General features: G+C 61.6%; 46 protein-coding genes and 1 pseudogene (1 of these 47 running past the window's edge). 23 read left to right on the plus strand and 24 right to left on the minus strand.

The annotated features are described in order from the left end of the window. Positions 1-123: 123 nt before the first annotated feature. The 3 genes from KHO31_RS28595 to KHO31_RS28605 form a co-directional block, all read right to left on the minus strand. Complete coding sequence (locus KHO31_RS28595; protein ID WP_211624627.1) at positions 124-2,172, minus strand: bifunctional 2',3'-cyclic-nucleotide 2'-phosphodiesterase/3'-nucleotidase; 2,049 nt, start codon at positions 2,170-2,172, stop codon at positions 124-126. A gap of 188 nt (positions 2,173-2,360) precedes the next feature. Continuing rightward, a complete protein-coding gene (gene pdxR / locus KHO31_RS28600) occupies positions 2,361-3,839 on the minus strand; it encodes a MocR-like pyridoxine biosynthesis transcription factor PdxR (protein ID WP_211624629.1) in 1,479 nt (492 codons plus the stop codon). 241 nt (positions 3,840-4,080) lie between these two features. Next, on the minus strand, positions 4,081-5,622 hold the full coding sequence (locus KHO31_RS28605; RefSeq protein ID WP_201077756.1) for a peptide MFS transporter: 1,542 nt from the start codon (positions 5,620-5,622) through the stop codon (positions 4,081-4,083). Positions 5,623-6,640: 1,018 nt separating this feature from the next. Between KHO31_RS28605 and KHO31_RS28610 the strand changes: the two genes are divergently transcribed. From KHO31_RS28610 to KHO31_RS28640, 7 genes are all read left to right on the plus strand, one after another. Beyond that, positions 6,641-7,213 (plus strand): cupin domain-containing protein, encoded by a 573-nt coding sequence (locus KHO31_RS28610; protein WP_201077703.1) that lies wholly within the window; start codon positions 6,641-6,643, stop codon positions 7,211-7,213. A gap of 172 nt (positions 7,214-7,385) precedes the next feature. Then, complete coding sequence (locus tag KHO31_RS28615; protein ID WP_211624630.1) at positions 7,386-9,002, plus strand: peptide ABC transporter substrate-binding protein; 1,617 nt, start codon at positions 7,386-7,388, stop codon at positions 9,000-9,002. Between the two features lie 16 nt (positions 9,003-9,018). Next, positions 9,019-9,957, plus strand: a complete 939-nt coding sequence (locus tag KHO31_RS28620) for an ABC transporter permease subunit (RefSeq protein WP_211624632.1) — start codon at positions 9,019-9,021, stop codon at positions 9,955-9,957. Between the two features lie 3 nt (positions 9,958-9,960). Next, on the plus strand, positions 9,961-10,875 hold the full coding sequence (locus tag KHO31_RS28625) for an ABC transporter permease (RefSeq protein WP_236060763.1): 915 nt from the start codon (positions 9,961-9,963) through the stop codon (positions 10,873-10,875). 1 nt (position 10,876) lies between these two features. Beyond that, on the plus strand, positions 10,877-11,872 hold the full coding sequence (locus KHO31_RS28630; RefSeq protein WP_201121718.1) for an ABC transporter ATP-binding protein: 996 nt from the start codon (positions 10,877-10,879) through the stop codon (positions 11,870-11,872). Next, the gene (locus tag KHO31_RS28635; RefSeq protein WP_201121716.1) at positions 11,869-12,939 is read left to right on the plus strand and encodes an ABC transporter ATP-binding protein; all 1,071 of its coding nucleotides are present in this window, start codon (positions 11,869-11,871) and stop codon (positions 12,937-12,939) included. Before KHO31_RS28630 ends, KHO31_RS28635 begins: the two co-directional genes overlap by 4 nt. A gap of 152 nt (positions 12,940-13,091) precedes the next feature. Then, positions 13,092-14,681, plus strand: coding sequence for an OprD family outer membrane porin (locus KHO31_RS28640; RefSeq protein ID WP_201077687.1), 1,590 nt, complete (start codon positions 13,092-13,094; stop codon positions 14,679-14,681). Between the two features lie 116 nt (positions 14,682-14,797). On the opposite strand, the gene KHO31_RS28645 is transcribed toward KHO31_RS28640, so the two are convergent. After that, the gene (locus KHO31_RS28645; protein ID WP_268963816.1) at positions 14,798-17,029 is read right to left on the minus strand and encodes a SulP family inorganic anion transporter; all 2,232 of its coding nucleotides are present in this window, start codon (positions 17,027-17,029) and stop codon (positions 14,798-14,800) included. Between the two features lie 22 nt (positions 17,030-17,051). On the opposite strand from KHO31_RS28645, the gene KHO31_RS28650 reads away from it, so the two are divergent. Both KHO31_RS28650 and KHO31_RS28655 read left to right on the plus strand, forming a co-directional pair. After that, positions 17,052-17,240 carry a hypothetical protein gene (locus KHO31_RS28650; protein WP_201077678.1) on the plus strand — a complete coding sequence of 63 codons (189 nt, stop codon included), beginning with the start codon at positions 17,052-17,054 and terminating at the stop codon, positions 17,238-17,240. A gap of 254 nt (positions 17,241-17,494) precedes the next feature. Further along, positions 17,495-20,779, plus strand: a complete 3,285-nt coding sequence (locus KHO31_RS28655) for an adenylate/guanylate cyclase domain-containing protein (RefSeq protein WP_201108141.1) — start codon at positions 17,495-17,497, stop codon at positions 20,777-20,779. Positions 20,780-20,803: 24 nt separating this feature from the next. Here the strand turns inward: KHO31_RS28655 and KHO31_RS28660 are convergent, their stop codons facing one another. Beyond that, positions 20,804-21,682, minus strand: coding sequence for an IclR family transcriptional regulator (locus tag KHO31_RS28660; RefSeq protein WP_201077673.1), 879 nt, complete (start codon positions 21,680-21,682; stop codon positions 20,804-20,806). Between the two features lie 303 nt (positions 21,683-21,985). Between KHO31_RS28660 and KHO31_RS28665 the strand changes: the two genes are divergently transcribed. The 7 genes from KHO31_RS28665 to KHO31_RS28695 all read left to right on the plus strand — a co-directional run bounded on the left by KHO31_RS28665 (position 21,986) and on the right by KHO31_RS28695 (position 28,896). Then, positions 21,986-23,077, plus strand: coding sequence for an ABC transporter ATP-binding protein (locus KHO31_RS28665; protein WP_211624634.1), 1,092 nt, complete (start codon positions 21,986-21,988; stop codon positions 23,075-23,077). After that, on the plus strand, positions 23,070-23,984 hold the full coding sequence (locus KHO31_RS28670) for an ABC transporter permease (RefSeq protein WP_201086501.1): 915 nt from the start codon (positions 23,070-23,072) through the stop codon (positions 23,982-23,984). The genes KHO31_RS28665 and KHO31_RS28670 overlap by 8 nt, the downstream gene beginning before the upstream one ends. A 16-nt stretch (positions 23,985-24,000) precedes the next feature. Beyond that, entirely contained in the window at positions 24,001-24,795 is a 795-nt protein-coding gene (locus tag KHO31_RS28675; RefSeq protein ID WP_120344644.1) for an ABC transporter permease, read from the plus strand. After that, positions 24,795-25,208 carry a (2Fe-2S)-binding protein gene (locus KHO31_RS28680; protein WP_407945969.1) on the plus strand — a complete coding sequence of 138 codons (414 nt, stop codon included), beginning with the start codon at positions 24,795-24,797 and terminating at the stop codon, positions 25,206-25,208. The genes KHO31_RS28675 and KHO31_RS28680 overlap by 1 nt, the downstream gene beginning before the upstream one ends. Beyond that, positions 25,205-26,638 (plus strand): NAD(P)/FAD-dependent oxidoreductase, encoded by a 1,434-nt coding sequence (locus KHO31_RS28685; RefSeq protein ID WP_211624636.1) that lies wholly within the window; start codon positions 25,205-25,207, stop codon positions 26,636-26,638. Before KHO31_RS28680 ends, KHO31_RS28685 begins: the two co-directional genes overlap by 4 nt. Then, positions 26,631-27,758 carry an NAD(P)/FAD-dependent oxidoreductase gene (locus KHO31_RS28690; protein WP_211624638.1) on the plus strand — a complete coding sequence of 376 codons (1,128 nt, stop codon included), beginning with the start codon at positions 26,631-26,633 and terminating at the stop codon, positions 27,756-27,758. The genes KHO31_RS28685 and KHO31_RS28690 overlap by 8 nt, the downstream gene beginning before the upstream one ends. 91 nt (positions 27,759-27,849) lie before the next feature. After that, the gene (locus KHO31_RS28695) at positions 27,850-28,896 is read left to right on the plus strand and encodes an ABC transporter substrate-binding protein (RefSeq protein ID WP_201086499.1); all 1,047 of its coding nucleotides are present in this window, start codon (positions 27,850-27,852) and stop codon (positions 28,894-28,896) included. A gap of 73 nt (positions 28,897-28,969) precedes the next feature. On the opposite strand, the gene KHO31_RS28700 is transcribed toward KHO31_RS28695, so the two are convergent. The 5 genes and pseudogenes from KHO31_RS28700 to KHO31_RS28720 all read right to left on the minus strand — a co-directional run. Beyond that, positions 28,970-29,269 carry a hypothetical protein gene (locus KHO31_RS28700; protein ID WP_201077660.1) on the minus strand — a complete coding sequence of 100 codons (300 nt, stop codon included), beginning with the start codon at positions 29,267-29,269 and terminating at the stop codon, positions 28,970-28,972. 54 nt (positions 29,270-29,323) lie between these two features. Continuing rightward, positions 29,324-30,259, minus strand: a complete 936-nt coding sequence (gene panE / locus KHO31_RS28705; RefSeq protein ID WP_201077658.1) for a 2-dehydropantoate 2-reductase — start codon at positions 30,257-30,259, stop codon at positions 29,324-29,326. 287 nt (positions 30,260-30,546) lie between these two features. Further along, complete coding sequence (locus KHO31_RS28710) at positions 30,547-31,524, minus strand: nucleoside hydrolase (protein WP_201077656.1); 978 nt, start codon at positions 31,522-31,524, stop codon at positions 30,547-30,549. After that, the gene (locus KHO31_RS28715; RefSeq protein WP_054040364.1) at positions 31,521-31,910 is read right to left on the minus strand and encodes a cytidine deaminase; all 390 of its coding nucleotides are present in this window, start codon (positions 31,908-31,910) and stop codon (positions 31,521-31,523) included. The genes KHO31_RS28710 and KHO31_RS28715 overlap by 4 nt, the downstream gene beginning before the upstream one ends. A gap of 75 nt (positions 31,911-31,985) precedes the next feature. Continuing rightward, positions 31,986-32,282 (minus strand): annotated as a pseudogene (locus KHO31_RS28720) (Na+ dependent nucleoside transporter N-terminal domain-containing protein); the annotation flags it as partial. Positions 32,283-32,536: 254 nt separating this feature from the next. On the opposite strand from KHO31_RS28720, the gene gltS reads away from it, so the two are divergent. Further along, positions 32,537-33,751 (plus strand): sodium/glutamate symporter, encoded by a 1,215-nt coding sequence (gltS, locus tag KHO31_RS28725; protein WP_201141939.1) that lies wholly within the window; start codon positions 32,537-32,539, stop codon positions 33,749-33,751. A 60-nt stretch (positions 33,752-33,811) separates the two neighbouring features. Here gltS and KHO31_RS28730 read toward each other — a convergent pair whose 3' ends face one another. From KHO31_RS28730 to KHO31_RS28780, 11 genes are all read right to left on the minus strand, one after another. Next, positions 33,812-34,996: a thiolase family protein gene (locus KHO31_RS28730; protein ID WP_211624640.1), complete on the minus strand. Its 1,185-nt coding sequence runs from the start codon at positions 34,994-34,996 to the stop codon at positions 33,812-33,814. Between the two features lie 57 nt (positions 34,997-35,053). Next, complete coding sequence (locus tag KHO31_RS28735; protein ID WP_201086497.1) at positions 35,054-36,493, minus strand: efflux transporter outer membrane subunit; 1,440 nt, start codon at positions 36,491-36,493, stop codon at positions 35,054-35,056. A 10-nt stretch (positions 36,494-36,503) separates the two neighbouring features. Further along, entirely contained in the window at positions 36,504-38,075 is a 1,572-nt protein-coding gene (locus tag KHO31_RS28740; protein ID WP_211620337.1) for a DHA2 family efflux MFS transporter permease subunit, read from the minus strand. Between the two features lie 8 nt (positions 38,076-38,083). After that, positions 38,084-39,172 carry an HlyD family secretion protein gene (locus tag KHO31_RS28745; RefSeq protein ID WP_201086496.1) on the minus strand — a complete coding sequence of 363 codons (1,089 nt, stop codon included), beginning with the start codon at positions 39,170-39,172 and terminating at the stop codon, positions 38,084-38,086. Positions 39,173-39,261: 89 nt separating this feature from the next. Continuing rightward, complete coding sequence (locus tag KHO31_RS28750; RefSeq protein ID WP_211624642.1) at positions 39,262-39,684, minus strand: MarR family winged helix-turn-helix transcriptional regulator; 423 nt, start codon at positions 39,682-39,684, stop codon at positions 39,262-39,264. An 80-nt stretch (positions 39,685-39,764) separates the two neighbouring features. Further along, on the minus strand, positions 39,765-40,187 hold the full coding sequence (locus KHO31_RS28755) for a MarR family winged helix-turn-helix transcriptional regulator (protein ID WP_201077636.1): 423 nt from the start codon (positions 40,185-40,187) through the stop codon (positions 39,765-39,767). A 306-nt stretch (positions 40,188-40,493) separates the two neighbouring features. Next, a complete protein-coding gene (gene hutG / locus KHO31_RS28760) occupies positions 40,494-41,492 on the minus strand; it encodes a formimidoylglutamase (protein ID WP_201141929.1) in 999 nt (332 codons plus the stop codon). Further along, positions 41,489-42,265 (minus strand): amino acid ABC transporter ATP-binding protein, encoded by a 777-nt coding sequence (locus KHO31_RS28765; RefSeq protein WP_154562861.1) that lies wholly within the window; start codon positions 42,263-42,265, stop codon positions 41,489-41,491. The genes hutG and KHO31_RS28765 overlap by 4 nt, the downstream gene beginning before the upstream one ends. Further along, positions 42,262-42,930, minus strand: a complete 669-nt coding sequence (locus KHO31_RS28770; RefSeq protein ID WP_201077631.1) for an amino acid ABC transporter permease — start codon at positions 42,928-42,930, stop codon at positions 42,262-42,264. The genes KHO31_RS28765 and KHO31_RS28770 overlap by 4 nt, the downstream gene beginning before the upstream one ends. 17 nt (positions 42,931-42,947) lie before the next feature. Continuing rightward, positions 42,948-43,703 carry a transporter substrate-binding domain-containing protein gene (locus KHO31_RS28775; protein ID WP_201077629.1) on the minus strand — a complete coding sequence of 252 codons (756 nt, stop codon included), beginning with the start codon at positions 43,701-43,703 and terminating at the stop codon, positions 42,948-42,950. 83 nt (positions 43,704-43,786) lie between these two features. Next, positions 43,787-44,536, minus strand: a complete 750-nt coding sequence (locus KHO31_RS28780) for an IclR family transcriptional regulator (RefSeq protein ID WP_201077627.1) — start codon at positions 44,534-44,536, stop codon at positions 43,787-43,789. Between the two features lie 557 nt (positions 44,537-45,093). Here KHO31_RS28780 and KHO31_RS28785 point away from each other — a divergent pair. From KHO31_RS28785 to KHO31_RS28810, 6 genes are all read left to right on the plus strand, one after another. Next, complete coding sequence (locus KHO31_RS28785) at positions 45,094-45,498, plus strand: hypothetical protein (protein WP_211624644.1); 405 nt, start codon at positions 45,094-45,096, stop codon at positions 45,496-45,498. A gap of 459 nt (positions 45,499-45,957) precedes the next feature. Beyond that, a complete protein-coding gene (locus KHO31_RS28790) occupies positions 45,958-46,548 on the plus strand; it encodes a hypothetical protein (protein WP_211624646.1) in 591 nt (196 codons plus the stop codon). Further along, positions 46,545-48,437: a hypothetical protein gene (locus KHO31_RS28795; protein WP_211624647.1), complete on the plus strand. Its 1,893-nt coding sequence runs from the start codon at positions 46,545-46,547 to the stop codon at positions 48,435-48,437. Before KHO31_RS28790 ends, KHO31_RS28795 begins: the two co-directional genes overlap by 4 nt. 99 nt (positions 48,438-48,536) lie before the next feature. Then, positions 48,537-50,663 carry a type I secretion system permease/ATPase gene (locus KHO31_RS28800; protein ID WP_211624650.1) on the plus strand — a complete coding sequence of 709 codons (2,127 nt, stop codon included), beginning with the start codon at positions 48,537-48,539 and terminating at the stop codon, positions 50,661-50,663. Then, positions 50,663-52,096 carry an HlyD family type I secretion periplasmic adaptor subunit gene (locus KHO31_RS28805; RefSeq protein ID WP_211624652.1) on the plus strand — a complete coding sequence of 478 codons (1,434 nt, stop codon included), beginning with the start codon at positions 50,663-50,665 and terminating at the stop codon, positions 52,094-52,096. Before KHO31_RS28800 ends, KHO31_RS28805 begins: the two co-directional genes overlap by 1 nt. Positions 52,097-52,238: 142 nt before the next feature. Then, positions 52,239-53,621: a TolC family protein gene (locus tag KHO31_RS28810; protein ID WP_211624654.1), complete on the plus strand. Its 1,383-nt coding sequence runs from the start codon at positions 52,239-52,241 to the stop codon at positions 53,619-53,621. A 43-nt stretch (positions 53,622-53,664) separates the two neighbouring features. Here the strand turns inward: KHO31_RS28810 and KHO31_RS28815 are convergent, their stop codons facing one another. The 3 genes in view from KHO31_RS28815 to KHO31_RS28825 are tightly spaced (at most 47 nt apart) and all read right to left on the minus strand, a layout consistent with a single transcriptional unit that may run on beyond the window. Then, positions 53,665-54,555, minus strand: coding sequence for a transglutaminase family protein (locus KHO31_RS28815; RefSeq protein ID WP_211624656.1), 891 nt, complete (start codon positions 54,553-54,555; stop codon positions 53,665-53,667). Further along, positions 54,552-57,242 carry a circularly permuted type 2 ATP-grasp protein gene (locus KHO31_RS28820; protein ID WP_211624658.1) on the minus strand — a complete coding sequence of 897 codons (2,691 nt, stop codon included), beginning with the start codon at positions 57,240-57,242 and terminating at the stop codon, positions 54,552-54,554. Before KHO31_RS28820 ends, KHO31_RS28815 begins: the two co-directional genes overlap by 4 nt. A gap of 47 nt (positions 57,243-57,289) precedes the next feature. Then, positions 57,290-57,671: the 3' end of a transglutaminase family protein gene (locus KHO31_RS28825; RefSeq protein ID WP_211624660.1), read on the minus strand. It continues 3,101 nt past the right edge of the window; 382 of the gene's 3,483 nt are visible here — the last part of the coding sequence; its start codon lies off the right edge, out of view; its stop codon occupies positions 57,290-57,292.

Consider the following 57,671-nt stretch of genomic DNA (forward strand, 5'->3'; position numbering starts at 1 on the left):
AGGCATGCACCATTGCCGTGTCGGTCATTGCGGCGCTGCCGTTCACCGGTATACCGCATCTCCGTTTCTCCGCCAACGCCGAGCCCGACGCGGGATTGGAATGCTTCCAAGAAAAGCGCGCCGTCATTGGTTAAGGTTCACCGAGTAGACCGCGAGCCCCTTGCCGGTGCCGTCGTCGGCCTGGAGCTGGGTGACGTTGGTGATGCCGTTGGTCTGCGCGAGCGCCACCAGGTTCGGCGCCGCCTTGAAGGTCACCTGTCCGGCCGTCGCCACCTTCGTGAAGCGCCAGCTACGGTCGCTGCCGTTGCTCGCCGCCTTGATGGTTTGCACCTTCTTGATGTAGGCGATCAGGACGTCGCGGCTCGCATCCGGCGACGCGTAAATCGTTTTGCTGCCGTCCAGTCCCGGGAAATTGCCGCCGCCGCTCGCGCGATAGTTGTTGGTCGCGACGATGAACGACTGCGTATCCGAGATGGCCGCGCCCTGATATTTCAGGTTGCGAATCCGGCTGTCCACTGCCTGCGTCACGTCGATTTCGTAGCTGAAATCCTTCGACGTGATCATGTCGAAGTTGTAGCCCGGATAGGTACTGACCAGCGTCTGCGCCGCCGTGTTGGCCGGATCGATCTTGTTGAAACGCTTGGCCGCGGTTTCGAGCCAGGCCTTCAGATCCGCGCCCGTCACCTTCACCGCGTAGATCGTGTTCGGATACAGGTAAAGGTCGGCGGCGTTATTGATCGCGACGTTGCCCTGCGCGACGTCGGTGAAATCGTTGCCGCCGCCAAAGCCGCTCTTGAACGGCGCGCTCACCGACAACACCGGAATGCCCGCATATTGCGGCAGATTCGCGCTGACGTAGTCCTGCACGTAGGCGGCCTGCGCCTGATTGACGATCTCGATGGCCGAGACGTCGCCCACGTCGGCGAAGTAGGTGGTCATGCGGAAATCGGTCGAGCCGATCGGCGTTTTCACGTAATTGATGGTTGCGCTATGTTCGGCCGCGCTCGCCTGCGAGATTGCCGGATCGACCGCCACGTAGCTGTTATCCGCGTTCTGGATCGAGCGCGCTTCCGCCGTGCTCGAATTGCGGTCCACCATCCACGTGCCGTTCGTGTAGTTCAGCGCGAGCTTGATCACGCCGAGATGCTTGCCCCAGAAATTCGCCATCACGGTCGGTACGCCGTTGACGGTGCCCTTCACCTTGTCGACGCCCGGCAGATTGAATTGCGTGACCGTGCTGTTCTTGTCGGGGAATACCTGATGCGAGTGGCCGATCAGCATCGCGTCGATGCCGGGCACCTTCGATAGATAGTAGCTGCCGTTCTCCATCGACGGCGAATAGGTCGAATTGTCGAGCCCGCCATGCGACATGGCGACGATGATCTGCGCGCCCTTCGCCTTCATTTCCGGCACGTACTTCGATGCGCTTTCCACCAGCCCCTGCGTGTAGACGTTGCCGTCCAGCCAGCGTTTGTCCCACGCCATGATCGCGGGCGGCGTAAAGCCGATCACGCCGATTTTCACCGGCGCGCTGACGGTCTTGCCGTCGGGCGTGGTGGCGGTCAACGTGCGCTCGAGGATCGCGTACGGCTTGAAAATCGGTTGCTGCGATTTCGCGCCGAGCACGTTGGAGAGCACCAGCGGAAAGGTCGGCCCCGCGCACACCGGTTGCGACGCCACCGGGCTCATGTTCGGCACGTCGAACGCGCTGCCGGTTGCCTGGGCGAGGAACGGCAAGCCGTAGTTGAATTCGTGATTGCCGATGGTGCCCGCGTCGTACTTCAGCAGGTTCATCACTTTGTAGACGCCGAGCGTCGTCTTGCAATCAATCGGCGCGACCTGCGCCTGGTAGTCGGCGAGCGCGGTGCCCTGAATGGTGTCGCCGTCGTCGAGCAACATCGTGTTGGGGAATTCCTTGCGCGCCGCCGCGATCAGCGTCGCCGTACGCTCCAGACCGAGCGATTTGTCTTCGGCCAGCTTGTAATAGTCGTAGCTGAGGAGATTGGTGTGGATGTCGGTGGTTTCCAGCAACGCGAGCGTCGCCTTCGTGCCGTTCGCCACTTGTGGCTGCGACTGCGGCGTTTCAATGTCGCTGCTACTGCATGCCGTGATGCCGATCGCGCTTAGCGCGCCAATTGCCCCCAGGGCGCCAACCGCGCGAAGCGTGCGCATCCGCTTTCCTGCCATAAACGTCACTCGCATCCCTACTACCCTCCGGTTTGTTGTGTTGTCGTGCCGGTCCATCCGGGCCGGCGTTGCATTACAAACAATTACAGAGGCGCAAGGTTACGATTGCTTTATGACCATACTTTGTATGGCAAAAGATAGGTTTAAGTAATATTCGTGCGCACTGCGGGTCGTCAGCGTGCGAGGCGCGGCAGAATGCCGGCGAGCCTGGTCAGCGCCGCATCGATATGCTCGACTGCAATGTTGCCGTAGCCAAACATCAAGCCGGGCTGCGGCTTCACGCGCTGATAAAACGGTGCGAGCCCATACAAACCGATCGACGCTTCACGCGCGGCGCTGACCAGCACCTCCTCGGTCAACGGCGCCTTCAGACGCGAGGCCATGTGGATGCCCGCAGCCGGCACGATCGGATCGAACCACGGCGCGAGTTCGCCCTGCAGATGCTTCAGCAACATCGCGCGACGCGCCGCATAGATCTTGTGCATGCGCCGCAGATGCTTGGCGAAGTCGCCATTCAGCATGAAGGTCGCGAGCGCCGTTTGCGTGAGCGTGCAACCGTGCCAGTCGGTGATCCGCCGGGCCTTGATGAGCGGCCCGAAAAGCGAGGCGGGCGGCACCACGTAGCCAACCCGCAACTCCGGGAAAATCGTCTTCGAAAACGTGCCCACATACGCGACGAGACCGGCTCGGTCGAGACTTTTCAGCGGCTCCATCGGCCGCCCTTCGAAGCGGTACTCACAGTCGTAATCGTCCTCGATGATCACGGCGCCGCGTTTCTGCGCCCATTCGAGCAACTCGACGCGCCGCTCCAGACTCATCGGCATGCCGAGCGGGAACTGATGCGAGGGCGTTACGTAGACGAGCCGCGCCTTGTCCGGCAGTTTGCTCACGATCAGGCCTTCTGCGTCCACCGGCACCGGCACCACGCGTGCACCCGTCGCCGTAAAACACGCCCGCGCAGGCGGATAGCCGGGGTCTTCAAGCGCCGCGATTTCGCCAGGCCGCAACGTGATGCGCGCGATCAGATCGAGCGCGTGCTGGGCGCCTTGCGTGACGATCACGTCGTCCCAGTTGCTCGCCACCGCGCGGTTGAACGCCAGGTAGCGCGAAATCGCGAGCCGCAATTCCTGTTCGCCGGCCGTGTCGCGATACGTGCCCTGACCGCGCGCTTGCACGCGCAATGCGTGATTCACGCAGCGGCGCCAGACGTCGAAGGGGAACAGCGATTTGTCGGTAGCGCCGCCGGCGAAATCGTGCGGCGAGGCCACCGTGGGCCGAGGCAAGGGCAACGCCTCGGGCATCTGCTCCCACAGCGGCTGGGCGCGCGCCGCGGCTTTCGGTTTGGCTTTTGCCCGCTCGCGCGCCGACTCGGCGGCCAGCGCATGCGATGAGCGCTCCACCGGCAGACGCTCCAGACCATCGGCGACGAAGGTGCCCGAACCGGCGCGGGCGCTCAGATAGCCTTCGGAAAGCAGCCGTTCGAATGCGTCGAGCGTGGTCTTGCGCGACACGCCCAACTGTGTGGCGAGATCGCGCGTGGACGGCAAACGCGTGCCGCCTGCGAGTCGCCCTTCGAGTATGCCGGCACGCAACTGCCGGTAGATCTGTCCGGACAGATCGTGACGCCCTTCGACCGCGATATGGATCTCCATCCGAGTGGCTACCTTAAATATCCGGGAAATGGTTGTTCGGAAAGACCAATGCCAACCGTAAGCTTACCTCCGTCGCCGCCATCGCCATCGCCGGAGTAAATCTAACTACGCGCGGGCGCTGCACATAAACGCAAAATGGCGCGCCCGCTGATGCGAGGCGCGCCATTTTTATACTGCTTTCTATACTGCTTCATGTGGCCGGAGAGCGGCGCATTCGCGCCGCTTCCGAAGCGGCGGCAGATTACTCCGCCACAGCACCGCTCAATGCAGCCGCTTGCCGCGCGTTCTCACGCGTTTCGTCGCTGCAACGCTGATGTTCACGCGACAACTTGCGCATCAGCGGCAACAGCAGCACGGCAACCAGCGCGCCCACTGCCGCGAGCCAGCCCAGGCCCGTAAACAGCTTGGTGTAGAGCGGCAACGATTCGAGCGGATCCATATTGCCCGCCGGCATCTGCGCGAAGTTCGCCACCACGCTGCCCAGATATTGCGACACACCGGTTGCGACGAAGTAAGCGCCCATCATGAAGCCGCTCATCCGCGCCGGAACGTAGCGTGCAATCATCGCGAGACCCAGTCCGCTCACCAGCAATTCGCCGAGCGAATACAGGCCGTAGCCGCCCACCATGAACCACGACGACACGCGCCCGTTCACCGCGTAGTTGCCGCTCGCCGCATACACGAAGAAGCCGGCCGCCACCACCGCGAAGCCGAACGCATACTTGACCGCCACCGGCACGTCCTTGCCGCTCTTCGCGAGCTTCGTATAGAGCAACGCGAGCACCGGGCTCATCACCATGATCCAGATCGGATTGAGCGCCTGGAACTGCGCGGCGCTCCACGTGAACAGCGTCTCGCCGAACAGCATGAAGCGCGGATCGACGTTGCGCAGCGCGAACAGCGTGAGCGACGTCGACATCTGCACATAGAACACGAAGAACAGGATCACCTGCGCGGTCAGGATCAGCGCGGCAACGAGACCCGAGCGCTCCGAGCGTTCGCACTTCACCAGCATGTAGCCGAAGATCGCCAGAATCGCGACACCGGCCGTGTACACGCAGGCCACCGCGATCGCCTTGTGTTGCAGGACGAACATGGTCGCCGTGCCGAGCACGATACCGCCCAGCGCGACCGCGCCGACGCGTTTCCAGCGGATCGGTTCGGCGTCCGGCGCGGAGCCGATATGCGCAAGCGTGCGGAACATGATGAAGTAGTTCAGCACCGACAGCAGCATGCCCGCGCAGCAGACCGCGAATGCCGTGTGCCAGCCCCAATGATCCTTGATCCACGGCGTCGCGAGCATCGACGCTGTCGAGCCGATATTGACTGCCATGTAATAGATCGTGAATGCGCTGTCGATGCGCGCGTCGTCGCCTTCATAGATACGGCGCACGAGATTCGCGGCATTCGCCTTGAAAAGCCCGTTACCCACCACGATCACGCCGAGCGACGCGTACATATAGCTCAATTGCTCGTTGGGCAGCGCCAGCATGAAATAGCCGGCTGCCAGCACACCGGCGCCGAAGATCATCGTGCGGCGCGCGCCGAGAATCTTGTCGCCGATCCAGCCGCCGATCGACGGCGATGCGTACACCAGCGCCGTAAACGCCCCCCACGTGAGGGTGGCGTGGCTGTCGGTGAAGTTCAGCTTGTCGATCATGAACAGGACCAGCAGCGCGGCCATCCCGTAGTAACCAAAGCGCTCCCACAACTCGATCAGAAAGACCGTCGAGAACGAACGGGTCTGCGAGACCGGTGCGCCTGGGGGATTGGACGAATTCATCATGTACCTCGTGTTCTTACGGTTGCGGCTACGCGTGGGCGGCCCACGCGCAGCGAAAAGCTGGATCTGGAAAAACGGTCAGCGGACCATGCGCGAAGCGGCGCACGCATTTGCACAGGCCTATGCGTAGTCAGCGGCACGCTCATCTACATGTTCATTTGCGCGCTCATTTGCAAACTGAGTTGCAAACTGAGACGCCAATACCAGCAGAAAAACCAGGGGATGGGATAGAGACCCGCCACGCGGTGCGCCCCGAGGGAAGTCCCCCGCCCCGAAGAAAGTGCCCTTGGGGGATTGGGAGACGCTGCGCCGCATCGGACCCGAATTCCGGCAAGCGGAATGGGCTCAATGATAAAGCATCGCGGAAAATGGAGGTCTGGCGGCCGGCGATCCGGGGGCCGGCCATCCGGCGGCCGGCAGTCGGCGGTCGCGCCAGGCAGCGGGCGCTACGCCCGTGGCAGGAAAAATCAGCAGTGATAGTCATGTCCTTATGCCGGCCAGCGTTCGGATGGAACGTGCCGGACAATGCTCCGCCGCGCAGGATCGCTGCGCGCGGAATGAAAAACAGCGGCCGACGACGTCGCGTGTATTGCGAACACGTGCGCCTACCGCCAAGCGGGCCTGATTCTGCAAACATAAGCACGGTTCGTCACTCAGGGAATTCACTGATGCCACGCCAATTACCCGTTGTTACACGCCATAGCGCTTTGTCGCGCAGTCGCGTGTGGCTGAAAATAGTCTTTGATGTCATGGCTTTAACGCCACCTGGCAGTCAACTTGCATAAATTCCGCTTCCTTATGCGCACTGCAGTCTTTACCGCCTCCGCTTCCAGTTTCTCTTCGATTACCGGTCAAAACGGCGGGTGCAGATTTCGGTTCTGGCAACATAGAGCGTTGTCTCGGAAATGTGGTCCCTTGCACGACGGGGCGCTGAACGGCCCGCCACCCCGGCCTGGACCGCAATCAAACCATATTTACTTATATCAAACAAATTTTGACGGGCTAATTTCCTCCTGCTATGGTCACGACAATTCAAAAGAACAACCCGGCACTCGAACTTGGGAGCAAGATCCGCGCGCTACGGCAACGGCTCAAGCGCACGCTGGATGACACGGCAACAGCGGCGGGTATTTCCAAACCGTTTTTGTCGCAAGTCGAGCGCGGTCTGGCGTCACCGTCCATCACTTCGTTGGCCGGGATTGCCCACGCACTCGGGGTGAACGTGCAGTATTTCGTCGACACGCCAAGCGAAGAACGCTCGGTGTGCCGTGGTGATGATTTGAAGTTTTTCGGTTTTGCGGACTCGGCCAATCTGTTCGCGCGGTTGACCAATCTGACGGGCGGCCGTCAGCTCGAAGCGATCCTCGTGAGGATGCCGCCCGGGCAGAAGCGCTCCGAGGTCACCACGCATGCCGGTGAAGAGTTTATGTATGTGATCGACGGCGAAGTGTCGTTGACGCTGGAAGGCAAGACGTTCCTATTGCACGCGGGAGACAGCGCGCATTACGAATCAACGGTGCCCCATAGCTGGGCGAATACCGCTCGTATCGAGTCGGTGGTCGTCTGGGTCGGTACACCGAGACTGTTCTAAAAAGCAGGCACCTTTTCCGGTTGATCCGGCCAGGGTTTGCCTGCATTACCAAATGTAAGGAATCCTGCATGTCGGACAAACAACAAGGGCCTCCCCGGCCCGAGCACCGCAGATAACCGGGCGCCCTGGCGCCAGCGCGTTCTTCTCTCGACCTTTCCTGCGATCTCAACCGATGAAAACCCCGTTCGTCTATGCAACGGCGCTGACCGCGCTCGCCCTTACGTTTCAGCCCTCTGCCTTCGCCGTCACGGTACCTGCGGGTGTCACCCTCGCTGCCAGCCAGGAGATGACCCGCCAGGTGCCGGCCGAAACCGAATCGCTCGACCCCGCGCATATTGAATCCTGGACCGGCGACACGATCGCGCTCGACATGTTCGAAGGCCTGACGCGCATCGACGCGGCCGGCGCGATCGTGCCAGGCGTCGCGCAATCGTGGACGCGCACCGGGCCGACTACGTGGGTTTTCAAGCTGCGCCACGACGCGCGCTGGAGCAATGGCCAGCCGGTCACGGCCGCTGACTTCATCTACGCATGGCAACGCGTGCTCGATCCGAAAACGGGTTCGAAGTACACCGTGCTGGTCGAATTCGTGAAGAACGCCAAGGCGATTCTCGCCGGCAAGGCGCCGCTCTCGAGTCTCGCCGCGCGCGCCGTCGATCCGTACACGCTGGAAGTCACCACCGAAGTACCCGCCGCCTTCTTCCCGCAACTGACCGCCATGCCGGCCATGGTCCCGGTCAATCGCGAGACAATCGCCAAATTCGGCAACGACTGGACCCGCCCGGGCAACTTCGTCGGCAATGGCCCGTATACGCTCACTGATTGGCAGCCAAGCAACCGGTTGGTGGCGACCAAAAGCAGCACGTACTGGAACGCCAGCAAGGTCGTGATCACGAAAGTGACCTATCTGCCGATCGAAAACGACGAAACGGCGATGCGCATGTATCAGGCCGGCCAGTTCGACTACACGTACTCGATTCCGTCGGGCATCTATGCGCAGGTGAGCAAACAGTTCGGCTCCGAACTGAAAACCGGCGTGCAGATCGCCACGTACTACTACAGCCTGAATAACGAAGACCCGGCATTCAAGGACAAGCGCGTGCGCCAGGCACTGGCGATGGTGCTGGACCGCGACCTGCTGACCAAGCGTCTGACCGCGGACGGCGAACTGCCGACGTACGGCCTGATCGCCAAGGGCACGGAAGGCGCGAACGTCTTCACGCCTGACTGGGCGAGCTGGCCGATGGCCAGGCGCGTCGATTACGCGCGCAACCTGCTGAAGGACGCAGGCTATTCGGACGCGAAGCCGCTGACGTTCACGCTCACCTACAACACCAACGACCTGCACAAGAAGGTCGCGCTATTCGCCACGTCGGAATGGCGCACCAAGCTCGGCGTGACCGCCAAGCTCGAAAACGTCGAATACAAGGTACTGCTCAAGCAACGCCACGACGGCAAGGTGCAGGCCTCGCGCGACGGCTGGTTTGTCGACTACAACGACGCCAACTCGTTTTTCGACCTGATCCGCTGCAACAGCGTGCAGAACGATCAGCGCTACTGCAACCCGCAAGTCGACAAGCTGGTCGATGAAGGCAACCAGCAGCTCGACGACGCAAAGCGCACTGCCCTGCTCACGCAGGCGCACAATCTGGCCATGAACGACTACCCGCTGGTATCGCTCTTCCAGTATTCCGCGGACCGGCTGGTCAAGTCGTATGTCGGCGGCTACACGTCGACCAATTACGTCGACCAGCGCGCCACGCAAGACATGTATCTGATCAAGCACTAAGCGCGGGAGCACTGTCATGCTGGCCTATACGCTGCGCCGCACGCTCTGGGCGATCCCGACGATTCTCGCCGTGATCACCGCGTGCTATCTGCTGCTGCACCTCACCCCCGGCGGGCCGTTCGACACGGAGAAACACCTGTCGGCGGCCGTGCTCGCGAACCTCAACGCCAAGTACCACCTTGACGAACCGCTGTGGCTGCAGTACATCCACTACCTCGGATCGCTGCTGCACGGCGACCTCGGTCCGTCGTTCCGCTATGCCGACTGGTCGGTCAACGATCTGGTGTGGAAGGCATTGCCGGTGAGTCTCGGCGTAGGCGGCGTATCGGTGCCGATCGCTGTCGTGATCGGCGTCACGCTCGGCACGCTGGCCGCCGTGCGGCGCGACCGCTTCATCGATCACCTGGTGATGGTGCTCGGCAATATCGGCAACGTGGTGCCACCGTTCGTGCTGGGTCCCGTGCTGGTGTGGATTTTTGCCATCCTGCTGAAGACTTCCGAAGGCCACGGGTGGCTACCCGCTGGCGGTTGGGGCGAAGGCGAGTGGCGCTATCGCGTGCTGCCGATCGTCCTGCTCACCATCATCAACGTCGCAGCGATCGCTCGCGTGATGCGCGGCAGCATGATCGAAGTGCTGTCGGGCAACTTCATCCGCACCGCGCGCGCCAAGGGTCTGCCGGGACGCACGATCGTGTTGCGCCATGCGATGAAGCCCGCGCTGATGCCGGTAGTGTCACTGCTCGGTTCGATCTGCATCTCGTCGATCACCGCCGCGGTGGTTACCGAGTCGGTGTTCGCGCTGCCCGGCCTCGGCCAACTGGTCGTCAACGGCGCGATCAACCGCGACTACACCCTCGTGCTCGGCCTCGTCGTGCTGACCACCGCGGTCGCCGTCCTGTTCAATCTGCTGGTCGATCTGGCGTACGCCTGGCTCGATCCGCGCATCCGGTACTGATCCATGCCCCGCTCAATTCAATCGACTGCCGCGGCGCTCGATCCGCTCGTGGCCATCGCAAGGGCGCCGCGTTCGCGCGGGCCGCTCGCTACCGCCGCGCTGCGCTTCGTACGCAATCGCGCGGCGTTTTCCGGCTTCGTCATCTTGATGCTGATCGTGATTGCCTGCGTGGCCGGTCCGTGGTTCCTGCCGAACAATCCGATCGATAGCGACTGGAGCGCCATCAGCCTCGCGCCCACGCTCTCGAACATGCACTGGTTCGGCACCGACGAACTCGGCCGCGACCTGCTCGCGCGCACGCTGCAAGGCGGACGCGTGTCGCTGGAAGTGGGTCTGCTCGGCACGCTCGTGTCAGGACTGATCGGCGTGGCGTATGGCGCCACCGCCGGCTATCTGGGCGGCCGCGTCGATGCGGTGATGATGCGCATCGTCGACATGATGTACGCGATCCCCTACATGCTGATCGCGATCCTGATGATGACGATGTTCGGCCGCGCGTTCTATCTGGTCGTGCTGACCATCAGCGCGTTCTCGTGGCTCGACATGGCACGCGTGGTACGCGGCCAGACGCTGTCGCTGCGTTCGCGCGAATTCATCGACGCCGCCCGAGCCATCGGCGTGAGTTCGCGTTCGATCATTGCGCGCCACATCGTGCCGAATCTGCTCGGCGTGGTGGTGGTGTACGCCAGCGTGACGGTGCCCAACATCGTGCTGACGGAATCCGTGCTGTCGTTCCTCGGCCTCGGCGTGCAGGAACCGATGACGAGCTGGGGCGTGCTGATTCAGGACGGTGCGCAGAAGCTCGAATCAATGCCATGGCTGCTGCTGTGCCCGGCGGTGGCGCTGTGCGTCACCTTGTATTGCGTGAATTTCGTCGGCGACGGCCTGCGCGACGCATTCGATCCGAAGGACCGCTGACATGGCACTACTCGAAGTCAAAGACCTGAGCGTGCGTTTCACACGCCGCGAAGGCGCACCCGTCGACGCGGTGCAGCGCGTATCGTTTTCGCTCGAAGCGGGCCGCACGCTCGGCATTGTCGGCGAATCGGGCTCCGGCAAAAGCCAGACGGTGATGGCGCTCCTGGGCCTCCTGGCCGGCAACGGCAAAGTGTCGGGCGCCGCGACCTATCGCGGCGAAAACCTGCTGACGATGAACGAAGCCGAGTTGAACAAAATTCGCGGCAATCGTATCGGCATGATTTTTCAGGACCCGATGACCTCGCTCAACCCGTTCCTGACGATCGAACGGCAAATGACCGAGACGCTGCAACTGCATCGCAAGATGTCGCGCCGCGAAGCGCGCCGCCGCGCAATCGAAACGCTCGAAACGGTGCGCATTCCCGATGCCGCGCGGCGCATCAACATGTATCCGCACGAGTTCTCCGGCGGCATGCGGCAACGCGTGATGATCGCGATGGCTCTGCTCTCCGAGCCGGAAATCCTGATCGCCGACGAGCCGACCACCGCGCTCGACGTGACCGTGCAGGCGCAAATCATCGAATTGCTGCGCGAACTGAACCACGACCGCGGCACCGCGATCATTCTGATCACGCACGACATGGGCGTCGTGGCCGGGTTGTGCGACGACGTGATGGTGATGTATGCCGGCCAGACCGTCGAGCAGGCGAACGCCGCCACGTTGTTCGCCGCGCCGACGCATCCGTACACGATCGGCCTGCTGAACGCGCTGCCGCGTCTGACTGACGACGATGACCGTCCGCTGCAAACCATTCCCGGCAATCCGCCGCTGCCCGGCGAAGTCGGCGAGGGGTGCGCATTCGCGCCGCGCTGCGCGTATTGCAGCGATCGGTGCCGCGAGTCGCGACCGGCGCTTACGGCGTCGCCGACGGCTACCCATGCGTTGCGCGCATGCCATCGGCCGGTGCAGGAAATCATGGAGGTACAACACGCATGAACGCCACTTCCATTGCAAACAAGACCCAAGGCCAAGGCCAGGATCAAAATCAGGCAACGCTCTTGTCGGTCGACAATCTCAAGGTGCGATTCGGCGTGCCGCGCGGCGGCTTTCCGTGGTCCGGCAAAGCAACGCTGCGCGCAGTGGACGGCGTGTCGTTCAGCGTGCGGCGCGGCGAAACCGTCGGGCTCGTCGGCGAATCGGGTTGCGGCAAGTCCACCCTGGCGCGCGCAATCATCGGCCTCGCGCCGGTGGCGAGCGGCAGCGTGCGCTGGCTCGACCAGGAAACCGTACTGACGGACGCGCGCCGCGATACCTCGCGCTTGCGACGCGACGTGCAGATGATTTTCCAGGACCCGCTCGCCTCGCTCGATCCGCGCATGACGATCGAACAGATCGTCGCCGAACCCTTGCTCACGCATGGCCAGAATATTGCCCGCACCGACGTGCAACGGCGCGTGCTGACGATGCTCGAACGCGTCGGCCTCAATGCGCAGCATCTACGCCGCTATCCGCATGAATTTTCCGGCGGTCAGTGTCAGCGCGTCGGCATTGCACGTGCGCTGATCGGCGAACCGCAACTGGTGATCTGCGACGAGCCGGTGTCGGCGCTCGACGTCTCAATCCAGGCGCAAATCGTCAACCTGTTGCGCGATCTGCAGCGCGAGCTGTCGCTGTCGTTGCTGTTCGTCGCGCACGATCTTGCGGTCGTCAAGGCAATCAGCCACCGCGTGCTGGTGATGTATCTCGGACGTGTGATGGAGTTCGGCGATAAGCGCGATGTGTATGGCACGCCGCGCCATCCCTATACGCGTGCGCTGCTGTCGGCGGTGCCAGTGCCCGATCCGGTGGTGGAACGCGCACGCCGTCATCTGTTGTTGCGCGGCGAGATTGCGTCGCCGCTCAGCCCACCCTCCGGTTGCGCGTTTCGCACGCGCTGCCCGGATGCGATCGAGGCGTGCGCCAGCGAGATTCCACAGCCGGTCACGTACGGTGCGAGCGCGACACGCGTGGCGTGCATACGCGTGAGTGACGCCTCGAAGGAAGTGCCGTTAGGGCATCGCTAAAGAAACAGTCTGAACACTTAAAACCGTATTCCCCGGCGCGGCGGGCCGTCGCGCTGATGGATTCGTTCGTCCTGCCACTAGCGGGACGAGCGATAAGCGTGGACTGGCTAACCGCCAGCCAAAGATTCACCAAAATAACAGAGACGTACTACATGAAAGATAGCCGAACAAAAAAGCGGTCAAAAAAAACCAATGCAGCCACCTTCTTTTATTGCGCATTTACGCTGCCCGCGCTGACGATCGGCGCGAGCGCCTACGCCGATGACGTCGTATCGGAGCCCACCTCCGATACGACGAAAACTCAAACACTCGCGCAAACGTTTCCGTCTTCCACGCAACGCTCGCAAGCTTCGCCGGCCCCGCAAACTTCGCAAGCCGCCTCACCCGGCAAGCGCAGAGCGGACCAGGGTGGTCAGGTGCGCAACGATCAACCCGACACAACCAACGCCGTCGTCAACGCGGAAGCCGACCAGACGGTCACGCCTCCCACACCGCTGTCGAGCCAGGCGGCAAGCAAGGGCTTTATCGCCGATAGCCATCTGAACCTGCAGTTCCGCAACTATTCCGACTATTTCCAGGCGCCCACGTCGATCTATCGTCACGCGTGGGTTCAGGGCGCGCAAGCCAACTATGAATCAGGCTTCACGCAAGGCGTGGTGGGTTTCGGCGTCGACGCATCACTGTTCGCCGCACTCAAGCTCGACGGCGGCAACGGCGCCGGCAACATGGTGCACGTCGGCAAGGACGGCGGCGGCTCGCAACAGCTCGCGTGGGCCTACCCGGGCATGTACGACATCAAGGGGCGCATTTCCGAAACGGTCGTGAAGTACGGTCTGCAGACCGTCACCAATCCGTTCCTCGAACCGCACGACAACCGCGCATTGCCGCCGACTTTTCTCGGCGTCTCGATGGTCAGCAACGATCTGGTTCATACGACGCTGGAGGCCGGCAGTTTCACCAAAGTCGACGCACGCGGCCACACGAACCTGACCAACCTGACCACCTCGTACGGCGGCACACGCATCGACCGCCTGACCTACGTGGGCGGCACGTGGCACTATGCAAAGAACGGCGAAATGGCGCTCTATGTCGACCAGGCGGACGACGTCTGGCGTCAGTACTACGGCTCGGTGGCGCAGTCGTTCGGCGACCCGACCACCATCAAGTGGAGCGGCCTCGCCAATATCTACTCGACGCACGACACCGGCGCATCACGTCAGGGGCATATCAACAGCAACGCATACAGCCTGTCTGTTTCCGCACAGCACGGCCCGCATGCGCTGCTGCTCGGCTACCAGCAGGTACTCGGCGACCAGTTCTTCGACTACGTCAACGAAACCAACGGTATCTACCTGACCAACTCGATGGATGTCGACTACAACGCGCCGCATGAGCAGTCGCTGCAATTGCGCTACACGTTCGACGGCAAATACGCCGGCGTGCCCGGGCTTAAGGCGATGTTCTGGGGCGAGTATGGCTGGGGGGCGGATGCATCGGCGGGTGCTGCGGATAATGCATCGGCGTCGGCGCCGCTGCACAACCTGTACTGGAAAAACGGCGAACCGGTGCACGGCCACCATCACGAGTTCGGCTTCATTCCGAGTTATACGCTGCAAAGCGGCCGCTTCAAGGACACGAAGGTCACGTTCATCGCGATGTGGCACAACGCTTCGCGCTATTACTCCGATGGCAACAATATGGAGTACCGGTTGGTGGTGAATGTGCCGGTGAAGGTGTTCTAAGCCGGGGCGAGGATTCCGCTCAGGACGAAGGCGTTGTACTGCAGAATGCCTGTTCAAGGGCAATCTGGTCTGGGCGTGGTCATCTCGCGTCAGCGCGTGGCAATTGAACGAGCCTGTCAATGAGCCACGCGCAACGCCTCGTTCGCAACAGCTAGCCGCGAGGCCATGACCTTGACGACAAACCGATGAATTTGCTGCGCGGTCACGGGATCGTCGCTCTCGAGCGCATGCAAGGACTCGAGCGTCAAACGCCGGACACGCGCGGGACCCTCTGCAAGCACATCCGCGCTGCGCACCTGCTGCGTGTACACCGCCATTTCGCCGACGATCGTACCTGGCCCGAATGAGCGCAACCTGAAGGATCGGCCGTCCGCAAACGGCAGGGAGACGGTGACACGGCCGCACTCCACAAAGTACATGGCGTCCCCCGGCTCGCCGTGACGGAACACCGGCTGTCCCCCGTCAAGCTCGCGCACTTCCAGAAGGGCCAACAGCCTTTCGAGCGCGGACGATGTGAAATGCGGCGCGAGCATCGCCTGGAAATCCTCTTCAGCGCGCGGCAGCGCGCGTGAATCCGACGCGAGAAGCGTATCTTCGACCCATTCCAGGCCAGCATCCAGCGTAGCAAACTCGTGGATCCGGAGGTTCAGCGTGCCGGTCTTCATGAGCAGTTCACGCGAGCGTGCCGGCAGCCCCGTCAACACCAGGTCCGCATCATGCGTCGCACACAACTGCCTGAGCTTGACGAAGCTGACCGACACCGACGCGTCCATGCCGTTGGTCGAAGCGAAGTCGAGTACGACAAAGCGAACGGGGAGCGACCCGTGCTGGGTCAGCCGTTCGCGCACGCGCTGCAAGATCGAATTGGCGGTGCCAAAGAAGAGGAACCCCTGCAGACATGTTCCGCACACCTGCGCAGCTAGTTCGCGAAGCCGTCCGGTTACCTCGATACTGCGCTCGACATTCGATGTGCGCGTACTGCCATCGAATTCCATACGCACGCAACTGACACGGCCGTACAGCAGTGCGAACATCACACAGGCGGCGATGACACCGGCCACCACGCCCGCGACGACGCCGTAGAACGCGATAGTGCCCAGGATAAGCGGGACAAGTAGATATTCATGCCAGTTGAGCTTGCGATACGCACCGGCTAGCCACTGGATCAACAGGCGGAGTCCCATGAAGAGCTGCAGCCCGACCAGCACCGGCACCGGGAATAGCGCCACCAGGTCCGGCGAGACGGCCAGCACGAACAGACACGCGAGGGAGGCGAATACGCCCGCCATACGACTTGTCGCCCCCGCGCGTGCGTTGAGCATCGACCGGTTGTACGACTGATAACCGACCATCCCCCCTAACATCCCGCTCGCGATGTTGGCGATGCCGGCCGCCCTCATTTCGCGGTTCAGATCAATGTCTTCGCCCGTGGCTGCGCCAATCGCCGTCGAATTCATCAGGATCGTGATTGCCGAAATCGACGTGACCATCAGTGTCTCCGGCAGGTGCGAGGCGATTGCCGACCAGTCGACGCTCCCGTGCGCCAGCGATGCCGGCAAATGCAGTTCTGGAATCCTGATCGGGTGCAGCGCCACGCGCGGAAGCAATAATCCCGTGTTGCGGGCGTCGTCGATGGACAAGCCTGCAGCAAGCAGGAACAGGTAGAACAGCGCGACGCCGAATGCAAGCGTGATCGGCAACGCCGCAGCGTGTTTCCACGTGCGCGACAGGAGCGTGGCCAGCACGCACACCAGCAAAGCGGGTACCCACACCAGCCAATTCAGGTGCGTCACCAGTGCCAACGTGTGCCAGTTCAGGGACTCGCCGGTCACGACCCGGAACGCGCCAGCGAGCAGGAGGTAGCCCGTACCGGCAAGGAAGCCGCCGACGACCGGGTAAGGCAGGAATTGCAGGGAACGGCTGCGTTTCGACGAACCGACCGCATACAGAATGACGCCTGTCACCACCGAACACAGCGCGATGGCGATCAGCACCGTCAGCAGAATTGTCTGGGGCGCACCGCCGTCAGCTCGCACGCTGCTCGCGACGCCGGCCGCCACCCCGGCGAGAAACGCCGTCGCGGTGCCGTCGGGTCCGGCGATATTCATGCGCATCGAACTCGTCAAGGCGATCACGAGTGCCGTCACCACGCAGCTGATGAAGGCCGTGGGTACGCCAAGCTCGGCGTAGCGGGCGAGATCCGCGCTAAAGATCAAAGTGCCCAGGCTCATGGCGTAGCAGAGCATGACCAAGGTTGACACCATGCCGGCCGACAGATCTCCGATCAGGCCCGCGATGTGTGACCCGGAGCGGGCATCGGGCGAGGAACCTGTCGTAGCTGGCTTCACGGTGCTCCCCCGGTGAGGGCGGATGGAATCTCGCCTGGGCCGTGCGGTTCACGCCGCGCTCTACTGTTGTGTCTCGTTCGAGCCTCACCCATCGTTCCGGATGACGAACGACTACACGTTGCGCTTGCCTGCTCACCCGACACCGCGGCTGATACGCTATTCAGTATCCGTCGTGGCCGCAACCAGTGTCAAACGCACGCTGCACTTCTGAGCGCATCGGCATCGGCCTCGTCGCTCACGCCCGGTATCCGTTTCCTTCACGCTGGACGTACACTGTATTTTCGGCAGGAAGGACTTGAACACGGAGTACGTTGCACCAGTCACAGCGCGGCAACAGGCGGTGCGTCGATTCGTATGATCTGTTGGTGCAACGCGGCCCGGTTCGGGCATACGGTTCGACAACCTGCGCGGCAACGCGCTGCGACGCAGTATGCGTGTTCGCACGTACCGGATTGGGCGGCGGCGATGGATATCGATCAGTGGCTGCATGCATTGGGTCTTGAGCAATACGCACCCGCATTTGCCGGGAACGACATCGATCTCGCGATGCTGGCGCAGCTCGACGACGCGGACCTGAAAGAGCTCGGCGTTCTGTCGCTCGGCCACCGCAAGCGCCTGCTGGCCGCGATTGCCGATCACCGCGACGCTGCACTGTGTGCAACGCCGCCCGCTGTGAATGCGCCCGCAAGCGAGCGCCGGCAAGTCACCATTCTTTTCGCCGATCTGTGTGGTTTTACCGCGCTGTCGCAAACGCTCGATCCTGAAGAGTTGCGCGAGTTGACGGGTCGCTATACAGCGCTCGTCGATGGGATCGTTCTGGGTTACGGCGGCACGATCGACAAGCACATCGGCGATGCCGTGATGGCCATCTTCGGTGCACCGCGCGCACACGATACCGATCCCTTGCGCGCGGTGCGTGCCGCGCTGGACATTCATGAGGCACTTAACGCACTGGGCGAGCGCGCGTCACCTCCGTTAAGGGCGCATGTGGGCATCGCCAGCGGCGAGGTGGTCGCGGGGCCGCTCGAGCGCGCGGACGTTCAGGACTACACGGTGCTCGGCGACTCGGTGAACCTCGCCGCCCGGCTGGTTGCCGCCGCCGGCCCCGGGGAAACGCTGCTCTCCGAGAGCGTGCATCGCGCGCTGGGCAACGACGTGATGAGCGACGCCGTCGGCGAGATGCGCTTCAAGGGGATCGACTCGCCAGTGCGCGTGTGGCGTCTGCGCGGTCTCGCCTTTGAACCCGTCATGGCGAGCCGCAGTGTGTTTGTCGGCCGCAAGGCGGAACTCGAGCAGTTCAAGGGCCTCGCCCGCGCGTGCCTCGAGCAGCGAGCCGGCCACGTCGTCTATGTCCGCGGTGAGGCGGGTATCGGCAAGACGCGGCTCGTCGACGAGATGCGCCGTTTCGTCGAAACGCTGGGCTTTGCCAGCCACCGTGCCCTCGTGCTGGATTTCGGCATGGGCAAAGGCCAGGATCCCATTCGCACCGTTGTCGGCAGTCTGCTGGGCTTGCCGCCCGCAGCCGGCTCCGATGCGCGGCACGCGGCCGCCGAACGGTTTGCCACGTCCGGAGCCGTCGGCCCCGATCAGTTGATGTTTCTCCACGACATCCTCGACCTTGCGCAAACTGGCGAATGGCGCACGCTTTACAACGCGATGGACAACACCGCACGCACGCGCGGCAAGCGCACGGTTGCCGCGGCGATCACGCAGGATGTCTGCCGGCGCGGGCCCACCATGATTGTCGTGGAGGACCTTCATTGGGCGGACCCACAGGTGCTCGGTTATCTGGCCGCCGTCGCCGTAGCGATCGCGAACGGCCCGGGCCTGCTTGTGATGACTTCGCGCGTGGACGGCGATCCGCTCGACGCGGCATGGCGCGCAGGTTGTCGCGGCACGCCCTTCGCCACGATCGACCTTGGCCCATTGCGCCGCGACGAAGCGCTGAACCTTGCCGGCAGCTTTATCGATGCGACCGAACGTGTCGCGCGCGCCTGCATCGAGCGAGCCGGCGGCAACCCGCTGTTCCTCGAACAGCTCCTGCATAACGCCGAAGAAGGCAGTGAGGAGGCAGTCCCGGCGACGATCCAGAGCCTCGTGCTGGCGCGCATGGACCGGTTGACTTCGCACGACCGCGAGGCGTTCCAGGCTGCCGCGGTCATCGGACAGCGCTTCGGCCTCCCCTTGCTGCGGCGGCTGATCGATGCACCGGAGTACGTCTGTCACGGGCTTGTCGCCAACGCGCTCGTCTTGCCGGAGGGCGAAGATTTCCTGTTTGCCCACGCGCTCATCCAGGAGAGTGCGTACTCGACACTGCTGCGGGCACGCCGGCGCGAGTTGCATCGCCGCGCCGCCGACTGGTTTGCGGCGACGGACCCCGTGCTGCGCGCCCAGCATCTCGATCGCGCCGAGGACGAGCGGGCGCCACAAGCCTACCTCGACGCCGCGATCGCACAACGTTCGGCCTACTTTGCCGACGCGGCATTGCGGCTCGTCGAGCGAGGTCTGCAAATCGCGCAAACGGATAGGGATCGCCACGCGCTGATCTGTTTAAGGGGAGAACTCCAGCGAGATCTCGGCGACATCGCCGCATCGATCTCGACGTACCGTGCGGCGGTGGCTGCCGCTCCGGAAGAAGCAAGTCTCTGTCAGTCCCAGCTTGGGCTCGCCGAAGGTCTGCGGGTCAGCGAAGGCCTCTCCGAAGCCCTCTCGCTGCTCGACGCGGCGCAGCAAGTGGCGCAACGTCTGGATCAGGTGCCTGAACTCGCGCGCCTGCATCACCTGCGGGGCAACATCCTCTTTCCGCTTGGCAGGATCGACGATTGTTGCACCGAACATGAGCGCGGCCTCGCCTATGCACGGCGCCTCGGCTCGCCGGAAGCGGAGGCGCGTGCGCTTGGCGGCCTTGCCGATGCGGCCTACGCGCAGGGGCGCATGCGCACTGCTTTCGAGCACTTTAGCCGCTGCGTTGCGCTAAGCCGCGAACACGGCTTCGGGCGCATCGAGGTCGCGAATCGTTCGATGGTGGGCTTCAGCAGGATCTACCTCAACGAAGCACGTCCGGCGCACGAGGACGTCAGCGCCGCTGCACGCGCCGCTGCGCTGGTCGGCCAGCTACGTGCGCAGATGCTGTGCGAGACACTGGGTGCCTTTGCTAGCTACGAATTGGGCGACATGCAGGCTACGCTCGCCCATCTCGAGCGCGAGACGCAGATCATCCGTCAACTGGGCGCTCGCCGCTTCGAGGCACAAAACATGGAAATTCGGGCGCGCGTGCTGCTCGCAAACGGCCATCGGCGTGAGGCCGCGGAATTGTTGCGCGAAGCGCTGGCGATTTGCCGCGAGGTGGGCACGCAGTTCAGCGCACCCAAGGCGATGAGCGCACTGAGCCGCGCCGTAGAGGACGACGGCGAACGCGCGCGTCTGCTCGCCGAAGGTGCCGACATGCTGGGCCGCGGCGCGGTTGGTCACAATCATCTGTGGTTCTATCGCGACGCCATCGAAGCGATGATGTCCGCCGGCGACGCGGCTGGCGCACTGCGCTATGTCACTGCCCTCGAAGACTATACGTGCGCTGAGCCGCTGCCGTGGGCGGACCTGTTTGCGGCGCGCGGCCGCGCCCTCGCTCGCGCGCAGCAAGACCGTTCTAGTGCAGAAACGCAGTGCGAACTCCAGCGTGTGCGTACAGCCCTCGTGGAAGCCGGCTTCAACAGCTATCTCCCCGCGGTGGACGCAGCGCTCGCCGCGTAGCGGAGGCGTTGAGCTGATGCCCTCCTATCCGGTGATGCGCTCAGTAGTCATCGCTCGCGACAACCCGTGCATCGGCCGCCGCAACGCGACATCAAAGGGATTGGTTTGCGGGCCGATCGCATCGGCCTGACGGCGCAGCAATTCCACCACCATCGGCAGGCGGTCGTCGCCGAGACGCGCCGCCAGGGTGCCGACGCTCAAGGCCGCCACCGCCACGCCGGTGCGGTCCAGAATCGGCACCGCCACGCCCGCCATGCCGTCGAGCACACCACTATTGCGGCCCGCGTAACCCAGTTGGCGCACGCGTTCGATCTCGGTGCGCAAATACACTTCGTCGAGCACGCCATAGCCGCGAATGCGCGGCACGTTAAAGCGAATGATCTCTTCACGCTCCGCTTCTGGCAGGAAGGCGAGAATCGCCAGACTCCCCTGACCGACACCCAATGCGACGCGCCCGCCAATATCGCCCGTGAACGAGCGAATCGGAAACGGCCCTTCGCAGATGTCGAGACACACCGCGTCAAAACTGCTTTTGACCAGCAGGAAAATCGTGTCGCCGAGACTCGCGCACAGCCGCAGCAACGCGGGACGGCATAGCGTGCGCATGCCGCTCGGATTGCCGGCCTGCGCGGCGAGCGCAAAGAAATCGACACTCAGCCGATAGAGCTTGGAGCTTTCGTCCTGCTCGACGATGCCTTCCGCGATCAGCGCATGAAGAATGCGGTGCACGGTGCCTTGCGTGAGACCCACCGCCTTCGCGAGACGCGTGACGCGGCCGCCGTCGGGTTGCGCTTCGGATAGCGCGCGAATCACAGCGAAGGCGCGCTCCAGCATCCCGGGGCCGGGCGCACTGCCTGTTTCGGCCGATGCGGCATCGGCATCTCGTTTGGCGGCAGCATTCATCTCTAGCGCTCCAAATTATTTCATTGACCGGAACACTATAGAGGGTTTTATCTGTGAATGGAATATTCCCGGCACGCCTGTTCTATTCGCATGTGCTTTTGATTCATAGGGATTTTCCGAACACCACGCAGCGGAACAGTTCATATCCGTTCCGGCAATTATCTTCCATTCAATGGAATTTTTTTTAATCTTATACCGGCAAACGGAATTTGAAATTGACGCCACACAATTTGGCTAGATAGAGTCGGCTCCATCGAGGCAGTAGCCGATTGAACCGGTGTCGATCCATCCAAAGGCCAGATCATGTCGTTCCTCACACTCACGGACGTAGCGAAATCGTTCGGCGATCTGCAGGCAGTCGCCGACGTGAACCTGTCAGTTGAAAAAGGCGAGTTCGTTTCGCTACTCGGGCCGTCGGGCTGCGGCAAGACTACGACGCTGCAGATGATCGCGGGTTTCGTCGAAACGACGCGCGGGCGCATCACACTCGACGGCCGCGACATCACGCACATGAAGCCGAATAAACGCGGCCTCGGCATCGTGTTCCAGAGCTACGCGCTGTTCCCGCATATGAGCGTCGCAGAAAACGTCGGCTTCGGGCTCGAGATGCGCAACGTCGACAAGGCAGAGCGCAAGGAGCGTGTGCGCGAAGCGCTGGCACTGGTGCGGCTCGACACGCTCGCGCACCGCTTTCCGCGCGAGTTGTCCGGCGGTCAGCGCCAGCGTGTGGCGCTTGCCCGCGCGATCGTGATCGCGCCGCCCGTGCTGCTGCTCGACGAGCCGATGTCGAACCTCGACGCCAAGCTGCGCGAAGACATGCAGTTCGAACTGCGCGCCATTCAACGCAAGATCGGCACGACCACCATCATGGTCACGCACGACCAGTCCGAAGCGCTGTCGATCAGCGACCGCGTGGTGGTGATGGAAGCCGGCCGCATTACGCAGATCGACACGCCGTACGAAGCTTACGAGCGCCCTGAAAACAGATTCGTCTCACAGTTCATCGGCAAGGCGAACATGCTGGCAGGCACGGTGGTGGCGCGTGACGGCGACGCGATCCGCATCGACCTCGGACACGACCTCGCCGAGACCGGCCACACCGCGCAACTGCCGATACGCGAACGCGTGATCGGCGTCGGCGACGCGGTCACGTTGTGCATCCGCCCTGAAAAGCTGCGCCTGTGCGCGCCGAACGCGGGACGTCTGGCCGCCACCGTGACGAGCCGCTTCTTTCTCGGCAGCCAATGGCTGTATCGCGTGGATAGCCGGCTCGGCGAAGTGCTGGTGTGCTGCCAGAACGAAGGCACCGAGCCGCTGCCGGAAGGCGCGGCGGTCGGCGTCGACTGGAACAGCGAGGCGATCCGCTTCATTCAACAGGATGCGCATCATGGCTAGTACGCTGCCCGCTTCGAACAACAACAGCATGAAGACCGGCGACACGCGCCGTGCCCCTTGGCATGCATTTTTGCCGTTGTGGCTGATGTGCGCGCCGGCTTTCCTGCTGTTTGCAACCCTCGTGCTGGTGCCGCTCGTGATGACACTGGTGTTGACGTTCTACCGCTTCGATCCGTCGAGCGGCCCGCTCGCGGCATTCCAGTTTGGCAACTACGCGGAAGTGCTGAAATCGTCGTATTTCCATACGATCTTCCTGCGCACCTTCGGCATCGCCTTTCTGACCACCCTGCTGTGCATCGTGATCGGCACGCCCGAAGCCTACGTGCTGTCGCGCATGCGCGATCCGTATCGCTCGATGTTCCTGCTGATCATTCTCGCGCCGCTGCTGGTCTCCGTCGTGGTGCGCGCATTCGGTTGGAGCATGCTGCTCAACAGCAACGGCCTCGTGAATCAGGCGTTCGGTCTGGTCGGGCTGGGCCCGTACAAGCTCGAATACACCACCTTCGCCATCGTCATTGCACTGGTGCACGTGATGCTGCCGTTCATGGTGATTCCGGTGTGGACGGCGTTGCAGAAGCTCGACCCGCAAACGGAAAATGCCGCGCTTTCACTGATGGCTTCCCCCGCCACCACGCTGCGCCGCATCGTGTTGCCGCAACTCACGCCGGGCATTCTGTCGGGCAGCCTGATGGTATTCGGCCTGTCGGCAAGTGCCTTCGCGATCCCCGGCCTGCTCGGCGGACGACGTCTGAAAGTTGCCGCCACCGCGGTCTATGACGAATTCCTCGGCTCGCTGAACTGGCCGCTCGGCGCGACCATCGCGCTCCTGCTGCTGGTCGCGAATCTGATCGTGATGCTCACTTACTACCGGGTTCTGGAACGCAAGTACGCCAGAAGCCTCGGCTGACCCTCCCGAGACCATCATGAGAAAAAACGGCCCCATTGCGTTGATTTTCCACACGCTCGTGATTGCGTTCGTGCTCGCGCCACTCGTGATCGTCGTGCTGGTTGCCTTCACGCCCGACGAAACGCTCACGCTGCCCACGCACGGCGTATCGCTGCGCTGGTTCCGCGCGATCCTCGATTATCCGGACTTCATCTCGGCGTTCTTCAATAGCCTGAAGCTCGCGTTTGCCTCGGCGACGCTCTCTTTGATCGTCGCATTGCCTGCCGCTTTGGCGATCGGCCGTGCCCGCTTTCCGGGCCGCGGTTTCCTCAACGGCCTACTGCTGTCGCCGTTGGTGATTCCCGGCCTCGTACTCGGCATCGCACTGCTGCGCTTCTTCGCGCTAATCGGCGCGACCGGTTCGTTCGCATGGCTCGTACTCGCGCACATGATCATCATCACACCGTTCGTGATGCGGCTCGTGCTGGCCTCGGTCAGCGGGCTCGACCGCAGCGTCGAACATGCCGCGCACTCGCTCGGCGCAGACGCGTGGACTACGTTTCGCCGCATCACCTTCCCGATGATTCTGCCGGGCATTACCGGCGGCTGGTTGCTCGCGTTCATCAACAGTTTCGACGAACTGACGATGTCGATTTTCGTCACCTCGCCGCAAACCGTCACGCTGCCGGTGCGTATGTACATGTATGCAACCGAATCGATCGACCCGATGATGGCCTCCGTCTCCGCGCTGGTGATCTTCATCACGGCCGGTGCAATGTTGTTGCTCGATCGCGTATATGGGCTCAACCGGATTCTGATCGGCCAGCACTGATGTCTTCTCCTGCCCTCTCTCCCATGCCGTCGAATTTGCCGTCTTCCGAACCCGCCGCGCCGAAGCGTGATGCGCAATTCGTTCGCGTTGCGGAGACGCAGCGTGAACCGCTCAGCTTTTTTATCGACGGTCACGAAGTCACTGCGCTACAAGGCGATACGTTGCTCACCGCCGTGTTGATGCATCAGCGTCACGTACGCGAAAGCGAATTCAGCGGTGCGCCGCGCGCCGGCTTCTGCCTGATCGGCGCTTGCCAGGACTGCTGGATGCGTACCGAAGAAGGCATGCGTCTGCGCGCGTGCTCGACGCTGGTCACGCAAGGCATGCGTGTGGTCACGCGGCTCGCTGAGGTTACGTCTCTCGTTGCCCCTGTTGTTGCCTCTGCTGCGATTGCAAACGGAGACATTGAATGAGCAACGAACACCGCGTGGTTATCGTTGGCGCGGGCCCGGCTGGTGTGCGCGCCGCCGAAACGCTGGTTGCGGCCGGGATCAAACCCATTGTGCTGGATGAAAACGCTCGCTGGGGCGGGCAGATCTATCGTCAGCCGCCCGCGAACGGCGCATTCCAGCGCTCGAAGAAAACGCTCTACGGTTTCGAAGCGCACAAAGCCGACGCGGTGCATACGACGATGGCCGCGCTTCTTCCGCACCTCGACTATCGCCCCGACACGCTGGCCTGGGCTTGTGAACCGGGCCGGCTCGATACGCTGCACGCGGGACGCGAAATCCGCGTGCCGTTTTCGCACCTGATCATCGCGAGCGGCGCCACCGATCGCGTGCTGCCGGTGCCGGGCTGGACACTGCCGGGCGTCTACACGCTGGGCGCAGCGCAGGTGGCATTGAAGGCGCAAGGCTGTGCGATCGGTCAACGCGTCGTGCTGGCAGGCACGGGGCCGCTGCTCTATCTCGTGGCCTACCAGTACGTGAAAGCCGGCGCGCGGGTGGTGGCCGTCCTCGACACGAGTCCGCTATCGCAGCAGATCGCCGCGGCGCCGAAGCTCGCGCGGCAACCTGCTACGTTCGCGAAAGGGCTCTATTACGTCGGTTGGTTGAAGATGCGCGGCGTGCGGATCGAACGCGATGTGAGCCTGATCGGCATTCGTGGCTCGCACGGCGTGAATGCAATTGAATGGCGTTCTTCAACCGACGGCTCGAAGACCGAAACCATCGCGTGTGACGCCGTCGGCATCAGCTTCGGCCTGAAGCCTGAAACCCAACTCGCCGATCTCGCGGGTTGCCGCTTCCATTTCGACGCGCACAACCGTTGCTGGCTGCCCGAACTGGACGCTGCCGGCCGCAGCTCCGTACGCGGCATCTATCTGGCGGGCGACGGTGCGGGCATCGCCGGCGCCGACGCCGCCGAACTCGCCGGCCGCCGCACTGCTCTGGCGCTACTCGACGATCTCGGCGTCGCGCATCCACGCGGACCAGGGATGCGCGACGCGGCTTCCCTTGACCGCAGCCTGCAACGTATCGCAGTGTTCCGCCAAGGTATCGAAGCGGCATTTGCGCCGCCCGCAAAATGCGCGGCGCAATGGCCCGACGACATGACCGTGTGCCGCTGCGAAGAAATCGATGCGGGCACCTTGCGGCGCTGCATCCGCGGTGGCGAAGCGAACGAGATCAATCGCCTGAAAGCCCTCACGCGCGTCGGCATGGGTCGTTGCCAGGGACGCATGTGCGGCGAAGCGGCATTGACGCTGCTGGCGCAAGAAACCGGCAAACCGCTTGAAGCCGTAGGCCGCTTGCGCAGCCAGCCGCCTGTCAAACCCATTCCGCTATCGCCCGCGATGTATGCCGACGGCGTCGCCGACATTCCCGAGGAGGCGCGCGATGAGTGACACCCTTCACTACGACGTCGCGATTGCGGGCGGCGGGCTGGTCGGCTCATCGGCGGCATTGGCGCTGGCACGGCGCGGCTTGCGCGTGGGCCTGTTCGAGCGGCGCTATTGCGGCGCGCAGGCCAGCGGCGTGAACTACGGCGGCGTGCGCTGCCAGGGACGGCCGGTCGAACAGATGCCGCTCGCCATGCGTGCCCGGCGCATCTGGGATCGTTTGCCGGAACTGATCGGCATCGACGGCGAATTTACCGTCTCGGGACATTTGCGGCTTGCGCGCAGCGAAGCCGATCTTGCCGCGCTCGAAACATGGACGGACATGGCGCGCGGCCACGGACTCCACGCGCAGTTGATCAGCGGCGCCACGTTCCGGCAACGCTATCCATGGCTGGGCGCTGCCGCGATCGGCGGATCGCTTTGTGCGACCGATGGTCATGCGAATCCGCGTCTGGTGTCGCCCGCGTTCGCACGTGCCGCGCGAGCCGCCGGCGCGGACGTACGCGAGCAAACCGAACTGACCGACATGCATCACGACGGCACACGCTTCCAGTTGCGAGCCGGCGACGCGCGCATCAGCGCCGACTGGCTGATCAATTCCGCGGGCGCATGGGCGAATACGGTTGCGGGCTACTTCGGCGAAACGGTGCCGATGAAACCGATCTACCCGAACATGTGGGTCACCGAGCCGCTGCCGCTCTTCATCGAGCACAACCTCGGCGTGTACGGCGGTGGCATCTATGCACGGCAAGTGGCGCGTGGCAATTGCGTGATCGGCGGCGGCCGTGGACATGGCGACGGCGAATACGGTCAACCGTCGACGGAAACCACCCGCACCGTGATGCGCGATGCGTGCGCCCTGCTGCCCGCGTTGCGTGAGGCGCTGCTGATCCGCACATGGAGCGGCGTGGAAGGCGAAACGCCCGACAGCAATCCGATCATCGGTGCGAGCCGCACGGTGCCGCGTCTGTTGCATGCGTTCGGCTTTTCGGGCGGCGGGTTTCTGCTGGCGCCGGGCGTCGGCGAAATACTCGCGGATCTCGTGATCGACGGCGCCACGATCACGCCGCTCGAGGCTTTCTCGATCAATCGCTTCGCTGCTGCTGCTGCGCCATCCGTCGCCTAGATACGGCTTAGTCATCGCTTATTCACCGCTTCGTCATCGCCTCGCGATTGTTTAGTGAAACTCAGGTTTAGTGAAACTCAGGAGCCTCTCAATGAAACTGTTCAAGACGATCGCGGCGCTCGCCGCATTGTGCGCCTTCGGTGCGGCCGCGCCGGCATGGTCGGAAACCAAGACCATCTATATCGGCATGAACGGCGGTCCGATGGAAAAGGCCTATACGACCCAGGTGCTGCCCGACTTCGAGAAAGCCAATAACGTCAAAGTGGTGGTAGTGCCCGGCACCTCGTCGGACATTCTCGCCAAGCTGCTCGCCAACAAGGCCAATCCGCAGATCCACGTGGTGTTTCTCGACGACGGCGTGATGGCGCGCGCGGTCAGCATGGGCGTGTGCAAGAAGCTCGACGATTCGCCGGTGCTCAAGGAGCTCTATCCGTTCGCGCGCATGAAGGACGACATGGGCGCGGGCGTGCAACTCGGCATGACCGGCATCGCGTACAACAAGAAGCTGTTCGCTGAAAAAGGCTGGGCGCCGCCGACTTCATGGATGGACTTTGCCGATCCGAAGTACAAGGGCAAGGTGGTGTTCCAGTCCGCTTCGAGCAGCACCTTCGGCCTGCACGGCTTTCTGGCGATCAACCGTTTGATGGGCGGCAGCGAGCAGAACGTCGAACCGGCCTTCACGAAATGGGCGAGCACGGTCGGCCCGAATGTGGTGGAGTACGTGCCGAATTCGGCGAAGATTTCCGAAATGGTCCAGACCGGCGAAGCGGGCCTGTTCCCGTTGACGCCGACGGCCGTGGGTGATCTGCAGGACAAGGGCATTCCGGTCGGCTATGTGAATCCGAAGGAAGGTCCCGTGTTGCTGCTGGTCGACCTGTGCGTGGTCAACAACAACCCCGATCCGCAATTGGCGCAGAAACTCGCGCAGTTCCTGCTGTCCGCGCCGGCTCAGACAAAGGCGGCCGAGGCCGGCAAGCAGATTCCGACCAACCGCCTCGCGAAGATGACGCCGCCGATGCAGCAAAGCCTCGGTAACGTCGACGATCTGGTGAAGAAGGTGACCGTGGTGGACTGGGACACGATCAATGCGCATCGCGCGCAGTGGGATACGCGCTGGAACCGGCAGATCGAGCGCTGAGGCTGACTTGCTGCGGTGACGTGCGCGCCTTGTTTGCTGCAAGGCGCGCGCGTTTTAATGGGTGCGCCGCGCGTTATGCGACGACCGACAGCGTCACCGCGAGCCATATCGCCGCCACGCCGGCGAGAAACAGACGCCGCGCGACGCGGACGCCGGCATCGCTGGATTCGGTTGCGACGGGGCGCGTCGCCATCCACGGCACGAGCCCGAGGCAGGCAAAGCCGACCAGCGCAAACACGACCACCGTCACGTCGCTGAAGCGCCATTTCGCCGGCTCGTGCACGCCCCAATAGCCGAGAAACACAATCCCGATCGAGAAGATCGTGGATGCGGCCGAACTCAGCGCGGGCACCGATCCGGTTGGACTCGGCATGCTTGACCTCCGAAACGTTAGGCTGCTAGATGCATGCGCTGATATCCGCGACGCTCACGACGTGCGGGTCTGGCGCGCTTCATACGTCTTCAGATGACTATAGGCGATACGCAGCAGCGATAAGCCGTGCTCGCCCTTCTGCGCATCGCCGCCGCGTGAGATCAGATCGCCGAGAATGTGATCCGCCTCGGTATGCGAGTGGTTTTCGACGTCACGCATCATCGAGGCCGTGAGCGGCGTAGGCGTAAAGAGCGTTTGGGTCGCCCGGGCATCGAAATCCGGGCCCATCGTAAAACCGTTGTGCTCAGCGACCCCACGGCTCTCGCCTAGCAGGTTTTCGATGATGCGCTTGCCATCCGGCGCGGCCAGAATATCGCCGACCGAACCACGCATCAAGCAGGTACTGGCCGCCAACGTAGCGAGGAACACCCACTTTTCCCACATGCGCAACAGGATGTTGTCGCTGACCACGGTATCGAAATTCGCGCCGGTCATGGCGTCCGCGATCGCCTCTACGCGTTCGGACGTGCCGCCATCCAGTTCACCGAAGGTGATCGCGTGCGTTTCGTTCAGATGCATGACGTGCTGCTCCGGGCTGAGCGTCGCCGCGATCACGCATTGACCGCCCAGTACGCGTGACGCACCGAACTTTTCCTTGAGCACGTCGATATGGCGCATGCCGTTGAGCATCGGCAGAATCAGTGTCGACTCGCCGACCAGCGGTTCGAACGAATCGATCGCGTCGTCGAGACTGTAGGCCTTGCAACTCAGCAGCACCAGATCGAACGGCTCCGCACCAACGCCGGCGAGTATCGTCTTGACGTCGTGCAACGTGAGGTTGCCCCGCGCGCTGTTGATGATGAGACCGTTACGCTGGAGTTGTTCCGCACGGCCGGGGCGCACCAGGAAGGTCACGTCCTGGCCCGCCGCTGCGAGACGTCCGCCAAAGTAGCCGCCCACGGCACCCGCCCCTACTACTAGAATTCGCATCTTTCGCCTCTTGATAGATTTGGGTCATGTGCGCCGGGCCGATAAGCAAAGGCTTCGAGCACCGCGCACGCAGCACGTGTGCAGAAATGTAGCAAAGATTGACGATGCGCATCGGCCACATATGCTGGGCCTGCCTGCTGCAACGCACTGCGACCGCGCCTTTCCGCATTGTCCTTACGTCAGATCAATCGCCGCGCGCCGGTCGTCCACTACGCCTCGGCCGGGATAAAGGGAGGCGCTGATAGGAGGCTCATTGAACATGCCGTGGCATGTCTTGCAAAGTCGGCCTACAGCGTGCCGCAAATCGTGCGCTCGTAAAGCGTAAGCATCCCAGGCACATCCACGTCCACGCAAACCTGGCACTCGGGCCGCCTGTCCCAGTCCGGCGCGGGCACTGGCATCGTGGATGGTTTCTGGATGGTCTGGCCCACCGCGATACCGTCCGTCAGCACGCGTACGGGGCCACTGCGCGTCGTATAAAGATGCGGCGCCAGCACATAGGCGACCGCCGACGAGTCGTGTACGTAAATGCCCTTGAGTTGCGCGCTTTGCTCATGAAAGGCCTCGTAGTGCCGCGACACGTCCCACACGAACTGCCCTGCCGCGCCGCCACGATCGCGCAGCGACGCAAGATAGTCCCGGCTCATGATGGTGCGTTGCGTCACGTCGAGCCCGACGATTGCAACAGGCCATGGCGCGCCGAGTACGATGTCCGCGGCATCAGGGTCGCCCAGAATGTTCGCTTCCGCGGCAGGGGTCACGTTGCCGAGCACGCCGTCCGTGCCGAACGCGCCGCCCATGATAACCACCTGCTTGACGAGCGGAGCGATCTGCGGATCGTCGGCCAGCGCCAATGCCAGGTTCGTGAGCGGACCCACGGCGATCAATGTGACTTCACCGGGATGCGCGCGCACCGTGTCGATGATGAAACGGTGCGCGGGCCGTGCGTCGAGCGCTGCTTCACGACCCGCTTCAAGCTCAGCTTCGATCGCGATGTTGCCAAGGCCGTTGTCGCCGTGAATCCAGGCGAGCGGCTCAGGCGCTGTGCGCGTGAGCGGCGCAGCAGCGCCCTGCGCAACCGGCACGCCCGGCGCGAATCGCCCGGCCAGGAACCGCGCATTGCGCGTGGTGGTCTCGATCGTGGCATTGCCGAATACGCTCGTGAGACCAAGCAATTCGATGTCCGGATGCCGCGCCTGGAAAACGAGCGCCATCGCGTCGTCCACACCGGGATCGGTGTCGTAGATAACTTTGTGCTTGCTCATAGATAGAACGCGTCCGGCAATTGTTCACGCGCGGTGGTGTCGCGGGTAGCGCCATGCAGATTGCCGAGGCGGATCGGCAATTCCGGACCGCCCAGTTCGATGATCACCTGGCGGCACGCGCCGCACGGTGCAATCGGTCCATCCGTATCGCCGATCACGGCAAGCGCGGCGAACTGGTCGCGTTGATAGCCCGCGGCAATGGCGCTGAAAAACGCCGTACGTTCCGCGCAATTGCACAATCCGTACGATGCATTCTCGACGTTGCAGCCGTCGAATACGGTGCCATCTTTGGTCAGCAGCGCGGCGCCGACCTTGAACTTCGAATAAGGCGCGTAGGCCTTTTCTCGCGCGACGCCCGCTCGTTCCAGCAGTTGTTCCATGTTCATGCAACGGTCCTCAATTCAATTCAGCGTCAGGAACATGCCCGCAATCGTGGCGCTCATCAGGTTCGAGAGCGTCGCGGCGAGCACGAATCCACCGTCGCCGAAGACCTGGAACATCTTCGCTTGCACAAGGCCACCGAACAGGAACTCGATGCCCGCGTTGCCATAGCCGAGTACGTCATTGACGCCGGATGCGGCGGACGCGAGGATCGTCTTGCCAAACGGCACGAACGGAATGAACGCACCGATGCCGATCTGTGCGAGCAGCGCCGTGATTACAGTCCGTAAGCGGATGGCGCGCCGGTTGGTCGAAAAGATAAAAGCGATCAGCAGCAGGACGGCAATCCCGAGGATGTTTCGAGCGATCAGTGCCATGTCTCTTGGTGTTCTTGTGAAAGTGGCAATGATGCTAATCGAAACCGATGCGGGAGAAAACTTTAAATATGACCTTACCCGGATCCTGGCAGGCTCGCCGCCCGCGACTGCATTCATCGCGGCGATCGTTGTTGGATTAACGCCGTTCAGGTACCCTCACGCCATAGGCGTTTCTCGCTCGCTCCTTATCGCTCCACACGCCGTCAGACGCCTCGTAATGCTCTGGTCATCGCTCATGCTCAACGAGGTCGCCTATGAACGTCGGTATCTATGGAACACTCGTCACGGCTTCACTGGTTCTGCTGCTGGGGAACAGGCTAGTCGGATGGATCCCCCTGCTGCGCAGCTATACGATCCCCGAACCTGTTGCCGGCGGCCTCCTTGTGGCAATCGTCCTGCTGATCCTGCGCACGACGAGCCACATTGAAGTGCGCTTCGATACCGCGCTGCAAACGCCGCTGATGCTCATCTTCTTCGCGACCATCGGCCTGAACGCCAACCTCGCCAGCCTCAAGTCAGGCGGCCCGCTGTTGCTGCGTTTTCTCGGTCTCGTGATCGGCCTGCTGGTCCTGCAGAATGCAGTGGGCATCGCGCTCACTTATCTACTGGGCATCGATCCGCTCTACGGCTTGCTGGTCGGTTCGATCACCCTGTCTGGCGGTCATGGCACCGGCGCTGCGTGGAGCAAGGTGTTCGCCGAACACCATGGGCTTCAGTCCGCCACGGAGGCGGCGATCGCCTGCGCGACTTTCGGCCTCGTGATGGGCGGTATTCTCGGCGGCCCAGTGGCGCGCCTGCTGATGCGGCAAGTCGCCAGGAAAGAGGTCGCGCGCACGGAAAGCCACGGCGACAGTCCCACCGAACCGCCGCTCGCCTTCGAAGAGCCGAAGGCGGAGCAAGCCACCACACCTGCCGCCTTCATCGAGACGCTGGCGCTGATCGCGATCAGCCTCGCGGCCGGCGACGCGCTCGCACAAGTATTGGCCGGCACGGCGATCGAGCTGCCGACATTTGTCTGTGTGCTGTTCGTCGGCGTGGTGCTAAGCAACGCACTCGGGCTCGTGGGCAAGCCCGTTCTCGATCACGCCGTCGCCCTGCTCGGCAACGTGAGCCTCGCGCTGTTCCTCGCCATGGCGCTGATGACGCTCAAGCTCTGGGACCTCGCCTCGCTGGCGCTGCCGGTCGTTTCGATTCTCGTCGCACAGACCGTTTTGATGGCGCTCTATGCGATCTTCGTCACGTTCCGTGTCATGGGCCGAAATTACGATGCAGTCGTGCTCGCCTCCGGTCATTGCGGCTTCGGACTCGGCGCCACGCCCACGGCCATTGCCAACATGCAAGCCGTCACGGCACGCTTCGGCCATTCGCACCTCGCCTTTCTGGTCGTGCCGATGGTGGGCGCGTTCTTTATCGACATTGCCAATGCGCTCGTCATCAAGGGATATCTGGCTTTGCCGATCTTTCATTAGCCGATACAGCAGCGGCACGTTGGCGGTTGTTTTGAACACCGCAACGAGCCGCAGCCGATCTCAGATCACTTCCAACGCCAGCGCAATCCCCTGCCCGCCGCCGATACACAACGTGACGATGCCGCGTTTCAGACCGTCACGGCGCATTGAATGCAGCAGGCGCGTCGTCAATACCGCACCGGTCGCACCGATCGGATGACCGTGCGCAATCGCGCCACCTTGCACGTTGATCAGTTCATCCGCGATGCCGAGTCTGCGCGCCACATCGATCGGCACGGCTGCAAAGGCTTCATTGATCTCGAAGCGTTCGACATCCTCCAGTTGCCAACCTGCGCGAGCCAGCGCCATTTGCACAGCCGGTACCGGACCGAGGCCGAACATGCCCGGCTCGACGGCCGCAACCCCATACGCCACGAGCCGCGCAAATGGCTCGATGCCACGCGCCTCCGCGAACCCACGTTCAGCGACCAGCATGGCTGCCGCGCCGCTGTTCAATCCCGGCGCGTTGCCCGCGGTAATCGTGCCGTCCGGACGGAATGCCGGACGCAGTCTGGCGAGGGTTTCGACGGTAGTTTCCGGGCGCGGCTGTTCATCGCTCGCAAAATGCTGCGGACCTTTGCGCCCCGGGATTTCCACGGCCGCCAGTTCGGCGTCGAAATCGCCGCGCGCCTGCGCTTGCCCAAAACGCTGTTGCGAACGCGCGGCCCAACGGTCCTGCGTTTCGCGCGTCAAGTCAAACTGCGCGACGAGGTCTTCGGTATGCCAGCCGGAATGCTCGCCGGAAAACGCGTCGTTCAGGCCGTCGCGCAGCAGGCTGTCGTGGATTTGCGCGTTGCCCATCCGGTAGCCCCAGCGGCTGCCGTCGAGCAGATACGGCGCGCGGTCCATGTTTTCCATGCCGCCCGCCACGGCTGCATCGCCGATGCCAAGCCAGATTTCCTGTGCCGCGGACGCAATCGCCTGCGCGCCCGACCCGCACACACGATTGACTGTCAACGCCGGTACGGCGACCGGCACGCCGCCGCCAATCGATGCCTGACGCGCCGGATTCATCCTGTTGCCAGCCTGAATCACGTTGCCCATCACCACCGAGGCCAACGCGGCCGGATCGAGGCCGCTGCGACGCAGCGTCTCACGCACCGCGACCGCGCCGAGTTCGGTTGCGGGCACCTCTTTCAGCGATCCGCCGAATGCGCCAATCGGCGTTCTCACCGGATTGCAGATCACCACTTCTCGCGTACTCATCGTTCATCTCCAGTTGGACTACCCAATTCACCCATTTCGCCGCCACGTCCACGCGCATCAATTTGCCGATGCCGCCGTGACCGTCGCGGGCACATCCCAGCCGCCGCCGAGCGAGCGGTACAGCGCAACCGCTGCGAGCGCATGCTCGCGTTTGGCCTGATTCAACGATTCCGCATCACGCAGATACGCTTCCTGCGCGGCGAGCACGTCGAGAAAATCCGTCGCACCGCCCTTGTAGAGCTCACTCGACAGACGCAGCGCATGGTCCGATGCATCGAGCGCGCCGCCCAGGCGTTGCACTTGCACCGCGCCGTTCACGAGGTCGCTACGGTTGTCCTCGATTTCTTTGAGCGCTTGCAACATGGTTTGCTGCAGGCCGAGTTGCGACTCGCGCATCCGGCTTTCGCTCGCGTCGATGTTCGCGGTGATGCGGCCGGCGTTGAAGATCGGACTCGTTGCATTTAACGCTGCACTGAAGAGGTTATCGGTCAGCGTCGGCAAGCCGAGATAGGACGAGGCCAGCAGGCCGTCGGCGAGATTAAGCCTGAACTGCGGATAGCGCTGCGCTTTTGACACGCCTACTTCCGCCGCGCGCTGTTCGACCGTCGCGTAGGCATTGCGCACGTCGGGCCGCTGCAACAGCGCGTCGGACGGGAGCGTCTGCGGCACGCTTTGCGCGGGCACCGGAATGTCGCGTGCCTTATTTGCATCAGCCAGCAACAGACCATCGACGCTCTCCGGCGTGCGTCCGGAATACACCGCGATCAGACTCAGCTGATGCTGCACGGCCGACTGAATGCGCGGGATCTGCGCCTGCAGATCCAGCAACTGGTTCTGCGCACGCGCGACGTCGAGTTGTGTCGACAGTCCGTAATGCAAGCGCTCCTGCGTGAGTTTCAAAGCGCGGGCGCGGATCTGTTCGTTGTCGCTGAGAATCTGCAATTGCGATTGCGCCCAGCGCAGATCGATATATGCCGCTGCGGTGTTCGCCGCGAGTGCCAGACGGACTTGATTCAAGGCCGTTTGCCGACCCGACACCTGCGCCTGCGCTGCCAGAACAGCAAGACGTTCGCCACCGAATACATCCGGCGTCCAGCTCGCTGTCAAACCGACACCCGCCTGACGCACATAGCCAAGCGGCGGTGGCGTGTTCTGGCGAGAGTCGGATGCGGTCGCGCTAGCGTTCAGCTCCGGCAGCAATGCCGCGCGATTTTGCGTCACGAGATCCTGCGCCTGCTTGACGCGCTCCACTGCGGCTTGCACGTCGAGATTACCCGTCAGCACCGATTCGACCAGCTGATGCATGACAGGATCGCCGAACTGCACCCACCACGTGTCGGCGCTTACGCTGTCTTGAGGGGCATCGACACTCCACGCTGTCGGCGCGACGGTCTGAACCGTATGTGGGAGGTCCGCATGCGTTTCCGGTTGCACCGCACATGCCGCGAGTGTCAGCAGCGCCGCGCTCGCCAGTACTTTGATAACGATTGGTTTCATGCTGGATTCCTCAATGAGCATCGGGCGGCGGTGCGGAAATGCCGAATGGGCGCGAGAACACCACGCTCAGCAATCCGACGACAAAACACAGCGACAGCGCAAAGAACGTGTCCGAGAACGTGAGCACAAGCGCTTCGCGCATCAGCAGCGCATGCAGCTCGCCGAGACCCGCACTGGCCGCGTTCAGCGCATCGCCGCCAACCGCCGCGAAGTGCGCGCTTTGCTGCTGCAAAATCGATTCAACCACCGGGCGGCCCGCGCTCAAGTGTTCGTCGAGCCGCTCGTAATGGAGATTCAATCGGTCGTTGAGCATCGTGCTGCTCACTGCAATGCCAATCGCGCCGCCCAGATTACGCATCAGGTTGAAGAGGCCGCTGGCGGATCGAAGCCTCGACATCGGCAATGAACCGAGCGCCATCGTGACGATGGGCGGAATGCAGAACTGCTGGCCGATGCCTCGCAACGCCTGCGGGATCAGCAACTCCTGCCAGCCCCACTGATTGGTCAGCGGTACATACAGATAACAGCCGACGCCGAACAGCACCAGGCCGAATACCAGCAGCACGCGCATATCGATAAAACGCGCGACTATCGAATACGCCACCATCGCGAGCAACTGAAAACACCCCACCGACAGTAATGCAATGCCGATCTGCAACGAATCGAAACCACGCACACGCGACAGGAACACTGGCGTCAGGAACACCGCGCAGAAAATCCCGATCCCGGTGATGAACGACAGCAGACTGCCAATGCCAAAGTTGCGGATTGCCAACGCGCGCAGATCGACGATCGGCTCTTTTGCGGTGAACGCGTGCACGAGGAACAGAAATCCGCAGATCGCCGCCACCCAGGTGCACGTCAGGATCACGTCGTCGCCGAACCAGTTCTTGCGCGGCCCTTCCTCCAGTACGTATTCGAGGCAACCGAGAAAACCGGACATCAAAAGGATGCCGAGATAGTCGCCCTTTTTCAGCAGTGAGAGATCGACGTTGTCGAAGTTCACGTACTTCGGCACCATCAGCGTGACGGCGAGGCCCGGCACCAGGTTCAGATAGAACAGCCAGTGCCACGACCATTGCGAGGTGATCCAGCCGCCGATCACCGGACCGACCGTCGGTGCGAGCGTGGCGAGCGCGCTGATGGTGGTGGATGCAATCAGGCGCTGCTTGCCGGGGAACAGCACGAATGCCGTCGTGAACACGGTCGGAATCATCGCGGCGCCGAGCGCGCCCTGCAAACCGCGAAACAGGATCATCGAGTTGATGTCCCATGCAAGCCCACATAGCATGCTGGTGACAGTGAAGCCCAGCGCGGAAAACGCGAACACCCAGCGCGTCGAGAACACGCGCGTGAGCCAGCCGGACATCGGAATCACCAGAATCTCCGCGATCAGATACGCGGTCTGCACCCACGAGAGCTCATCCTGACTCGCGGACAAGCCGCCGCCGATATCCTTGAGCGAAGACGCCACGATCTGGATGTCGAGCGTCGCCATGAAAAAGCCGATACACATCAGCACGAACGCGAAGACTTTGGTGCGCGTCGGCAGGTCGGCGGGGTTGGCAAGGACCTGAGTCATGATCGTCCTTAACCGTGAGCAGCGTCGAGGTGCACTTTCACCGTCGCCGACAGGCCCGGGCGCAGCACGCCTTGCATCTCCTTCGGCACGTCAAGTCGCACACGCACCGGTACGCGCTGCACGATCTTCGTGAAGTTGCCGGTGGCGTTCTCTGCCGGCAGCACGCTGAAGGTCGCGCCGGTCGCGGGCGCGAGACTCTCAACCACGCCGTGAATCGGTTTGCTCGACGCATCGAGATCGACGTCGACGCCGTCGCCGACGTGCATCTTCTTCAACTGGTCTTCCTTGAAGTTGGCGTCGATCCACAGTCCGCTTGCCGGCACCACGGTCAGCAGCGAGACGCCCGTGTTCGCCAGCAGGCCGACGCGCGCGGTGCGATTGCCGACGTAACCGTCGATCGGCGAGCGGATCGTGGTGTACTCCACATTCAATGCCGCGACCCGTTGCGCCGCTTGTGCGGTGGCGATGCGCGCCTGCGCGTCGCCGATCTGCGCGTCGAGTACGGCGATCTGCCGTTGCGCGGCGATCAACGCCGCGCTGCTGCGGTCGACCGCAGCATGTGCCTTGGTCAGATCGGCGTCCGCGCGTTCTACGACCTGGTTCGATACCGCATCGTCCTTCACCAGTTCGCGATAGCGCGTCTGATCGGCGGCGCTGCGCGTCAACTCGGCACCGGACGCGCGAACCTCGGCGACCTGCTCGTTGATGGTGGCAAGCTGCAAGGACTTCTTCGCCTGCAACTCGGTGACGGCGGCCTGCGCACTCTCAACTTCCGCGCTGGCCTGGGCGAGACGAGCATCGTAATCGCGCGCATCGAGCCGGATCAGGACCTGATTCGCATGGACGAACTGGTTGTCGTGCACCAGCACATCCGCGACAAAGCCGTTCACCTTCGGCGACATCACGGTCACATCGCCGCCGACGTAGGCATCGTCCGTCGTCTCAACAAAGCGGCCGACGAAGAACCAGTACGACGCGGCAAGCGCCAGCACGGCGAGCACCGTGATGATCGCAAGCAGCATCCACGGAATGCGCCGCGCCGGTTTGGCGGCGCCTACCACGCTGGGCGGTGCAATAGTCGAGGGTGTAGTGGACATGATGTTCGTATGTGCGTATGCACTCGTTGAGCTCAAAAAAACGGCACGTTATTCCGCGCCGGGCTTGACCCGCTCCACGCGGGTCTGATTCAAACAGGATCTCTTGTGATGGCAAACAACTCCGAACGCAATGCCGCCGCGCGCTGCTCGCCGAAGCGATCTTCGAATTCGGCTTGCGCCGCATACCAATGCTTGCGCCCTGCTTGCAGACGCTCCTCGCCGGATGCCGTCAAGGCAATCGACAACGCCCGCGCGTCCGCCCCACGTGTTTCGCTCGACACCAGTCCGTTGCGCCGCAGCGGCTGGATCGTGCGAACCAGCGTGGTGCGCTGCATGCGCATGGCTTCAGCCAGTTGCTTCATGGTCATCGAGCCGGTGCGCTTCAGGCGCCCCATCAGCGAAAACTGCGTGATGGTGAGGCCAACATTCTCCAGGTGGCGGTCGTAAAGCTGCGACACATAGCGTGCGGCCTGCCGGATCGCAAAGCAGTCGTCGTCGAAAAGCCCGTCCATCACTGCGCTTCCTTCTCGTAAGTGCGTATGCACATAATCAGGCGTAGCAAAGCTCGTCGGAACGAGCTCATACGCTGTGTCTATCCGGTGATGCTGAAGAGTTCGGAGCGCAGCGCCTTGGCACGCGCGTGGCCGAACTTTTCCTCGAACTCGTCCTGCGCGGCACGCCATGCGATTGCCGCCTGATCGAAGGTCGTTTCGCCCTTCTCCGTGAGACTGAACAAAAACGTGCGGCCGTCATGCTCCGCCGATTCGGCGACCACCAGCCCGTCGCGCTGCAAGGGTTTCATGGCGCGGACCAGTGTGGTGCGCTCCATGACCATGGCGTCAGCGAGATCCACCATCGGCAGGTTCGGCGTGCGCGCCAGCTTGGCGAGAATCGTGAACTGCGCAGCGGTCAGCCCTACCTCGCCGAGATGGCGCTCGTAGATTTGCGTGACGTGCCGCGCCGCCTGGCGCAGCGCAAAACAATTGCATTCGTCGTAAGAGAGAGGACGGTTCATGTTCGGCAGTGTATATGTGCATACGCACAGCGTCAAGTTTGCTTGCGTTGAACACTGTGTTGCAAAATCTGGTCAACGAGCGTTTCCGAAATCAATGTTCATTAATACGCCTGTTTGAAATGTCCGTGTACGCCCCAGGGCACAGTGAGGACACGGACAAGATGTCTATGCCGCAGTGGGCACGTGCGCCGACGGCTCGTTCGTGCAGTAAGTACGCGCGGCTGAAATGGAAAACGGCTCGCCGGAGTCATTCGGTGAGCCGTTCTGTTTGGTGTGGCCTTTGCCGTGCGACGCGATTAGCGCCCGTTATAGCAGCCGATACGCCAACCTCGCCGCCGCCCTCGCCGTGCGCTTATCCTGATCGAGAGACGGGTTGTACTCCGCCATATCCGCCGCGCGCAGCTTTCCCGACGCACGCACGCGCTGCACCATCGCTTCGACGACCGACAAGGGCACGCCCAACGCGGCAGGCGCCGATACGCCCGGCGCGGTGGCGGCCGGGAGCACGTCGAGATCGATGGTCAAGTAGACGTCGTCCGCTGAATCCAGCATCTGCTGGAGATCGTCCAGACGCTGCGGCAATTGCGGCTCCTGCATATCGATGTCGAGCACGTAGCGCACGCCGAGGTCCTCTGCGTGTGCGAACAGCGAAGCGGTGTTGCCCAGATCGCTGATACCAAAGCACGCATAGTTGAACGGCACACCCCGTTCGGCGCATTCGTTCGCAATCTGATCGAACGGCGTGCCCGAATTAGCCGGCCGCTTCTGGCGCAGATCGAAGTGGGCGTCGAAGTTGATGATGAGCAGCTTGCGGGTTGTCGCTGAAGTGGCCGACGTTGTTGCGGCTCCCGCACCCATGTCGGCAGCCCCATCCAAGCGATCCTGATACAAGCGGAAACCGCTATACGTCCCCCACGCAACTTCATGGCCACCGCCCAGCACCAACGGGCGGCCGCCGCTCGCGAGCACTTCGCTCACCACGTTCGCGAGTTCCGCCTGCGCGCTTTCGAGGTCGCCGTCGTCGCACACCACATCGCCCGCATCGGCGAGCGCCGCCATCGACATCTTCGCCGGCAAGGCCGCCATCGCTCGACGCAGTTCCTTCGGCGCATGTGCCGCGCCGGTACGCCCTTGATTGCGCCGCACGCCTTCATCGGAACCAAAGCCGACGATCACCGGCGCATCGCTTTCAATGCGTGACGCGCCGCCGAACGGCACCACCTGATTGAAAATACGCCGGGTGTCGCCGGGTTCGCCATCGTCGGAACGCCCGCTCCACACCTTGTCATCGAACGGAACTCTCATGCGCGCGACAACACCGCCTGCAGAAAAGCGCGCGTGCGCGGCTGCGACGGCGCCGAGAAAATCTCGGCGGGCGGTCCGGCCTCGACGATCACGCCGCCGTCCATCACCACCACCACGTCGGCAACTTCCTTCGCGAAACCCATTTCGTGCGTGACGACCACCATTGTCATGCCTTCGCTCGCGAGCAGCTTCATCACTTGCAGCACTTCGCCGACCAACTCGGGATCGAGCGCGGAAGTGGGCTCGTCGAACAACATCACGCGCGGCTGCATCGCCAACGCACGGGCGATCGCAACACGCTGCTTCTGACCGCCCGACAAACTCGCCGGCATCACATGCGCCTTGTGGGCGAGGCCGACTTTCTCCAGCAACGCGGTTGCAGCTGCTTCGGCTTCGGCCTTGCTGGCCCCGCGCAACATCCGCGGACCGACCGTGATGTTATGCAGCACCGACAGATGCGGAAACAGATTGAACGACTGAAACACCATGCCCACTTCCGTGCGCAGTGCGTTCAGCGAGCGCTCCTTGAGCATCGCGCCGTGATCTACCAGCCGATGCCCGCAGATATCGATCGTGCCGCCTTCAGCCTGTTCAAGCCCGTTGCAGCAACGCAGGAACGTACTTTTGCCCGAGCCGCTCGGCCCGATCACAACCACCACCTGCTGCGGCTGAATATCGAAGTCGATGCCGTTAAGCACGGTATGCGAACCGAACGATTTGGTCAGCCCACGAATGCTGACGATAGGTCCATCCACTTTGGCTACGGTATTCATTGCACCATCCCTCCTGCACGCAAGCGGCGCTCCACACGATGCAGCGCGTAATTGGTCACCTGCGTCAGCACCAGATACACCAGCGCGATGGCCAGATACACTTCAAGCGAACGGTACGACACGCTGATGATCTTCTGGCCTTCGTGCATCAGATCGTCGATCGTCAGCAGCGACACCAGTGCCGAGTTCTTGATCAATGCAATGAACTCATTGCCGAGCGGCGGAATCATCCGCACGATCGCCTGCGGCAGAATCACCGCGCGCATCGCCTGCCCCGACGACATGCCGATCGAACGCGCCGCTTCCATCTGCCCGCGATCCACCGACTGAATCGCACCGCGCACGATCTCCGATACATAGGCCGCCGAATACAGACCGAGCCCCAGCATCCCGCACACGAAAGCCGGCAACAGAATGCCGAATTGAGGCAACCCGAAGAACAACAGGAAAAGTTGTACGAGCAACGGCGTGCCGCGGAAGAACGTGAGGTACGCCGTACACAAGCCGTACACGATGCGCCGCTTCGGTGTGAGCCGGCCGATACCGATCAACAGGCCCAGTACACAGCTCAGCGCGAGCGCGGCGGCGGTCACTTCGACCGTCACCAGCGCGCCATGCATGATGTCCGGCCAGCCGGCAATCACCGGCGAAAAGTCGAGTTCCATTATGTCTGCTCAGCCTGTTATTGCGCAGTGGCGCCGAACCACTTCTTGACGATTGCCGCGTACGTGCCGTCGGCCTTGATCTTCGCCAGCGCCGTATTGAGTGCCCCCTTCAGTTGCGGCTCATCCTTGCGCACGGCGATGCCGTAGGCTTCGGTCGTCAGCGGCTTGTCGAGCACGCGGAAACCGCCGCGCGTCTTCACCAGCTGATAGGCGGCCGGCTTGCCGGTGACGGCAGCGTCGGCACGGCCGATGCCGACCAGGTCGAACATTTCCTGGTTCTTTTCGACTTCGACGCGGTTGATTTGCGGGAAGTTGTCGCGCAGGAAGTTGACCGATTTCGTGCCTACCTGGACCGACACTTTCTTGCCGTTCAGATCGGCTACCGACTTGATCGGCGAATCGCTTTTCACCAGCGCAACGAGGCCGCCTGCGTAGTACGAGTCGGTGAAGTCGACCACTTTCGCGCGCTCATCGGTGATGTAGATGCCGGAGATCGCCGCGTCGAAACGATGCGCGATCAAGCCCGGAATCAAGCCTTTGAAGTCGATATCGGTCCACTGCACGCGTTTGCCCATGGCTTTCGCGAGCGCATTCATCATGTCAACGTCGAATCCGACGCGGGCGCCGTTTTCGGTGTACTCCATCGGCGGGAAGGTCGCGTCGGTGGCGACGTTCAGTACGTCCGGCGTTTGGGCGGACGCCGCACCGGAAAAGCCGGCCAACGTCACTGCAAACGTGACGCATGCGAGGGACAACAGTCGATTCAGTTTCATGGAAGGGCTCCTGGTGGTTCGTTCAGTTCGTTCAGTTCGTTCGGTATCCAGATCGAATTCCGGCCGCGGGCGGCCTTGCTCGATCAATCGGTTTGCATATGCTCGGAAATAGCGCGGGCCGTACGTAGCGTCCCGTCGATGAATTGGCTTTCGCGGCCGATAGCGCGCGTGGACGGCGCCATCAGCGTGATCGACGCGCTGCTCCCGGCGCCGCGTCCACTACGATGAAATATGGGGGCGCTCACGCCCCACACGCCTGGGTCGACTTCGCTGTCACTGACGGCGTAGCCTTGAGCGCGAATCTGTTCGAGTTCGGCTTCGATCGCGGCACGGCCGACGGGGTCGTTGTCGAACACGCTATCGAGCACTTCAGTGCGCGCCTTGTCGGCCATGAATGCCAGCAACGATTTCGCCGAAGCACCGGCTTTCAGCGGCACGGCACGGCCTTTTTCGAACGAACAGCGCAACGAGTGCTGGCTGTCGACCATCTCCAGGCACATCACCTGATGCTTGACCGCGACCACCAGCCCGATGCTTTCCTGCGAGGCACGCGCGAGTTGTTGCATTTCGCTGCGGCTCGCTTCGACGAGCTGCGAATTCACGTCGAAGCCAAGCGCGAGCTGCAGGCTGATCGGACCCGGCGCGTAATAGCCCGCGTTTTCAGCAACGAAACCCCAGCGCTTGAGCAAGGCGATTTGCCGGTACAGCGTGCTTTGCGCAAGACCGGTGACAGCGAGGAGATCTTTGACCGACATGGCCTTGCCATGACTGGCGAGCGCCGCCAGCACTAGCAATACTCGTTCAGCCCCTGTCACACCCGGTTCCGCGTTCACGATGAATCTATCCACAATGCATAGTGGGATCAGAATGCCAGAACATTCTCGGATTTCAAAAAATGGATTCCCAATGAGCGGGAATGTGTGCAGAGGGTTTTCCCGGAGAAAGGAGAAATGAGGCAGTGGTCAGCGCGTGGCAACTGGGCCAAACAATATGACCAATCAGAAACAGACGCTTTTTGAAGAGTGAAGCGCCAGCATGGCGGCGCCCTCGGCCACCGAATCGAGGGGGCGTCCGACATCGTTAGCACGCCATCTGTCAGCACCACCAACCCCCACATCAACTGTCCCAGTCCGTGCCAGCACTTAGGCGATCTACCCTGCGGTGAAAAATGATAATTACCGTCCAAACTCGCTCGGTGACGTATCCGTAATTTAATTTGTTCGACCAGGTTTTAAGGACGCCTCACACGAAGTAGCGGCACTTGCGGGACACTCAAGGGATCGAATCAATCCGCAATTTGTGAAATTTTTCCAACGCTGTTGATGTGACACCTTCGCCACATTTATCTTAGGGGACCAAAATATAATTTAGTTATCCTTTTCAAACGTGGATGCAAATCCCATACATCGTTTTCAACATGACCACATACACAAGCCACATGTTGCAGCTGGCGTTCGCCATCATCGTCTTGTTAAACGCACTGGTCCGGTGGCGTCGATGGAAACGGGCCAAAGCCTCGGGTATGACCAAGGCACAGTTTGCGTTAGTAGAGGCAGGCGGGGCAGGCGTACTGTTGAAACAAGCCAGGAAAGCGACTGCACTGGGCTGGATTTTTATCTGCTTTCCTTTGATCCTTTTTGCAGTTTCATTTAGTCCCACCAAGGAATCGGTCTTCACAGATGTTGGGGTGATTGTATTGCTCGAATTAATTTGCTTTGGCCCGCTCGGAGGTCTTTTTCTTTGGCTCGGTGGGCAGCAGCGAAAGGTCGCTCGCGAGGCTGGTGCTGCGATATAGCGACAGCCCTGACCGGTCAGATAGGTGACGTCTCAAAGGCGCCAAGCATGGGGCGAGAATCCTCGAGGCGATGTTGAGGTTCGGATACTCTCAACCAATTAACAGGTTATTTTAACGCTGCAATGCCGCGTGAGTCGCGTCAAAGCGGAATGAATCCGCCCGAGTCTTAGTTCCGCTACCTTTCGTTGAGAAGAATCCTAGAAAATAATCATTTATCTGAGAATTTTTAAGACCTCAGGCGGTTGTCGTGAATTGTTTGCAAAAAATGACAAATTAATTTCGAATTTTATAATATTTTTCCCTCTGCGCTGGTGTTTGAATAATTACAAAATGATACGATGTCGGCTCGTTTCGTTAAAGATAAAAATTATGTTCAGCCGCACATACCTGCATATGTCGCACCGACTTTTTATTTGGCAATCATCTACCAAACCTCATTGACCGATCGAAATATAACGTATGTCAAATATAAGCTTGCTCAAGGCTTTTTCGATTTTACTTAACGGATCGGATTATCAGATTGGGGAGGGATATCGCTGGAAAAGAGGCGTCCTGAGTACGGCCGTCGCTCTAACGGTGGCATTTCCACTCTTTAATTTAGCTTTCAGTCAATCTTACATGGGGGCGGTGCCACCGGAAGCGCCTCTTGTTCGAAGCGTCGGTAATTTCACGGTCGGAAATTTTAATCGACGCTCGATTAATAGGCAGCGCGCCATCGATTTTCATGCGGCTAATGGGAAAGTATATCAATTATTAGATAATAGCTTGGATATTTCGAAAATAGGAAAAGCCAACTCGGGAGTAAATTTTTACGTGGAAGGCTTCCTGCTCCAAGACGGTCGTGGATTTTTTTGGCCTACGCTTATTAGCGAGGTGGACGGACACGTATTACTTGGTCGGGAGGAGTCAAATCGAAGTCTTGATTTTAATCGTGAACCGTTCGGAAAAAAAAGATTATTATGGGAATATGGATTGATTATTCCGCTATGGCTTATCTCTCTTTTTAATGCAACCAAGCTCAGAAAAAAATTTCCAGAGACAATTAAGTGAAAGCACAAAATTTTATTGAAGCCGTCGGCGATGTCGTCGCCTTTATTACCGGCTCGTCCGTCAGTGTGGCAGATGCGACAAATTCCGCCCAGCAAGCGGTCGCCGAGCAAGCTACGTCAAAGAAAGTCATCGCTACCGCTGGAGCTGCAAATGATTTGTTCGGTGTGGTTGCCGGAGGCATGCAGCAAACCTTGCAACAGTTTTCCCCGACTTCCGAGAAAGCCACCGAGCTGTTGGGTAAAGCCGGGGCCACAGCCTCCGTGTTCGGTATCAGCCTAGCGGCAGTTCCCATTACCAATAAATTATTCGCAGGTCGTGGAGAGACCATTACTACCAGTGAGTTAGATGCGCTTTCCGGTGCAGTTTTACTGGCGGGCACAGTGATGTTTCCGCAGGTAGCCGTCGCGCTCACGGTCCTCGGCTCGCTGATGGTCGCGGCATCAATATTGGATACGAACGATCAGAATACGTTGTCAAACGGATTAACCCAGCTAAAGAACCTGATTCAGCCTTACTACAGCCAACTCACCCCGTCAGATCAGGCCGAGTTCCAAAATACCATGTCCGACGCAATGCAGTCCACGCTATCCGGCGGAATGCTGATACCGCAGGTCAACGACGCAGGCTGGATCATCGGATACACGGCTGAGAAAGCAACGACCGTCGTTACGCAAGGTGACGGCGGCACACTCTATACCTTCGAATCTGGCGTGACCTATCTTGTGGGGACGGTGTCTGACGACGGACCATTGAAGGATCCGTCCGTAAACGCCGGAAAAAGCGTCTGGACCGTTCCCGAGACTGAAGCGAACAACCCCGCGCCCCAGACCGACGCGAACAAACCACTAACGTTAGATATCTACAAAGACGGCTGCTATACGTCCCATTCCACAGACTCGGACGGCAATCTCGTGACCGAGGTGTTCATCACCGGTTCGTCGAGCACGTACACCGTTGCGCCGATGAGCAATCCCTCAGGCGGTGGTGAGTTTCAGTTTGTTTACGTCATGGGGACCGACAATCAGGTCACCGTGCTCGGTGACAACAACATGGTCTCGCTTGCGCCCGGAAACCGCGCGAGCATCGAGGGAGCCGGCAACACAATTTACGCATCCGAAGGCACAACGGTCACACTCGGTTCCGCATCCGGCAACGTGATCTCGAATGAGATCACGGGAGAGAACATCAGTGTCGCCGATGGAATCATTACGGTATCCGGCAATCCCAACGGCGAACTCGGCGGCGCAACGTTCGAAGTTGGCGCAACGAACGACATCACCATTAAAGCCGACGGCTCGCAAGACCTGGTCGTGAAGTACGACGACGAGACCATACATCGGCGCACGTATAACGCGGCGGATGTAATGACCGAGTGGGTGTACACCACTCCAGACGGTTTTCGTATGGACACGCTCTACGATCCGCTGACCGGAAAGGAAACACAAATGACTATGGTCTATCCCAGCGGCTCGGGCTCCGCTTATAAATACAATTCGGAAGGACCGATCGAAATGTTCAACTTCATAGCGGACGGCTCCGGAACTCGGTTTTTCTTGGATCCGCTAACACACGGAAGCACGGGTATGAACAAAGTCCACGCCGACGGGTCGGAAACGGTTGTGTACCGCAGCCCCGGCTCGCTCACGATGACTATGCTCCATAGCAGCAACGCCGCGAACGAGACCACGCTGACGGCGGCGCAGAGTGCGGTCGCAAACAATTACGACTCGCAGTCGAATGGAGCAACCAACGCCTATTCCGCCCCCGATCATCAAGTTGCCCAGTTGATCGACGCGATGGCAGCCTACGCCCCAGAGCCGTCGGCGTCGATAACTCTTGCGGCCACTCAGCCAGAAAACCAGCTTTTACTGGCAGCTTCTTCGCACTAAGACCATCTGAACCGACGATCGTGCGTCGCGGATTCCCGCAGTCATGCGGGAATCCGCGCACCTTCGCGCTTACCAATCAGCACTCTCTCCGATTAAACAATGGGACATGAAGAGCAACCGGCGCAGTTGGAAGACGCCGGACTGGCCGCATTGGTCGTAATCGCTCGCTTTCACGGAATCGCAACAGATGCTTCACAGATAAGACACGCGGCGGCCCTCGAAGGATACGCATTCTCCGAAGCTGAGCTGGTTCTGTCTGCTCGTGCAATCGGCCTGAGAGCCAGAGCCGTGCCTTTTGTGCCGGAGCGACTTGGAAAAACCCCCTTCCCAGCGCTTGCGCTCGACCACACGGGCCGGCATTTTATCCTTGCCGGTTCCGACGGCACGACCGCGCTCGTGCTTGAACCCGGCATGCAGGCGCCACGCACGAAGTCGATTAGCGAAGTGATCGAGCGTTGCACCGGCCGCATGCTGCTGTTCACTTCGCGAGCGTCGCTTGCCGGCGAACTGGCCCGATTCGATTTTTCGTGGTTCATCCCGGCCGTCGTCAAGTATCGTCGCTTGCTGCTCGAAGTGCTGCTGGTCTCAATGGTCTTGCAGGTATTCGGACTCGTCTCGCCACTGATGTTCCAGGTGGTGATGGACAAAGTGATCGTCAATCGGGCTTACAGCACGCTTAGTGTGGTTTGCGTGGCTCTGCTGGTGAGTTCGGTATTTGAAGTGCTGCTTACGGGTTTGCGAAACTACGTCTTCTCGCACACGACCAATCGCATCGATGTCGAACTCGGCGCGCGACTCTTTCGCCATCTGCTGGCATTGCCGCTCGCTTACTTCGAAGCAAGGCGCGTAGGCGACACCGTCGCGCGCGTTCGCGAACTTGAAAGCATTCGCAGCTTTCTCACCGGCCAGGCACTTACTGCGGTCATCGATCTGTTGTTTTCGGTGATCTTTCTCGGTGTCATGTGTCTTTACAGCGTATGGCTCACATTGATCGTCGCGATCTCGCTGCCGGTTTATGCCGTCGTCTCGCTGACGCTGAATCCTATCTTACGGGAGCGTCTGGATCACAAGTTCGCACGCGGAGCCGACAACCAGGCATTTCTGGTGGAGGCCGTGTCCGGTGTCCAGACGGTTAAGGCGATGGCTATCGAACCGCAGTTCACCCGCCGTTGGGACAATCAACTCGCCGCTTATGTCGCAGCGAGCTTCCGGGTCAGCGCCTTAGGCAACATCGGACAGCAACTCATTCAATTAGTGGGCAAGCTCGTCACGCTGGCGACACTATTCTTCGGCGCGAAGCTCGTTATCGACGGCAAACTGACTGTCGGCCAGTTAATCGCGTTCAATATGATGTCGCAACGTGTGAGTGCGCCGGTGCTCCGACTGGCGCAGCTCTGGCAGGATTTCCAGCAAGTCGGTATTTCGATGAGCCGGCTGGGCGACATCCTGAACACGCGCACGGAACTGCCACAAAGCCGGCAGACGCTACCTGCCGTCAGGGGCGAGATCAGTTTCGAGGCCGTGCGCTTCCGCTACCGCCCGGACAGCCAAACCGTTCTCAACGGCATCGACCTGACAATTTCCGCGGGACAGAGCATCGGCATCGTCGGTCGATCGGGTTCGGGCAAGAGCACGCTAACCAAATTGTTGCAGCGTTTATACGTGCCGGAGAATGGGCGCGTGCGCATCGATGGAATCGATCTCGCGCTCGCCGATCCGGCGTGGCTGCGCCGGCAGATCGGGGTGGTGTTGCAAGAGAACCTGCTCTTCAACCGATCGATTCGTGAGAACATCGCGGTGACGGACCCGGGCGCGTCGCTGGAGGGGATTATCCACTCTGCAAAGCTTGCCGGCGCACACGATTTCATCTCCGAGTTACCCGAGGGCTACGACACGCCTGTGGGTGAACATGGTTCTACGCTCTCAGGCGGACAGCGTCAGCGCATTGCCATCGCACGCGCACTCATGACCAACCCCCGCATTCTGATTTTCGACGAGGCCACCAGCGCGCTCGACTTCGAAACTGAACGAGTGATTCAGACCAACATGCAGGCCATATGCCACGGTCGCACGGTCATTATCATCGCGCACAGATTGAGCGCGGTGCGTCACGCCCACCAGATCGTCGCGATGGACAAAGGGCAGATCGTCGAACGCGGCAGCCACGACGAGCTGCTGCGGATGAATGGCTATTACGCGCACCTGGTATCGTTGCAGAACGACTGATGACCACTCATTTCCTGAAGGTCAAAGCAATTGCTGACCTGTGCAGACACTACGGCGTAATTTTTCGTTCAGCATGGACGATTCGCGATCACCTCGACACGCCAGACCGTACGACACATGAACTGCAATTCCTCCCCGCGAATCTCGAACTGGTCGAAACCCCGCCGCACCCGGTGCCACGTTGGACTATGCGCGTCATCGTCGCGCTCGGCTTTCTGATCCTGTTGGTTGCAGTGATAGGCAAACTGGATATTGTCGCGACAGCCAAGGGTAAATTGATTCCGAGCGTGCGCGTGAAAACTGTTCAGCCGGCTATCACGGGCGTCGTGCGACAAATTCTGATCCGCGACGGCCAGCGCGTGAAAGAGGGACAGGCGCTGCTGACTCTCGACGCGACGCAAGCCACAGCTGACGCACACAAGGCAAGATCCGCACGCGTCGATGCCGCGCTGTCGTCTGCGCGAGCGCGGGCGTTGCTGGACTCGCTCAAAACTGATCGCACGCCGATGGTCGCGATCGTCGATGGCGCATCGCAAACGCAGCAGGAAGAAGCCCAACGCTTCGCCGAAGGACTCTATCGCGAATACGCAGACAGGCTTACTGCATCGCGCGCCGAGCTTTTGAAGCGGGAAGCCGAACTCGCAACCACCCATCAACAAGTGGCGAAGCTGCGTGCGACAGCGCCGCTCGCGCGTAGCGAAGCGAACGACTACAAGACACTCGCGAAAGATAAGTACGTAGCAGAGCACGACTATCTCAGCAAAGAACAGGCCGCTATCGAGCAGGAGCATGAGCTTGCCGCGCAGCAAAGCCACGCTCGCGAACTCAGCGCAGGAATCGCAATTCAGCGGGCGACGATCGAACAGACGACCTCGCAATTCTCACGCGAACAACTGGACGCACTCGACAAGGCAAACCAGCAATTCGCGCAGAACAGCGAAGACGAAACCAAGGCCGTGACACGTGAAGCGCTGTTGACGCTCTATGCACCCGTCACCGGGACGGTGCAGCAGTTATCGGTGCACACACTCGGCGGAGTGGTCACGACTGCACAGGCGCTAATGGAAGTAGTACCTGACGACGCGGTGGAAGTTGAAGCGAATGTCGAGAACAAGGACGTGGGTTTCGTCAACGTGGGACAGGACGCCGTTGTCAAGATCGATGCTTTTCCATACACGCGTTACGGCTATTTGACGGGGAAAGTCACGGCCGTTTCGAACAACGCCGCGCAGGGCAAGGACCGGAAACAAGGGTTGACCTTTACGACCCGAATCAGGCTACCGACCAATCAGATGCAGATCAACAACAAGTCAATCAATCTGACGCCGGGTATGGAAGTGACGGCCGAAATCCGGACCGGCCGACGCAGCGTCGCGAGCTATTTTCTCGATCCGCTGGTACAAACTGTAGGCGAGAGTTTGCGTGAACGTTGATCGCTCAGGCCACAACCTGTCTCCAATACACGCACAAGCATGCACGCCCCTCCGCCCCGGAGCCGGCGCGGCATCCCGATACATTCGAGCAGCGTTAGCCTTGTTATGTCTATCACTGTTGGCAGGCACGCCGGGAAAGGCGATGGCGCTCGATGTATTCGGAACGAGCGCCATCGTTCCCGACACACCGGCCGCAACATTCGCCGCTAACGCCATTTCGCCTTGCGAGTTCGGCGCGCCGGGCGAGCCGTTGCGTCTCGACGAAGCGGTGAATCGAACGCTATGTAACAATCCGAAGACCCGCACGGCATGGGCCGAGGTCAAGGTGCAGGCTGCCGGCGTTGGCGCGGCAAAGTCGGCGTATTTGCCGAACGTTTCAGCCGCGTGGCAAGAAGTGCGCGACGACTCGGTCACGGATGTCACCGGTTACCCGCGCCTCAGTTCAGCGAATCGTTCAACTGTTCACACGGGTTCGGTCTCGCTCAATTGGGTGTTGTTCGACTTCGGCGGCAGAAAGGCAGCGCTGCGAAATGCGCAAGCGTTGCTAACCGCTGCCCGAGCTAGCCAGGACGCCACGCTGCAGGCCGCGTTTTCCACGGCGGCGACGGATTACTATTCCGCACAGGCTGCGGCCGGCAAGTTCGTAGCCGCCCAAGAAACGGAACGCATTGCGCACGATAGTTTTGTAGCCGCATCCGCGCGCGTAAGCCATGGCGTTGCGGCAATCTCCGACCAATTACAAGCGCAGACGTCGTACGCTCAGGCAACGTTCAACAGGGCGAAGGCGTCAGGCGACCTGCAAGTAGCACTAGGTACACTCGCTTCCGATATGGGCCTCAATCCCGCTCGAGCTATCGTCATGCCTGCGGTGAACGACGGCGTCGCACCCGATCACGATTTCAGCGAATCGGTCGCGGAGATGATTGCCGATGCCCAACGCTCGCATCCGGATGTCGCAACTGCAAAGGCGAAACTCGACGCCGCGATCGCGAAGGAGCAGCAAACGCGGTCCCAAGGTCTGCCGAACTTCAGTTTGGTTGCGAAGTACAGTCAGAACAACCAGCCTGCCAGTCTGGGCTTCGGCGAGCCGCAATTTGCGGCCACAGGACATGACTGGTATTTTGGTGTCCAGGTACAGATTCCATTGTTCGAAGGCTTCGGCAGGACCTATCAGGTACGGCTGGCGCATGCGCAAATCGAAGTGCAGCAATACACGCTCGACGAAGCGCGACGGCAGGTCGGGCTCGATGTGTGGAAAAGCTATCAGGCGCTGCAGACCGACGTCGAGAACGTGCGCAATGCCGCCGCACTATTGCAGATCGCCCAGCGCTCCTTCGATGCGGCAAAGCACCGATATGCCGCTGGCGTCGGCAACATCCTCGAATTGCTCAACGCACAGTCGTCTTTATCGGAGGCCGACCGTCAACGCATTCAGGCCCTGACGGATTGGCGTGCGGCGCGACTCGATCTTGCAGCGAAGCTGGGACGGCTGAGCGCCAGGGACATACAAATGGGGAGCCGTTAAGTATCGGATGGTGGGGCAGTCTCGCGCAAACCGCGCGTCCACCTCAAAGCGCCAACACCGTCACACCCACCTCCACCCGATGCGCCCCGCCCCCCAGGATCATCCCGCGCAGCAAAGAAACATCGCTGTAATCACGGCCGATCGCGAGCGTCACATGGTCCATATCGGCAAGCACGTCATTGGTCGGGTCGAGATCGATCCAGCCACTCTCCGGGCAATACACGGACACCCACGCATGCGAGGCATCCGCACCGATCAAGCGCGGCTGCCCAGGCGGCGGATCGTTACGCAGATAGCCGCTCACGTAGCGCGCCGGCAATCCCAACGAACGCAAACAACCGATCATCACCTGCGCGAAGTCCTGGCATACCCCGCTCTTCAATTCGAAAGCGCGCTCGGCGGGTGTGTCGAACATCGTCGCCGACGGTTTGTACGAGAAGTCTTCGTGAATCCGGTGCATCAGATCGATCGCACCCGCCACGATCGGCATGCCGGGAGGAAAGCTCGGCAACGCATAAGCGCGCAACGAGGGCCGCGGCACGATGTTCGGCGACGCAAAGCAGAACTCCACCTCGGGCCGGAACTCGCCACCGACCCAAAAACGCAACGCGTCCGCCACGTCTTCCCATTCCGGCGTTTCATCGGGGTCGAGGTCGGTCCAGCGCGGCATGAGCGCCACCGTGGTTTCGCTAACGAGTTGCAAGCGCTCATGCGGGGCATCGAGCGCGAAGTACAGGACGTCGTTGCCGAATGCATCGATACGGCTAGTCTGATACGACGGCTCCGGTTCGATCTTTTCGCTGTGTGAGACCACACGCTGCCACGCACAGGCGATCGGTCTGATCGTCGCGAGATGCTGTGCGGTCTCGACATACGTGGAGTAGTGGTAAGTCGTGCGATGCGAGACGGACAACACAGTCGGTGCGTGCTTCATGACCACACTCGCGACGCGACCGTACTGGCGTGACTGAAATAGCGCGCGCTGATTTCATGCGCCGCCGCGCCGACGTAGCCGCCAATCTGATCGCACACCGCAATCAGGTCGGCATATGAATCGTCTTCGTCGATTACGCACAGCGATTCGAGCGTCGGCAACGAAGCGGTTGGCGGCATCAATTCCGCAAACGGACGATGCCGCATGCTGCCCGCGGCCACGGAGATCTCGTCGAGTTTTTTGCGCAGGCGCTCATAGACACCGTAGATGCCACGCGGATTGGTCGGCTCGATCACCAGCAAGTCGAGCAAGGCCGGCACCTCGAAACGGCCCGGATAGAGCGCGCGATACGTCAGCGTGCTGTCGAACAATTGCAATAGCAGATCGAATCCGGCTGGTGTCGCGAGTTGGCCTTTATCGGCGACCACGCGCAAGATCGACGCCATTGCCGATACCCGTTCGATATGCCGCCCGACGAATAGCAGACGCCACGCTTCGTCGCGTGTCATGCGGTCGCCTTGCGCGCCGCTGATCGCCGACAACTGCACCGACAAGCGTTCGAGCGCGTTCATCAGCGTCACGCGGTCGTAACGATCGTAGCGTTCGGCGCGCTCAGCGCGGCCGTTGCCATTCGCGCCGCTCTGCACCTGCGATGAGCTACTTCCACTTCCACTGCCATTACCATTGCTGTTGCCATTGCCGTTGAAACCCGCAGCGGGCATCAAGGTCTGCAATGCATCGCGGAAGTCGTTGCGCGCCGCGAGAATCGTGCGCCAATGATCGTTCGACAGACGCCCGCGCACTTCGCCGTTCGCGCGCGCCTGGTAGTTGAGGTTCTGGCCGATGCTCGCAGCGCCCGTGCTCTCGCTCAGATTCGCGACCAGCGCACGCTCGAATGCTTGCGGCGAATACGGCGAGGACATGTCGCCGGACTGTACGAGGCCGCAATGCATGGCGAGCTCGACCAGCGTCGGGAACATCGCGTCGGCATCGTTGCCTTCCAGCGAGCCCAGAATCAGGCGCAACAGCCGCACATTATTTTCGGCGCGTTCGCCATAACGTCCGGCCCAGAACAGATTTTCCGCGGCGCGGCTCGACACAGTGCGATGCTTGCGCGCGAGGTCGGCGGGTTGCATCGGCGAAGGCAGCAGTGTGAAAGTCGACGTCGGCTGACTCGACAGGACCCACGTATCGACGCTGCTGCCGCCGTATTGCATCGACACCGTCGCCTGGCGCTCGGCGGCCATACGCGTGAAGCCACCAGGCATCACATGCCAGCCACCGTTGAAGTCGGCAATCGCATAGACGCGCAGCACCGACGGACGGCGGCCGATGGTGCCGTCCTCGTAACGCGGCGTGCAGGAAAAGCGCTGCGACTGCTGGATCGTATAGGTGTCGGGCATCGCTTCGATACGTTCGCGCCATGTCGACAGCCGCTGCCTGCCCTGCTCGATCCCGGGCGGCGCATCGCGCGGCGCGACCGGCCACGTCGGCACGATGAACGCTTCGTCCAGGCGTGTGAACGCGTGCTCGCGCGCGGCCTTCTCGCCGCACCACCAGGTCGCCACGCTCGGCAACACGAGGTCTTCATCGAGCAACACTTCGGCGATGCCCGGCAAAAAGCCATGCAAGGCCGGCGATTCGACAAAGCCCGAACCCGGCACGTTCGACACGATCACATTGCCCGCGCGCATCACCTGCAACAGGCCCGGCACGCCGATACTCGAATCCGCGCGCAATTCGACCGGATCGCAGAAAGCATCGTCGAGACGGCGCAGCACGACATGCACACGTTCGAGACCGGCTAGCGTCTTCAGATACAGCATGTCGTCACGCACCGTCAGGTCCTTGCCTTCGACCAGCGTGACGCCGAGATAGCGCGCGAGAAACACATGCTCGAAGTAGGTCTCGCTAAACGGTCCGGGCGTGAGTAAGGCGATATGCGGCGAAGCATCGGCCCCGGAACTGTCGGGCTGCATGGTGGCCTGCGCGGCCTGTGCGAGCGTAGCAATCAGTTGTGAATAGGTCGGCGCGAGACGGCTTACGCGCAACGCGCGGAACGGATCGGCGAACAGCGTCGCCACGATCAGCCGGTTTTCCAACGCATAACCCAGCCCGGATGGCGCCTCGGTGCGATGCGCCATGACGGTCCAGTTGCCGCCGGGCGTACGCGCCAGATCGACGGCGACCACCTGCAGATATTGCCCGCCAGGCGGCGTAAAGCCCTTCACCGAGCGCAGATAGCCGGGATGCCCGAACACCAGCGCAGGCGGCAACTGCCCACGCTCCAGCAAGGTCTGCGGCCCATAAATATCGGCGACGATCGCATTGAGCAGATGCGCCCGCTGCGTCACGCCGCGCTCGATATGCGCCCACTCGGCCTCGCTGATCAGGAACGGCAGCAGGTCGAGCGCCCACGGCCGCGGCTCGCCGTTATCCGCGTAGACGTTGTAGCTGATGTCGTTGTCGCGGATCTGCTGCGCGATGGACGCGTAGTGATCTTCCAATCGTGCGATGCCGTCTTCGCCGAGCCGCTCGAAGAACTGCCGCCACGGCTCGCGCAACGCGCCTGAGGGGTCGCGTAACTCGTCCCAATGTCCTTCGTAGCCCGGCAACAGCCGCAATAAGGACGAAGCGTCCGCGCGGGCGGCGGACGTTTCGAAGGGAAAAGTCGATTGAAAGGCCAAGGTCGTGTCGTTCTTAAAGTTGTGCTGCCGCTCTTCAGTCTACCAGGTTACCAGTACCGCAGGTCCAGCGTGAACGGAAACTCGAGGCTGCGCTGCGGCATGTCGACCGTGAGCGGCCCCGGCGTGTGACCCGACGCAAAGAAACGCGCGCGCCGCCGGCTTTCCGCTTCATAGGCGTTGACCGGGAAGGTCTCATAGCTGCGCCCGCCCGGATGAGCGACATGATACTGGCATCCACCCACCGAGCGGCCGGTCCACGTATCGACGAGGTCGAACGTGAGCGGCGCATCCACGCCGATGGTCGGATGCAGCGCCGACGGCTGCGACCACGCGCGAAAGCGCACACCGGCCACATATTCGCTGACGCGGCCGGTCGGCTGCAACGGCACGGGCACACCGTTCACGGTCAGCACATGACGGTTGTCGTTC

The organism is Paraburkholderia domus (assembly GCF_905220705.1).
GTDB lineage: Bacteria > Pseudomonadota > Gammaproteobacteria > Burkholderiales > Burkholderiaceae > Paraburkholderia > Paraburkholderia domus.

What these genes read in the sequence shown, in the direction of transcription:
- KHO31_RS28690 (WP_211624638.1), top strand. Translation starts at nt 26,631, where the DNA reads ATGAGTGACACCCTTCACTACGACGTCGCGATTGCGGGCGGCGGGCTG.
- KHO31_RS28595 (WP_211624627.1), bottom strand. Translation starts at nt 2,172, where the DNA reads ATGCGCACGCTTCGCGCGGTTGGCGCCCTGGGGGCAATTGGCGCGCTA.
- KHO31_RS28675 (WP_120344644.1), top strand. Translation starts at nt 24,001, where the DNA reads ATGAGAAAAAACGGCCCCATTGCGTTGATTTTCCACACGCTCGTGATT.
- KHO31_RS28625 (WP_236060763.1), top strand. Translation starts at nt 9,961, where the DNA reads ATGCCCCGCTCAATTCAATCGACTGCCGCGGCGCTCGATCCGCTCGTG.
- KHO31_RS28805 (WP_211624652.1), top strand. Translation starts at nt 50,663, where the DNA reads ATGACCACTCATTTCCTGAAGGTCAAAGCAATTGCTGACCTGTGCAGA.
- KHO31_RS28735 (WP_201086497.1), bottom strand. Translation starts at nt 36,493, where the DNA reads ATGAAACCAATCGTTATCAAAGTACTGGCGAGCGCGGCGCTGCTGACA.
- KHO31_RS28610 (WP_201077703.1), top strand. Translation starts at nt 6,641, where the DNA reads ATGGTCACGACAATTCAAAAGAACAACCCGGCACTCGAACTTGGGAGC.
- KHO31_RS28810 (WP_211624654.1), top strand. Translation starts at nt 52,239, where the DNA reads ATGGCGCTCGATGTATTCGGAACGAGCGCCATCGTTCCCGACACACCG.
- panE (WP_201077658.1), bottom strand. Translation starts at nt 30,259, where the DNA reads ATGCGAATTCTAGTAGTAGGGGCGGGTGCCGTGGGCGGCTACTTTGGC.
- KHO31_RS28655 (WP_201108141.1), top strand. Translation starts at nt 17,495, where the DNA reads ATGGATATCGATCAGTGGCTGCATGCATTGGGTCTTGAGCAATACGCA.
- KHO31_RS28745 (WP_201086496.1), bottom strand. Translation starts at nt 39,172, where the DNA reads ATGTCCACTACACCCTCGACTATTGCACCGCCCAGCGTGGTAGGCGCC.
- KHO31_RS28755 (WP_201077636.1), bottom strand. Translation starts at nt 40,187, where the DNA reads ATGAACCGTCCTCTCTCTTACGACGAATGCAATTGTTTTGCGCTGCGC.
- KHO31_RS28715 (WP_054040364.1), bottom strand. Translation starts at nt 31,910, where the DNA reads ATGAACATGGAACAACTGCTGGAACGAGCGGGCGTCGCGCGAGAAAAG.
- KHO31_RS28815 (WP_211624656.1), bottom strand. Translation starts at nt 54,555, where the DNA reads ATGAAGCACGCACCGACTGTGTTGTCCGTCTCGCATCGCACGACTTAC.
- KHO31_RS28710 (WP_201077656.1), bottom strand. Translation starts at nt 31,524, where the DNA reads ATGAGCAAGCACAAAGTTATCTACGACACCGATCCCGGTGTGGACGAC.
- KHO31_RS28775 (WP_201077629.1), bottom strand. Translation starts at nt 43,703, where the DNA reads ATGAAACTGAATCGACTGTTGTCCCTCGCATGCGTCACGTTTGCAGTG.
- KHO31_RS28740 (WP_211620337.1), bottom strand. Translation starts at nt 38,075, where the DNA reads ATGACTCAGGTCCTTGCCAACCCCGCCGACCTGCCGACGCGCACCAAA.
- gltS (WP_201141939.1), top strand. Translation starts at nt 32,537, where the DNA reads ATGAACGTCGGTATCTATGGAACACTCGTCACGGCTTCACTGGTTCTG.
- KHO31_RS28615 (WP_211624630.1), top strand. Translation starts at nt 7,386, where the DNA reads ATGAAAACCCCGTTCGTCTATGCAACGGCGCTGACCGCGCTCGCCCTT.
- KHO31_RS28770 (WP_201077631.1), bottom strand. Translation starts at nt 42,930, where the DNA reads ATGGAACTCGACTTTTCGCCGGTGATTGCCGGCTGGCCGGACATCATG.
- KHO31_RS28630 (WP_201121718.1), top strand. Translation starts at nt 10,877, where the DNA reads ATGGCACTACTCGAAGTCAAAGACCTGAGCGTGCGTTTCACACGCCGC.
- KHO31_RS28800 (WP_211624650.1), top strand. Translation starts at nt 48,537, where the DNA reads ATGGGACATGAAGAGCAACCGGCGCAGTTGGAAGACGCCGGACTGGCC.
- KHO31_RS28765 (WP_154562861.1), bottom strand. Translation starts at nt 42,265, where the DNA reads ATGAATACCGTAGCCAAAGTGGATGGACCTATCGTCAGCATTCGTGGG.
- KHO31_RS28670 (WP_201086501.1), top strand. Translation starts at nt 23,070, where the DNA reads ATGGCTAGTACGCTGCCCGCTTCGAACAACAACAGCATGAAGACCGGC.
- KHO31_RS28665 (WP_211624634.1), top strand. Translation starts at nt 21,986, where the DNA reads ATGTCGTTCCTCACACTCACGGACGTAGCGAAATCGTTCGGCGATCTG.
- hutG (WP_201141929.1), bottom strand. Translation starts at nt 41,492, where the DNA reads ATGAGAGTTCCGTTCGATGACAAGGTGTGGAGCGGGCGTTCCGACGAT.
- KHO31_RS28620 (WP_211624632.1), top strand. Translation starts at nt 9,019, where the DNA reads ATGCTGGCCTATACGCTGCGCCGCACGCTCTGGGCGATCCCGACGATT.
- KHO31_RS28640 (WP_201077687.1), top strand. Translation starts at nt 13,092, where the DNA reads ATGAAAGATAGCCGAACAAAAAAGCGGTCAAAAAAAACCAATGCAGCC.
- KHO31_RS28785 (WP_211624644.1), top strand. Translation starts at nt 45,094, where the DNA reads ATGCAAATCCCATACATCGTTTTCAACATGACCACATACACAAGCCAC.
- KHO31_RS28750 (WP_211624642.1), bottom strand. Translation starts at nt 39,684, where the DNA reads ATGGACGGGCTTTTCGACGACGACTGCTTTGCGATCCGGCAGGCCGCA.
- KHO31_RS28790 (WP_211624646.1), top strand. Translation starts at nt 45,958, where the DNA reads ATGTCAAATATAAGCTTGCTCAAGGCTTTTTCGATTTTACTTAACGGA.
- KHO31_RS28605 (WP_201077756.1), bottom strand. Translation starts at nt 5,622, where the DNA reads ATGAATTCGTCCAATCCCCCAGGCGCACCGGTCTCGCAGACCCGTTCG.
- KHO31_RS28680 (WP_407945969.1), top strand. Translation starts at nt 24,795, where the DNA reads ATGTCTTCTCCTGCCCTCTCTCCCATGCCGTCGAATTTGCCGTCTTCC.
- pdxR (WP_211624629.1), bottom strand. Translation starts at nt 3,839, where the DNA reads ATGGAGATCCATATCGCGGTCGAAGGGCGTCACGATCTGTCCGGACAG.
- KHO31_RS28700 (WP_201077660.1), bottom strand. Translation starts at nt 29,269, where the DNA reads ATGCCGAGTCCAACCGGATCGGTGCCCGCGCTGAGTTCGGCCGCATCC.
- KHO31_RS28730 (WP_211624640.1), bottom strand. Translation starts at nt 34,996, where the DNA reads ATGAGTACGCGAGAAGTGGTGATCTGCAATCCGGTGAGAACGCCGATT.
- KHO31_RS28635 (WP_201121716.1), top strand. Translation starts at nt 11,869, where the DNA reads ATGAACGCCACTTCCATTGCAAACAAGACCCAAGGCCAAGGCCAGGAT.
- KHO31_RS28650 (WP_201077678.1), top strand. Translation starts at nt 17,052, where the DNA reads ATGGAATCTCGCCTGGGCCGTGCGGTTCACGCCGCGCTCTACTGTTGT.
- KHO31_RS28695 (WP_201086499.1), top strand. Translation starts at nt 27,850, where the DNA reads ATGAAACTGTTCAAGACGATCGCGGCGCTCGCCGCATTGTGCGCCTTC.
- KHO31_RS28685 (WP_211624636.1), top strand. Translation starts at nt 25,205, where the DNA reads ATGAGCAACGAACACCGCGTGGTTATCGTTGGCGCGGGCCCGGCTGGT.
- KHO31_RS28660 (WP_201077673.1), bottom strand. Translation starts at nt 21,682, where the DNA reads ATGAATGCTGCCGCCAAACGAGATGCCGATGCCGCATCGGCCGAAACA.